Origin of the sequence: Rudaea cellulosilytica DSM 22992 (genome assembly GCF_000378125.1) — a bacterium.
In the GTDB taxonomy this organism is placed as follows: Bacteria; Pseudomonadota; Gammaproteobacteria; order Xanthomonadales; family Rhodanobacteraceae; genus Rudaea; species Rudaea cellulosilytica.
The window spans coordinates 1,027,937-1,085,607 of record NZ_KB899241.1; the positions used below are offsets into that span (position 1 = coordinate 1,027,937).

A 57,671-nucleotide genomic window follows, 5' to 3' on the forward strand; every position below is an offset into this window, starting at 1 on the left:
CTCGAACCAGGCCCAGGTGCGGCGCGCGGCCTGACGCACGAATCGCGTCTGCTGTGTATCGAGCGGTTGTGTCCTGCGTGCCGGCACGCGCGCCGTCCACGCGGCGAGCGCGGGTGCCACGAACCAGGCGAGCAGCCACGGCGCGGCCAATGCGAGCATGTCGACGCGCCACAAAAGCAGAGCTGCCGCGATGGCGAGCGCCGCAACGGGCGCCACTTTCATCTGCTGCCACGTCGCCAGTACGCCGTCGCCGCGCGCACGTCCGGCTACGACGCTCGACGCGACCCACTGCAGCAGATGCCGCCGCGAGACGTGCACGCGCCACCAGGTGCGCGCGATCATGCCTGCGTTCTGCGTCGCTTCGAACGGCAGGCAAGCGAGGCGGAACGCGACACGCGACGCGGCCGACGCGGCGCCGCGCAGCACACCTACGAGATGATGCAGCAATCCACGGGCGGGCGATTGCAGCAGCGCGAGCGTCGCGTCGACCACGACCGGCAGCAGCACGGCGGCGAGTACGAGCAGCGTCCACGCGCCCGGTCGCGGCAGGCAGAACCAGGCCAGCAGCAGCAAGGCGAACAGCGCCGGCGGCAGCACGCTGCGGCGCAGATTGTCGAAGATCTTCCAGCGCGACAGCAACGACAGTGGATTGCGCTCGCGCCGACCGCCCGCCATCGGCACGGAGGGGAACAGCCATGCCGCGATCTGCCAGTCGCCACGCACCCAGCGTGCACGGCGCTGTGCGTCGACGCGATAGCTTTGCGGATATTCCTCGTAGAGTTCGACGTCGGAGGTCAGGCCCGCGCGGGCGTAGCAGCCTTCGAGCAGATCGTGGGAAAGGATGCGATTGGGCGGAAACCGCCCGTCCGGGGCGTCTGCGGAGTTCGTCCCGAGCGTGCGCTCGAACGCTTCGACTTCGTAGATGCCTTTGCCGATGAACGAGCCTTCGCCGAACAGATCCTGATACAAGTCGGATACCGCCAGCGTGTACGGATCGAGGCCCGCCTCGCCGCCGAACACCGCGGCATAGCGCGTGCTGCCCGCGCTCGGCAGCAGATTGCCGACGCGCGGCTGCAGAATCGTGTAGCCAGAGACCACGCGGCGCCTGTCCGCGTCCAATTGCGGGCGGTTGAGCGGATGCGCCATCGTCTCGACGAGCCGGCGCGCCGCATCGCTCGGCAGATGCGTATCGGCATCGAGCGTGATCACGTAGCGCACGCCGTCGAGCGCGGTGCGTTCGCCGAACAGGCAGGCAAAGGCCGCGGTGTCGCCGTTGCGCAGTAGTGCGTTAAGGTCGCCGAGCTTGCCGCGCTTGCGCTCGCGGCCCATCCAGCACTGCTCGCTGTCGTTCCAGGTGCGCGCACGGTGCAGCAGCAGGAAGCGCGCCTTCGGGTGGTGCCGGTTCAGCGCACGGATTGCCTCGACCGCCGCATCGAGAATCGCCGCGTCGCCCGCGAGCTCGGCCTCGTCCGCATCGGCGAAATCGCTGAGCAAGGCGAAGGCCAATCCCTCGTCGCGATTGGCGAGATAGCGCAGCTCAAGCTGGTCGGCGAGCGAACGAGCCTCTTCGACACTGCCGAGCAGGCAAGGCACGACGACCAGCGTGCGTGCCTGCGCCGGTATGCCCGCGCGGAAATCCATGCGCGGCAGCGGCCGCGGCCCAACCAACGCGAGCGCGACGCGATCGACGAGCCAGATGGCCGGATGGCTGATCGCGATCACGCCGCAGAAGGTCGCGGCGAGGCGCAACCAGAGTGGCAAGTCGGCGGTCCACAACGGGCGCAGCAACGGCAGCGCGGCGCCGAGCCCGAGCGCGACGATTGCGAACAGATAGACAGCAAACGGCATGCCGCCGCTGCGCCAGGTGTCGAGCCACGCGCCTAGCGCGCCCACGCCGCAGCGGCGCAACAATGCCGCGCGGCCGGCGCCGACGAGGTGATAGCCGATGTGCGCGGCGGGTTCGGGGTCCGCCGACGGCACATCTGCCACCGCCTCGCGCGCCAGCCCGAGCGCAACCTGGGCGACCGCCGGCTCGCCGCCGCCGCTGCGCCGGGCGTAGTGTTCGACCGCGTGACGGTAGGCGTCGCGCGTGGCGAAATCCATGCGCGCATAGAGGCCGGCGGGATCCTGACGCAGGATGCGGTCGACGGCACTCGTGCTTTCGACGAACTCGTGCCAGTCGAGCGCATCGAGCAGGCGCAGGCTCGCGATCGAATTGTCGATCGTGACCCGGTCGAGCGCGCGCTCGTGATGCGAGTTCTGCACGAGCTGCGCGATCGATTGGCCGGCCTCGGCGAGACGCTGCTCGATCCAGCTCAGCGGCAGGTTGAGCGCGGCACCTGCGCCGTGCAAGCTGCGCGACATTTCAGCAACGAAGGCTTGGGTCAGCGGCGGCTCGGTGCGCGCCATGTCGGCGACGACGAGGATGAGGCTTTTCGGATCAGCCTCCGCCGTGTCGAGCATGCGCTGTGCCCATTGCGCGGCAAGACGGCTGTGCGCGAGGCCGCGGCGCACGCGTGCGGCGGCACGGCCGATATTCTCGATCAGCGCCACGCGCAACATGATCGGAATCGCCCACAGTTCGCCGAGGCTGAGCGACGCGCGTTCCTGATACGCGCGCACAAAGCGCGCGAGCGCATCCTGGTCGACGCGGCCGTCGCCGTGCGAGATCGCGTCGAGCGCGAGGTCGTACACGCGCGGCATGCCCGCGCTCGCGCCGCGCGTGAGCACCGGGAGTTCCGCGTTGTAGCCGCGCGGCAGGTGCGCGCGCGTCTTGCGCACCTGATCGAAGATCACGTACAGATGATCGAGCAGCCATTCGCCGGCCGGCGTGATGCGATGCTTGTCGGCGATCGCCGCCGCCAGTGCGTGGCAGGTGTCCTCGATCAGTGTTTCGTTGTGACGCAGCCGCTCGAGCAGCAGCGCATCGCCGCGGCGTGCGCGGCGCCATTCGTGCTCGTCGGCAAGCTCGTGGCCGCGCTCGGCCATTTGTGCGGCGGTCAGCAACTCCGCGCGCAGCGGTGCTTCGCTGAGCCGCATCCGCGCGCGGCGCTTACCCGACTTGCGCGGCGCGAATGCTGCGCCCAGGGGCAGACCGAGCCAGCGCATCGCCGGCAGGATCAGGCGGCCGAGTTTTCGCTTCGCACGTCTGCCGTCCAAGCGTGGTCCTCGTCATTGCGACTGCCGCGCACGCGCACGACATCGCGCTCATCCCCCAATGAGTGTGGAAGGGTCAGATCGCCGCGCGCAACAGAGGTACGCGCAGCCCTTGCGGACAGGCGTGTCCGCACAATCTGAATGAGGATTTGGTATAGCCGACTGCGGGGAAAGAAAACGTGAAGAGCCGCTGTACCCTGTTCAGGAATCACTCACCATCAGGCACGATTCAAGCCGTACGACTTGGCCGCGCTCGTCGATGCTGCAAAATGCAGCCTTGTATAACACGACTCGGGCACATGCGCCTGCCGGGGACGATTGGATTACCTTCGCGCTGGGGGGCCACCGGTCCTGGGCCGCGCCCGCACGCGCACGGCGTCCTCCGCTAGGACTCTCAGCGCCGTGGTGGTCGTGGTGGTCGTGGCGGCTCCGGCGGCAATCTTATCCGCCACGGCAACCAACCCCAGTCCACGCTGAAGCTGCGCGTGTAGGTTTGTCCCTGAAACAAAGCCGTGACCGTCCAGACGCCGATCGGCGCATCGGCGGGCAGGGTGAATTTCCAGTCGGCGCCGGTGCCGGAGTAGAACGGTTTCGGGTTGCCCTGGCTGGCGAGGTCGAAGTCCCACTGCGCAAAGACGCTACCGTCCGGACGCATGATGCTGAATTGTGTTACCTCGCCGTTGCGTTGATCTCGATACGAGACGAAAACCCACAGCGCAGCGCCGGGTTTGAATTCATTTTCGTAGTGCGGCGTTTCCGCGACCGCGTTGCCACTGGCGTCGACGCCGCAGCCGACGAACTCGGGTTCGGCCGAATGCATGCTCAGCGTGTCGATATGCGGATCTTCGTAGGGTTGGAACACGATCCAGCGATCCGGCGCCGCGTTGCACTGACCGTTGCGCGGATCGACCACCGCACCGGCAGCATCGCGCAACTCGAAATGCAGGTGCGGTCCGGTGGAACTGCCAGAACTGCCGACGAGGCCGAGATAATCGCCGGCGGCAACGCGCGCGCCAATCGGCGCAGAAGTGACCGAACCCTTGCGCATATGGAAATAGAACGCGTAGAGGCCATCGTCCTGCATCACGTAGACGTCATTCGGATTAGTCGTTCCGTCGAGCGCGCAGTCGCGGTCGAAATTGCCGTCATCTTTGGCGATGATCACGCCCGGCGCAGCGGCAACGATTTGCACCTGCCCCGCGTCCATCATCGACCATGGAAACGGCCACAAGTAGTAGTCGGTGCCGGCATGATTGTATCCATTCGCCAGATTGTAGGTGCGCGAACCGCAAGCGTAGTCCTGCACGGGATTCGGATAAGGCAGGCCGTGATCCACGAAGTTGCTCACGCCGTGATAGCCGAACTGATCGAATCGGCCGACCGTCTGCAACGGCCAAGCCAGATCCATGACGGAGGTCTGGGTGCTGTCTTGTGGCAATCGCCCCTGCCGGCGCAATTCGCTCAGACCTTGCTCGATATTCGCGGCAATGCGCGCTTGCTGCCGTGGCGAGGACAGGTCGAAAAATTCATCGTCGGAAACGACGCGCACGTGCTCGGGCGCTTGGGCGTGCGCAAATGCGCAGTCCAGCAGCATGGGGATAAAAAGGGCAGCCAAGACCGGGAGCTTCATCCTCGTGTCCTCAAGCGCCACTGCAGGCCGGGACGCTCCGGCGGATAGCTACAACCGAAGCTTACTCGACCCGGCAGAACGCCGCCTTGAGATAGCGCGACTCCGGCACGTGCGCCTGCCAGGGATGATCGGGGCCGGCGCCAGAAACTTTGATCACCTGCACGGTGCGATTGGCGTAAAACGCGGCGCGGCGCAGCATGTCGAGGAATTGTTCCTCGCTGACCAGCCCGGTGCAGGAACAGGTGAGGAAGATACCCCCGGGCTTGACCGCGCCGAGCGCGAGTTTGTTCATGTCGAGGTATTTCTTCAGCGCTGGGATCACCTGTTCGCGATCGCGCGTCATCTTCGCCGGATCGAGGATGACGACGTCGAATTTCTTCGCCGGATTGCCGGCGACATCGCGCAGCCAGGCGAAGATGTCCGCCTGGATGAATTTCACCTTGGCCTTGTTCAGTCGCGCATTCTGCTCGGCGATGCCGAGAATCTCCTCGTCGAGATCGATGCCGACGACTTCCTCGGCGCCACCGCGCGCCTTGGCGTAAATGCCGAAGCCGCCCGAGTTGCAGCACAGATCGAGTACGCGCTTGCCCGCGCAGAATTCCGACAGATACAGACGATTGTCGCGCTGGTCGGCGAAGAAGCCGGTCTTGTGCTTGCTGCCCGGCGCGGCATGGAACTGCACGCCGTGCTCGTGGATCACGGTCGGCTTCGGCGTCGGCGGCGCCGAGCAATCGAAGCTTTCCTGCTTCTGCACGTGTTCCTCGGCGAAGGCGTAGATTTCCGCCTCGGGAAAATGCTGCAGCAGTACGCGCTTGATCAGGTCGCGCTGCTTGAACATGCCGGCGGAGAAATATTCGACGACGAGCGTGTTGGCGAAACGATCGACGACGAGACCGGAGAGTCCGTCGCCTTCGGAATGGATCACGCGGTACGCGTCGGTCACCGCGTCGAGTTTGAGCACTTCGCGACGCAGCGCGATCGCATCGGAGATCTTGCGCGCGAAAAAGTTCTCGTCGACGGCCTCGTCCGGATCGGCCGTGAGCACGCGCAGGGCGATGCGCGAGTGGCCGTTGTAGAAGCCGCGGCCGGCGAACATGCCGTCGCGGTCGACGATGTCGACCACGCTGCCGGGCCGGGGCTTGGGATCGGGTTTCTCGACCATCTTCTGGAAAATCCAGGGATGGTTGGAGCGGCGCTCAATCTTGAGATGGACGACGGGATTGGCGTTGTGCGGGGAATTCATCGCGACATGATAAAGCATGCGCGGCGGCCGACGCTGCGTCAGTCCAATCTGCGGCGATAGCGCAGCTCGTCGACCTCGACGCCCCAGACGACATCCTTGCGCGTGATTCCGTTCGCCACCCATCCGTCGGCACGGTAGAAGCGCTCGCCGCGAGCATTGCCGGTGAGCAGCCAGAGCACGGCTTCGCGGAAACCCTGGTCGCGCAAGCGTGCACGTGCTGCGCGCACCAGCACGGTGCCGATGCCGCGACCCCAGTAGTCCGGATCGACGTAGAGCGCGCAGAGTTCGCCGCATTCCGGCATATCGGTGTCGCCGGCCGGCATTGTGGTCGTGAATGCGCAGACCGCACCGCCGTCCAGCGCAACCAACGTCGCCGGTCGGCGCGGATCGGGGTTCGCGAAGTCGTAACGCCGCGCCCGATCTTCGGCGCGCAGACCGTCGAGATAATCCTGCGCCAGCAACCCGCGATAGCCGGCCTGCCACGCGCGCACGTGCACGCGCGCCACCTCCATCGCGTCGTCGGGTTCGGCCGGTCGCAGCAGCATGTAATGAGTCTGCCACGGAGGACGCGTCTTGTGCGCGCCGCCGGCGTCCCCATGATGGAGGCATGGACCTCGCCCCGATTACCGCCGAAGCCAGCGCCGCCATCGTGCGCAGCGATCGCGAACGCGTGCGCTACGCCGTGCTCGGCGCGCTCGCGCTCGTCGCCGGCATTTGGATCGTCTGGCTGGCCGCGTTCGCGCTCGGCTGGGACATGAACGCACTCGGCATCCGGCCGCGCGATCCGCGCGGCCTTGTCGGCATCCTTACCGCACCGTTCGTGCACGCCTCGTTCGAGCACCTGATGTCGAACACGTTACCGCTGGGCCTGCTTTCCGCATTCACGCTCTATGCCTACCCGCGCGCCGCGCGCTATGCGCTGCCGTTGATCTGGATCGTCTCCGGCATCGGCGTGTGGCTGTGGGCGCGCCCTTCGCTGCATGTCGGCATCAGCGGCATTACTCACGGACTGATGTTCTTCCTGTTCGTCATCGGCCTGCTGCGCCGCGACCGCCTCGGCGTTTCGATCGCGCTCGCCGTGTTTTTCCTCTATGGCGGCATGACGATGACCGTATTGCCGCGCGAGGAAAACGTCTCGTTCGAATACCACGCCGCCGGCGCGATCGCGGGACTGATCGCCGCACTCGCCTTCTCCGCACTCGACCCCGCCGCGCCACGCAAGCGCTACAGCTGGGAGGACGAGGAGAATGAAGAAACGCAAGCCGCCGAGTTCGGTTACCGCAACGAAATCGAGCGCAACGGACTCGAGCCGGACCGTCCGCGCAACGTGCCCATACTTTGGGACGGTTCGCGGCCGCGCCAGGCCGGCGGCGACAACGTCATCGAGTTTCCGCCGCCGCGGCGCGAGGGCCCGACGCTGCATTGAGCAGGTCCAGCTCCCAGGTTTGGCCGAGCAGATCCTTGCCGAAGGATCGGTGCCGGGTTTCCTGTGCGAGGCGGAAACCGGACGTCTCGTAGATCCGCCGCGCCGCGGTCAGCACATCGTTGGTCCACAACGTGAGGCGGTGGTAGCCCAGCTCGCGCGCACGCGCAATGCAGGTATCGACCAGCCGGCGACCGAGGCCCGATCCGCGCGCGGCCGGTTCGACGTAAAGCAGGCGCAGCTTGGCCACGCCGGAGGCATCGCCCTTCATCAGGAAAATCGAACCGAGGATTTGACCCGCGCGTTCCGCGATCCAGCCGTCCTCTTTCGCCGGATCGAACGCCGCGGCGAACTCGCCGAGGATCTTCGCGATGAGCGCTTCGTAGGTCCAATCCCATGCGTACTCCTGCGTGTACAGCACGGCCTGACGGTGGATCACCCAGCCGAGGTCGCCGGGAACCGGCGCGCGCAGCACGACCGTGGACGGTTTGGCGACGTTCGCCGCGAATGCCGCCTGGATGTCGCGCAACGAAGAAACCAGCTTCTTCCGCTTCGCGCCGCCGAGCGGCTGCAGGACGGACTCCATGCGCAGCCGCGTGCCGTGTTCGAGTTCGGTGAAGGCGACGCGACCGGCCGGGGTCAGCGACAACAGCCTTTTCTTCGCGTGCCCGGGATCGACCTCGGCCTTGAGCAACTTGCGCCGCTTCAGCGTCTGCAACGCCCGGCTCAGTTGCGCCTTGTCGACGTCGAGTGTGCGGGCGAGATCGGCGGCAGTCTGTTTTCCGCCGGTGGCGAGTTCGTATGTCGCGCGACCTTCGAGCAGGGTGAAATCGCTGTCGGGCAAATGCTCGTCGAGCAAGCCGACGAGACGCGTGTAAAAACGGTTGAACTGGCGGATTTCCCGCACGGTGTCCATGCCGGATTCTCGGTGTTGATTTTGTCAACACTATAGTTGGAAATATCGAGCCCCGCAATCGCAACGCCAGAGACTCGCCTGAACGCGTTCCAGCGGCGCACGAAAACGCGGCCGCCCGCCACCTCCGCGAACGAATCGATCGCAGCCGCGGCCGTCACGAGCCTATCCTTGAAACGGCCGAGTCGACCGCTTCCGCCAATCCCGACCAGCGCTGCGTGCTGCGCGCGATCGCTTGCGTGAGCACTTCTCCACTTGTCCACAATTCCACTTTTTTGCGCGCGCGCGTTACTGCGGTGTAGACGAGTTCGCGTGTCAGCACGCGCGCGTCGCGCTCGGGCAGCATGACGGTCACCTCGTCGAACTCGGAACCCTGTGCCTTGTGCACGGTCAGCGCGTAGGCCGCGTCGACCGCGCCGAGCACGAGCGGGGGCAGCGCGCGCAGGCTGCCGTCGGCATTGCGGAACCAGACTTCGAGTGCACCACCGGCGCCGCTGCACACGGCAACACCGATATCGCCGTTGAACAGGCCCAGCCGATAATCGTTGCCGCCGACGATGACGAGGCGGCCCGCGTACCAGCCGTTCGCATCGATGCGATCGCTGCGCCGGCGCAGCTCGTATTCGATTGCCGCGTTGATCGCGACCGCGCCGAACGCGGTTTCGCGCAACGCGCACAGTGCGCGGAAACGGTCGGCGATGGCGAAGGCGGCGTTGGCATCTGGCGCCTGTGCGAGACCGGCGTAGCGCGGCACCAGCTCGCGCACGATACGCTGCAGCAACACGGATGCGCCGACATCGATCCGGCGTGCTTCGTCGCCGCCCGCGTCGAGAATATGCAGCGCCATGTCGGCGCGGCCCACGCGCAACGCGGATGCGAGGCGCCCGATCGCGCTGTGCGCGCCAAAACGGTGATTGCCGCGCAGCTCGACAAAGGTTGCGGACAACGCGGACGCATTCGCAACCATCGTCGGTGGAAACGCGAAGGCGGCCTGTTCGTCAGGTACTTTCCTGCGCGAGAAAGCAGCTGCCGCCAACGAAGTGGATGGCGCTGGCGGCGTGGATGCGCTCGCCGCCTGGCACAACGCGCCGAACACGCGGCCGGTTTCGACCGCGGCGAGTTGATCGCGATCGCCAAGCAGGATCAGGCGCGCGTCGGCTGCGAGCGCGTCGGCGAGACGCGCAGCCAGCGCGAGATCGAGCATCGAGGCTTCATCGACCACAACGACGTCGTACGGCAATGGCCGCGCGTGATAGCGCGCGCCGGTGCGTCCGCGGGTCACGCCGAGCAGACGATGCAAGGTTTTCGCATCCACCGGCAGCGCGGCGCGCACGGCGTCGTCTGCCGGCAGACCGGGCGCGCGCAGCGATTCTGCCAGACGCGCCGCGGCCTTGCCGGTCGGTGCGGCGAGTGCAATGCGCGGCGCGCGTTCACCTGCGGCGAGCGCCTGTTCGATCAGGATCGCGAGCAGGCGCAGCACAGTCGAGGTCTTGCCGGCTCCCGGACCACCCGAGATGATCACAAAGCGCGAACGCAACGCGAGCCGCACCGCCGCGACCTGATCGGTATCACGCTGCGCGGTGAAGTAGCGATCGAGCGCGGCTTCGACGCTCGCGGCATCGATTGCCGGCGGCGTGGATTGCGCACGTGCGCCGATCGCCGCGGCGACCGTCCGCTCGTAGCAATAATAGCGGCGCAGGTACAAACGATCCTCTGCATCAAGAACCAACGCGGTGTGCGCCGCGCCGTCGCCTGAAACCAGGTCGCAATCGAGCAGTGCACGGCGCAGTTCGTCGATCGCCGGCAAGCCGCGAACGAGAGGCGACGCGGCACCCGCATCGTCACCCGCGCGCGCGATGGCGAAGGCCCGCAGTTCGGACAGCGGCACGCAGCTGTGACCTTCGGCGAGCGCGGCGCTCGCCAACGCGGCGGCGAGGCCGATCATTTCGCCGTTGGTTGTTGCTTTCGTCGCAAGCAAGCGGCCGAGTGCCGCGTCCACCGACTGCACGATGCCCTGGGCTTCGAGGCGAGCGAGCAGATCGCTCATACCGCTTCCTCGTGTTTCTGCGCCAGAATCGCATCGAGTTCGGCGATCAATTCCGGCGGCGGCAAGTTCTCGTGCACTCCGCTGCGGCCGCCGCCGTCGAGCCCGCGCACGAACAGGTACAGCGCGCCGCCGACATCGCGCGCATAGTCGTAGCCGGGCACCCGCGCCTTGAGCCAGCGGTGCAACGCGACGAGGTAGATCAGGTATTGCAGATCGTATTCCGCATCGCGCACTGCGCTCGCCAACGCCTCGGGAGAATACGGATTGCTTCCGCCGTCGTTCGCGAACAGTAGATTCGTCTTGTAGTCGATCACCCACCAGCGCGCATCGTGCAACACGACGAGATCGAGCACGCCGGTCATCAGGCCGCGCAGACGCTGGGTATCAAAACGTGTGCGGCCGAGCAGGTAGCGGTGCGCGTGCATCGCATCGAGCCAGTGCGTGGCTTCAGCATCACCGATCGCGAAGTGGAACGGCAGCTCGGCGCGCTTCATACGCGGGGCGAGGTCGGCCAGGCGCGCGCCGAACGCCAGCGGCTCGTTGAGCGTCGCCGCAACGAGGCGCGTGACCGTGGCTTCGGCTGCGCTCTCGCGTGCCAGCGCGTGACGCGCGAGCACGCGCGCAACCAATTCGCGTTGCGTCAATGGCGGTGCGAGCTCGTTCCAATCACGCCACTCGGCGAAGTCGGCGCGTTCCAGGATTTCGTGGAACGCGGTGCCGAAGCGCGGGCCGCGCAGCGCAGAGGGAATGTCGACGTAAGCGATCGTTGAAGACACCGACGCTGCTTCGTCATTTGCGCCGCCGCGTTCCTGCGCCTGCGCATCTTCGCGCGTACCGGCACTCAGGCGCGAAAAGCTGTAGCTGCCGCGCAACGCGGGCAGTGGGCGCGTTGCGACGCGCGATGCGCCGAGAACGGCCGGCATCTCCTCGCTCCAACGCTGTTCGCTGCGCTCGGGCAGCGGCGAGGATTGGATCAAGCCCGCGGAGGTATCGAAGAGCAGGCGCAAGCGGCGCGTCAGCAGGGTTTCCGCCGCCTTGGCCGCCTCGACCTGGAGGAGATTGAGCAGCGCCGGCCAAGCCGACCCGCCGCCGAAGATGCCAATGCCGACGAAGCTCGCATAGCGCGCGCGCGTCAGCGCAACATAGAGCACGCGCAGGCGCTCGGCCTGCTCCTCGTTCTTTTCCGCATCGAGCGCGGCCTGTGCATCGGGGTGTTCCGCGGCGGCATCGTCGGCAATCCAGTAGTGGCGCGCGTTGCCGTCCGCGTCGTGATGGCGCACCAACTGCGGCTTGCTGTTGCGCGCACCGGGTCTGAGCGCAGCGAACGGCAGAAACACAATTGGATACTCGAGCCCCTTGGCGACATGCACGGTCCGAATCTGCACACGCGCGGCGTCGGACTCCATGCGCAGTTGTTCGTCTTCGCTGTCGTCGTCGGCGCGCAAAATACGTTGCGAGAGCCAGTCGGCCAGGCCGCGTTGACCCAGATTTTGCGCGCTCGCGCCTTGCAACAAATCGGCGAGATGCAAGTAGTTCGTCATGCGTCGCTCGCCGTCGATCAGACGCAGCACGTCGGGCGCGCAACGCTCGAACGCCTGCTCGAGCATCGCGAGCACGCCGTGACGCTGCCAGGTTTCGCGCAAGTTCGCGAATTCGCTCAGCCGGCGCGGCCAGTTCAGGCGTTCAGGGTTGGCGAAGTCTTCGAGGGTCCGGCCGAACAGCACCGTGGTCAACGCCGCACGCAAGCGGCGCTCGTCGAACTCGATCAACGCATCGAGCACGAGCTGCAGTTCGGCGGCCTCGTTGCTCGCGAATACGCTTCGTCGGGTCACGGTCACGCTCGGCAGATGCAGTGCGGACAGCGCCGTCTGCATCGCATAGGCCTCATCGTTCGTGTGGACCAGCACGGCAATGTCTTGCGTTGCGATCGCGCGCGGGGCGCGCGTTGTTTCATCGACGATCGTCGCTTTGCCGGCACGTGCGCGCAACAGCAAATCGAGTATCGCCGCGGCGCAGCCGTCGGCGAGGCGGGTCATCGCCTCGGGCTTGCTTGAAATGCCCTCGGCCGTGAAGAACGTTAACGGCGTGATCGGTTCGCCGTCGACCAGGACTTCGCCGTCGGCAACGTTGCCGCCAGCCGTCACCTTTTCGAACTCGATGCGCGCATCGGCGAATGCGGCCTCGGCGGAGAAAGCATACAAATACTCGAGCGCGCGCAGATACGCGGGCGAGGAGCGGAAGTTGCGCTTGAGTGTCGCAGTCCCGGCCGCATGCCTGCGTGCCGCGAGGTACGCATCAACATCGCCGCCACGAAAACGGTAGATCGATTGTTTCGGATCGCCGATCAGTATCAGCGTGCCGCTCTGTCCCCAAATCTTCTCGAATATCGCAAACTGCGCAGCGTCGGTGTCCTGACACTCGTCGATGAGCGCGACCGGAAACTGCGCACGCAACGCGGCAGCGAATGCGGCGCCGCCGCGCTCGTCGCATACGGCGCGGCGCAACGCATCGACGAGATCGTCGTAGGAATGGCGCCGCGCCGCCTGTTTGATCCCGGCAAGCTGCCTGCGCGCGCGTTCTATGCTGGCGTGCAGCAGATGCAGGCCGAAATCGCGGCGCGCGTCCTGCGCGGTGCGCACCAAATCGCGCGTCTGCGCAACAGCGTCGAAGAACGCCTGGCGTTTCAGCAGCGGCTTGTTCCTATTGTGCTTGGACTCGATCGCCGCGCTCGTGTAACGCTCGAGCAGCTCGACATCGGGCGTGCCGCCCGTCTCGATGCACCGTGCGAAAATTTCGCGCGCCTCGCGCACCTTGTCGATGCGGTACGAGCCCTTGTTGATGTAGCCCGCATCGATATGCGCGAGCAGGCATTCGAATGCGTCGGCGCCCTGCGCCCGCCACGCGCGCGCCAGCGTGGCGTTTGCCGAATCGTGCGCGGCGCGCATTTCGGCGCGCGCCTGCGGCGCACTACGCCGGGGCTGCGGCAATATCGCTGTCGTTGCGGCAAGAAGTTCCGGCAGCAATCTGGCAAAGCGCGCGGGCGTGCCAGCCACCGCGGCAAACGCACGATAGGCATCGCGATCGTTCGCGGTCGCATGCTCGCGATAAACGTCGGCCGCAAGCGTCGTGATCAAATCCTTGTCGTTGGCGACGAGCTCACCCTGGGCCGTGACCGCGGCACCATGTTCGGCGAGCGCGCGCTGGCAGAAACCGTGAATCGTCGAGATCTGAGCGCTGTCGAGATCAAGCGCGGCCAGGCGTAGACGCACGCGCAAAGCGGCGGCATCTTCGCCGCGAGCGAGCGCCGCGGTGACGAGGTGCCGGCTTTGCGCCTGCGCAGGCGACGATGCCGCCGTGTCCGGATTCGCCGCGGCCTCCGCGCACAGCATCAGGCGCGTGCGCAGCTCCTTGCGCAATTTCTCCGTCGCCGCCTTGGTGAAGGTGACGACGAGAACATCACGCACCGACATTTTTTCTTCGACGACTAGACGCAGGTACAACCCGGCCAGGGTGTAGGTCTTGCCCGTGCCCGCGCTCGCTTCGATCAGCTGCACGCCGTGGAGCGGCAGAGTCAGCGCCAAGTCTTCGTCATCGCGCGGGGCGCTCATGCACCCTCCGCGCGCGCCGCGATCAGCGGCTTGAACACTTCCAGCGCCCAGGTTGCGAAATCCTCGGCCTCGACCGCATCGGGTGCGAACGGATCGAGTCCGCGCGCGGCGAGCGCAAATGCGGCATCGGTACTGTCGGTGCCGCCTTGATCGTCCTTGCCCGGATAATACGCACCGCGCGCCGCCTTGAGTGCGTCGGCGTCGATCGCCGCGGCCAAAGCGCCGCCGCGCTCTGGCGAATTTTTCCGCCAGCGTTCGGCGTAAACGTAGGAGGTTTTCGGAAAGAACAACAGCGGTTGGCGCTGACCCAGCGCGTAGCCGTCGAGCAGGCGCTCGAGCTCGAGGTGTGCCGCGATCGAGTCGATGCGATCGGTGCGCAGAGTTTGCACCTCGTCCTTTTCCAGACCGATCAGCACGAGCCGTGCCGAACCTATGGTTGCGGCAAGCACCAGCAGATCGATCCAGGCGTCGAGGACACGCTTGCCGTGCAACGCGCCAGCACTCGCACGGCAGATCAGGCCGCCACGGTGTTCGGGCAAGCTGCCGGTCAGCGTGCGCCCGCTTGCGAGGGTAAGCGTGAACTCCTCAACGCGCGCGAGCTGCTTATCGCCCGCGTACGCGCGCGCGACACGCGCTAGCTCGCCTGCGGACGCCAACATGTCGGCATATACCTCGGCCCCGCTTTCGCCGACCGGGAGCAGCGCGCGCGCGCGCCAGTGCGCGATGTCGACCGCAGCAGATTCCGGTGCATTCTGCTTTTGCATCAATCCATCGACGAGCAGGTAACGGCCGAGTCCCCCAAGTTCCAGCGGATCGGCATCTTCGCCCGCACCCTCGCTGCGCGGCAGTTGCACGCCGAGCCGTTCGGAGAAAAACGCACGCGCAGGATTGCGCCAGAACCAATGCAGCTGCTGCAGATGCAGCGCGGATTGTGCAGGTTGCGCGATGTTGGCATCCGGCAGCGCAGTGTCGACGAACGGCGGCAGAGGCCGCGTCTCGCGCGCACGCCGCGCGGCGTCGCGCCAGGCTTCACGATAAGTGAATACGCGCGCATCGTCGTTCGCGAACAGGCGCGGTGAGAACGGCTGCAACGGGTGCTTGACCACGAGCCGAGCGCGCGCTTGCGGATCATCGGCGAAGTAACTGCGCCGCAACACTTCGAGCAGTTCGGCAACGACCGCGGAAGGCTCGCGCTCGGAGCCGTCGCGCTGATCCTCGCCGATCCACGAGAGATAAAGCACATCGCCCGCCGAGGTCAGCAATTGCAGAAACAGATAGCGATCGTCATCGCGATCGGATCGCTGTCCGTGACGTTTGCTGCGATCGCTGCGATCGAGCGCAGAGCGGCGGTCGCGGCGCGGAAACGCCTCGTCGTTCATGCCGATCAAACAGATCACGCGGAACGGCACCACGCGCAGCGGCAGCATGCTCGTCACGCTGATGCCACCGGCGAAGAAACGATAGCTGCGTTCGGGCTGGCTCAAGTTTTCGCTGAGGAAGTCACGCACGCATTGCCAGTCGAGCAACGTCTCGACGCCGGCGGCCGCGTTCTCTTCGGCGAGCGCCGCGAGTGCAGCGCGTATCGCCGCCAACGCACGCGTTTCCTCGGCTTGCTCGTAGTCGATCGCGAGCAGCGCATCGAGCACCGCGTTGAACCGCGCCTGCCACTGCGCCGGCGTATGCGTGCCGCGCTGGAACGTCAGCCAATCACGCAACACTTCGAGCACGCGCAGCACCGCGCCGAGCAGGGCCGCGTTGCTGCCCTCGACCGCGGGCAGCGGGGCGATGCCGGCGATATCGTCATCGCTGCCGCTCGCGTAGCCGAGCAGGAGGCGGTCGAGGCCGAACGCCCAGGAAAACTCGCGATAGCGGCCTGCACCCGCGTCTTCGTGTTGTGTCTCGTCGAGACCCCAGCGCACGCCCGCATCGCGCAGCCAATTTGCGAGCAGGTCGATGTCCTCGGTACCGAGATCGAGCTTGCGCGCGAGCGCGGGCTCGCCGAGCAGGTCGATCACCTCATTGGTGCCGAAGCGCGACAGCGGTAGCGCGGCAAGTTTGAGCGCGAACGTCGTCAGCGCATGCGCCTCGCGCGCGCTACAATCAGACAGCGTGTACGGCAGATAGCGCGGATCACCGCGCGCGATCCCGCCGAATACGGCCTCGATATAAGGCGCGTAGGCACCGATATTGGGAGCCATGATCGCGACATCGCGCGGATCGAGCTTGTCGTCGTCCTGGAACAGGGCGACGAGCTGATCGTGCAGCACCTGCACTTCGCGCAGGCGTGATGCGCAAACATGAAATTGTATACTCGTATCGTTTTTCGTGATGCATGCCATCGGCGGCGCGCGATCGAGAATGTCGCGCTGTACGCGCCGCAGCAGAGTGTCGCCTGGGTGCGCGTTCCAGAGCTCGTCGTCTTCGCTCTCGAGCGGTTGCACGTCCTCGTAGGAAAACAATTGCGCGACGAACTGCTGCCCCGCGTAGCCGTAGCCGGCAAGCAGCGGATTCTCCTCGGCCGCGAACGCCGCAGCGCCGAATTCGCGCAGGCGTGCGCGTTCGCTCTTCACGTCGCCCCAATAGGCGCGGCACGGGTTCGGCATCAGGAAATCGAGTTCACAATGCCGCGCGACGAAGCCGTAAAAGCGCAGCAGGTCGGGCGAGATATTCGTGCAGGCAAATGCAGCAAGGCGCTGCGGCAAACCCGGCGGGGGCGTATTCGATGCCGCAAACCGACGCACATAGCCGTCGAGCAAGTCGGCGCGATGCGTCTCGTCGATCGCGGCGATCAGGCGCCGCCACAATTGCGCCTGCCAATCCTGGGCATCGGCGCCGCGCTGCCAGCGCGCGAGCAGATCGCCATGATAGGCGAGATAACGCTCGAACAACTGCGCAAGTTCGGTCGCAAGGTGGAGCCGCGTGCCCGGCTCACCGTCGCCGAGCAGCGCGTGCAGGCTGGCAAAACGTGGATCGCCGGCCAACAATGCAAGCTCGGCAAAGATACGCCAGCGCAGCAACCGACGATCGAAGCGTGAGGTTTCGGACAACTCCGGATGCGCCGCGCGCAGCAGCTCCCATGCGTACTCCGCGGGTGCATAAAAATCGACGTTGGCGACAATGCCGAGCTTTTCCGCAAGCCGGATTTCGAGCCAACGCCGCAGCCCGAACTGCGGCACGAGCACGATCTCGGGCTCGAGCAAACTCGCCGCGGCAACGGGTGCGCGCAAGCGCTCCGCCAGGCGGTCGAGCAGTTTCTCGGCATCATTGCCGTAGATAAGTCGAAATCCCATCGCGCGAGGATACGGATTGCGGTCGCAGGGTGCGAGACTTGTCCAGGCGAATCAGGCGGCCGAACCGGATTATCACGCGCGGTGGTCTTCAAGCAGACGCTCGCTGCCGCAACGACACATCCTCAGACAACGATTGCATGCACCGTGTATTGGTTCTCGGCGGCTACGGATTTTTCGACACGCGCATCTGCGCCACGCTGGCGACGGAATCTGCAATCGAACTGTACGTTGCGGGGCGTTACGACACGAAAACCGCCGAACTTGCCGCGAAACTGAACTTGCCTGCAGATCGGGGGCCGTCACTGATGCGTATTCAGGCGAATTCACGCGGCAACACGAAGGCGTGCCGCTTTCCGATGCGTATCACCATCAAGCCCGCGTTTGGCTCTGGTTAGGGGTGCCCGCCTTGTATCGTTGCTCGCTGTGTTCTGACTGATTGTGGCGAAGCCGTTCTAGAACCTCCCGTTCTCGTTCTGCTTGCGAGAAGTAGTAACATTAGAAACCAATTCGCCCAGAGCGCCGCCATGAACGCACAGCCTCGCCGCGTCGAGCATCAGCAAACCGACAAGGGCAACGTGCCCGTCTACACGACGGCCGTGGTCGAGCAGCCGTGGGTGAGCTACAGCCGCGACGACCACGCGACGTGGGCGACGCTGTTCGAGCGCCAGCGCGAAGTGCTCGTCGGCCGCGCCTGCCGCGAATTCATCGGCAACCAGCAGCGCTTCGGCATGACGCAGGACGCGATTCCGAAGTTCGAGGACCTCAATCGCGTGCTCAAGGCGGCGACAGGTTGGGAATTGATCGGCGTCGAAGGCCTGCTGCCGGAGCTGACCTTCTTCGATCATCTCGCCAACCGGCGCTTTCCGGTTACGTGGTGGATCCGCCGCCCCGATCAGATTGACTACATCAGCGAACCCGACCTGTTCCACGACCTGTTCGGCCACGTGCCGCTGCTGCTCGAACCGATGTTCGCCGACTACATGCAGGCCTACGGCGCGGGCGGGGTCAAGGCGCACGGCGTCGGTGCCGAAGCGCTGGTCAACCTCACGCGCCTGTACTGGTACACGGTCGAGTTCGGTCTGATCAAACAGGACGATGGCCTGCGCATCTACGGCTCGGGCATCGTCTCCTCCAAGGGCGAGTCGATCCACAGCCTCGAATCGGCGGCGCCGAACCGCATCGGTTTCGATCTGCATCGCATCATGCGCACGCGCTATCGCATCGACACGTACCAGAAAACGTATTTCGTCATCGACAGCTTCGAGCAGCTCATGCGCGCGACCGAACCGGACTTCACACCGTATTACGCCGAGCTTGCCGCGCAACCGTCGATCCCCGCGGGCAACGTGCTCGAAAGCGACAAGGTCTACCAGCGCGGCAGCGGCGAGGGTTGGCTCAAGGACGGGGATGTCTGATGGCCACGCCGAGTCCTGCCACGGCAGATCTTTCCGACGCACATCCCGAAGCACAGGCCTGCGCGCCCGTGTTCCGCGACTACGGCGGCAAGCGCACATTCCACGGACCGATCGCAACGCTCAAGGTGTTCGAGGACAACGCGCTCGTGCGCGCGACGCTGGAAACGCCGGGCGCGGGCCGCGTGCTCGTCGTCGACGGCGGCGGTTCGCTGCGCTGCGCGCTGGTCGGCGGCATGCTCGGCGAACTTGCGGTGAAGAACGGCTGGGCCGGCATTATCGTCAACGGTTGCGTGCGCGACACGGCGGAACTCGCCGCGCAGGACGTCGGCGTGAAGGCACTCGCCGCGCATCCACGCAAGAGCGAGAAAGGGTTGCATTCGGGCATGGCTGATCGCGTGGTCGAATTCGCCGGCGTGCGTTTCCAACCGGGCGCGTGGCTGTACGCCGACGCGGACGGCATCGTCGTCGCCGATCGCGCAATTCACTGCTGAACCGCACGATCCCGCGCGGATCGCCTGTCGATACCCGCGCCCGCGCTGCGCGACAGGCGCCGAACGCGCGCGCATGCTGGCCGCGCCAATCCGGCAGCAACGACGGGAATCGACATGAAAGCGCAACTGCAACGCCCGACCGCGGCCTTCGTCGGCGCCTCGTGGGCGGCGTTGTTCCTCGGTGTGATCACCTACCTGTGGGGCCTGTGGCACGCGCAGATGGCTCTCAACGAGAAGGGCTACTACTTCGCCATCCTCGTGTTCGGTTTGTTCGCAGCGGTATCGCTACAGAAATCGGTGCGCGACCGTAGCGAAGGCATCGCCGTCACCAGCATCTACTACGGCCTGTGCTGGACCTCGCTGATACTCGCCATCGTGCTGCTGACTGTGGGCCTGTGGAACGCGACGCTGGCGCCGAGCGAGAAGGGCTTCTATGCGATGGCCTACGCGCTCGGCCTGTTCGCCGCGGTGGCAGTGCAGAAGAACGTGCGCGACCTCGCCGCGTCCGGTGCCGAGCTGCCGCTGCAGCGTGATGCGGACAGCATCTGATTCGCAGGCAGTGCGGGGGAGATGGCCTTCCCTGGCCTCGTGCACAGCGCATGTCCCGGCGTGGTGCCACGCCGGGGCCAGATAGTCAGAAGAAAACGATGCCGCCGAGCGAACCGCCCCACATTTTGGCAGTGTTGCCGAGATAGTCCTTCGATTCGGTGCGACCGAACTCGCCGACCAGGGTCACGCTCTTGGTCAGCTTGTAGTAGAGGCCGCCGGTGACATTGGCGTTGGACTTGAAGCTGCCGTTGAGCAGGTAGTTGTACTCGTTGTCGTCCTTGGTGCGGCTCTCGCCGTAGTTCAGACCGAACTTGAGCTTCTCGGTGAGGTTGTACGAGCCCTGGACCAGATAGTTGCGGCCCTTGACGTCGCCCTGGTCGCCGTCGCTGAGGATGCCGATGCCGGTGCCTTCCTGATAATTGACCAGGAATCCGAACGGACCGCCCGAATACGAGGCACCGATCTCGCCCGCGGTCTCGGTGAAGTTGCCGCCGCTGTTGTTTGCGCCGTAGAACTTTTGCGATTTCAGACCGACCCAGGCCTTGAAGCCGTTGCCGGCCCAGGCGAGCTGACCCTGGAACTGCGGATAGGCCTTGGACACGAACGGCGCCGTGTCGACCGGACTCATGATGCCGCCCGAGAATGTGAAACCTCCGCCGAGCACCGGCGAGGTATAGGTCATCTGGCCGTAGTGATCCAGATAGGTGTAGCCGGCGCCGATGTGGCCGAGCGTGACGCGACCGCGCTGCGTGGCCTGCACCGGGGCACCCGCACCGAGCAGGGTCATGTCGCCGAGGATCGCGTTGGCACCGAAGATGCCGTAGTCGCGACCGATCTTGAGCGTGCCCGCTTCAGCCGTGCCGATCGTGAAGAACGCCTGGCGCACGTCGACGCCACTGTTCGCGGCGATGCCGGAATCGGTGGCCGCATGCACCATGATGCCGATCGTGCCGCCGATCTCGATGCCGTCCTGTACGGTCTTGAACTTGGTAATCAGGCCGCTGGGCAAAAGTCCGTTGCCGATCGTCGTCTTGTGATTCTCGCCGCTGCAGCCGAGCGCCTTGCCGGCCAGCGCGGGACCGCCGACGGCGTCGCCCGAACAACTCGTCGCCGTGTAGTACGCGTTGACGATGCCGCCGACGTCAACCGTCCAGTCTCCACTCGCCAATTCCACCGCGTAGGCCGGCGTCGCCAGCAACGCGGACACGGCGATTGCGATAATCGCGAATCGCTGGTCCCGCAACGCGAACGAACCCGTGCCGGCGTGCTTCGCACTGCCTGCCTGCATTTTTTCTTTCGACTTCGAACTACATTGCATGTTGTCCTCCCAATTGGGGGCCGCTGCGGGCCCATCGACGGAACTCGAATCACCCCGGTCGGATTCGGCCAAACAACATCCCACCGCGGCCCGTTGCACGAAATCCGCAGGCTCCTTGCGTGTTTTGGTGGTTCCTGATTTCGTCCCCGCTACGGCCATTGCACAACGTTGCAGGCAGTGTAGTGACCGGGTCGCGGGCGCCAGTCGTTTGAAAGTGGCAGTCAACCGCGCGCGCGCTGGAAATCGATCCGATGTTGCGGCGCAAGGCAACCGGAAAGCCTGTTCAGTGCGGATCTACGACTGTGGTATCCCGCAAGCGCAAAATTTCCGCTGTCCGGCTTTGGAGCAATTTGACCGGGTCAGGGACGTGACAGCCTGTTTCAGGATGGAACAGGCACTCGCCAACATTACCGCGACAGCGAAACCGGGCGCTTCGATTCGACCCGGTTGAGCCGGCTCGACGGAAGTCGCCCGGGAGCTCAACCCGCCTTGTTCTGAGCGATATAGGCGTCGATGTGTTGCTCGAGCACCGGCAACGGCACCGAGCCTGTCTCGAGCACGGCGTCGTGGAAGCTGCGAACGTCGAATTTCTCACCGAGCGCTTTCTCCGCGCGCGCGCGCAGCTCGACGATCTTGATCTCGCCGAGCTTGTAGCTCAGCGCCTGCCCGGGCCAGGAAATATAGCGGTCGACTTCGGTTTCGACTTCGTGCTGCGACAACGCAGTGTGGCCGGCGAGATAGTCGATTGCCTGCTGCCGCGTCCAGCCCTTGTGGTGGATGCCGGTGTCGATGACCAGACGCGCGGCGCGCCACATCTCGTAGGTCTCGCGACCGAAGTCGTCGTACGGGGTCAGATAGATGCCCATCTCCTTGCCGAGCTTCTCGCAGTACAGCGCCCAGCCCTCGCCGTAAGCGGATATGTAGCTGTGCGAGCGGAATTCGGGCTGCGCCTTCGCCTCCTCGGCGAGTTCGCCCTGCAGCGCGTGGCCAGGTGCGGATTCGTGCAGGGTCAGCGCGGTGAGGTTGTACAACGGCCGCGATGGCAGATCGTAGGTGTTGACCCAATAGGTATGCGCACTGCCGCGGCCGGCGGTCCAGAACGGCGCGATCGCGTCGGGCACCGGCACGATGCCGAAACGGCCGCGCGGCAAAGTCTTGAAGTACTGGCCGAGCTTGGCGTCGACGCGCTTGGCGATCCACGACGCGCGCATCAGTAGTTCGTCCCCGGTCTTGGGATAGAACTGCGCATCGCTGCGCAGGAACTTGAGGAAGGCCGGGAAGTCGCCCTTGAAGCCGGTCGCGCGCATCGTCGCCTGCATCTCCGCATCAATGCGCGCGACTTGCTTGAGGCCGATCTCGTGGATCGCATCGGGATCGAGATCGAGCGTGGTGTATTCCTTGATCTGCTGGCGATAGAACGCTTTGCCGTCCGGCAGCGCTTCGGCCGCGAGTGTGGGGCGCGCGCGCGGCACGTATTCCTCGCGGAAGAACCTGAGCAGCTTCGCGTAGGAAGGGATGACCTTCTCGCGGATCGCCCGTGCCGCGTCGGCGCGCAGCGCGGCCTGCGCATCGGCGGGAATCGTCGACGGCAACGCCGCGAACGGCTTGTAGAAATCGCTGTCCTCCGCTTTTTCCACTTTGGTAAATGTGGAAATGGATACATCACGACCGGCCAGCACCGCGCGCGGCACGGAAAAACCGCGCTTCAAGCCGGCACGCATGTTGCCGATCTGCTCGTCGAAATAACGCGGCACGTCGTTGAGGCGGGCGATGTAGGCCTTGGCCGCGGCCGCATTTTTCAACGGCCGGTCGGCCATAAAGCGCAGGTCGGACCAGAACTGCGAATCGCTGTTGAGCGGCATCTCGTAGTCGCGGAAACGGACGCCGGCGGCGAGATTCTCGAGCTGCGGCTTGTACACCGCGTAGTTGACCTTGTTGCCGGGCGAAAGCTCGTCCGGCTTGATCGAGGCGAGCTTCTTTAGCACGTCGTCCCAGTAAGCGAGGCGCGCCGCCTGCGCCTTGGCGTCGACCGCGGGCAGGCAGTCGTCCTTGTCGGCCGCTTCGCGATCTTCGTTGTCGAGGCCGGGGAACTGCTGCTGGCGCCAGGTCCATTCGGACTTGTACAAATTCTCGAAGCGCTCGTCGGCACTGCCTTGATCGGGACTTCCTGCGTGGACCTGCCCCACGAGCGCGGAAGTGAGCAACAACGCTATGCACAGACGCTTCATTCGAACATTCCCGGATTGTGTCATTTCTTCGGCTTCTTCTTGCGCGGCGGTTTCGGCAATGGCATCGGCAGCTGCGCCGTGGTGATCGCGACCAGACGCGCCAGCCACTCGCGTTCGTCCCATTTCTCCTCGGCAACAAGATACCAAGGTTTGGCCTGCGGGTAGGGTTGGGCGAGCTCCACTTCGCCGAGGAATTCGCGACCCGCCTCGGTCGGCTTGACGAACAGGCGATCGTCGCAGACCAGCGCGACGAGGCGTCCGTCGCAATACAGGCCCCATTCGCCGAACATCCTGCGTGCCGAGACAGTGCCGGCGCCGGCGATCTGCTCGAGAATGAAATCGACGTTGCGCTGCGACGAAGACATGATCATTACACGCGGCAATACTGCCGCGTGCCCTTCGGGCCATTCGCTGCGCGAATGTTCGCTTCGGCGTCCATACCTTCTCAGTCCCTCATTTCGGGATTGGCGCTGGCCGCGCGCAGATACGCTTCAAGCCCACGCTCGGGCGTTTCGACGAAGACCTCGCCAGTGGTCTCGAACACGGCCATGCGGTCGGGACGGAAACTGCGGAAGTCGCGGCGCAGCCGGCACCAGGCGCCGAGGGTCCACGCGCCGCCCCAGAACGCTAGGCACAGCGGCTCGATCTCGCGCTCGCTCGCGCGACCGGCGCCATCGGCGTAGTCGAGGCGCAATACGCGATGCTCGACCACGGCTTCGTGCAGACGGTCGATCACGCTCGCGCGCTGCATGCGCTCGCGCCAGGTCGGCGCGAAGATGCGCGAGCGTTCGCTGCGTTGCTTCAGCTCCGCCGGCAACACCGCCTCGATTTTGAGCAGTGCCGCCTGCGCACCCTTGGCCAGGCGTGCGCCGGCGAAAGCACGCACGAAACGCGTGCCGACGACGAGCGATTCGAGTTCGTCGGCGGTGAACATCAGCGGCGGAATGTCCGCGCCCTTGCGCAGAACATAGCCGACGCCGGCCTCGCCCTCGATCGGCACGCCCGAAGTCTGCAGGTCGACGACGTCGCGATAGACCGTGCGCAGCGAAACGCCGAGCGTTTCCGCGAGGCGCCGCGCGGGTAGCGCCGTGCGACGCCCGCGCAAGGCGTGGATGATGAGGAACAAACGGTCGGCGCGGCGCATCCGCACATGATAGCGCCGCCCCGATTCATCCGAACCTCACACCGGCGAGAACAGGCCGACGCGATTGCCTTCGCTGTCGATGAACTGAGCGAAGTAGCCGATGCCGTCGGGCAATTCGGTACGCGGCACGATCGTGTCGCCGCCCTGTTCGTGCACGCGCGCGAGCACGGGGCGCAAATCCTCGACGTTGAGATAGATCGTGCTGCCGAGCACCGATGGCTCGAGTTGCTCGTGCTGGATCAGCGCGCCGCTCGCATTCGGTCTGCCGCCGTAGGGGAACACGGCCATCTCGCCGCCACCCATGTTTTCGCGCTTGAGCTGTACGCCGAGAATGGTTTCGTAGAACTTCTGCGCACGATCGAGGCGATTGGCGGGAATCTCGAACCAGGCGGGGACATTCGGATTGAGCATGACGGTTTCCTTGTTTGCGGTTGGGGTGCCACTGCGCAGCCATCATGCGCGGGGGCTGCTGCCAGCCTGATGTCAGCAGACATGGTTGGCGGCGGGCTGGCGCGGTCTTGCCACAGCCGCGACAATAGGTGTGTTTTGGCTGCATGGAATATCGATGGGCCTTCCCGATTTCATCGAAGTTTTCGACAACGCCGCTCCGGTCGAGCAATGCCGGGCGCTGATCGCGGCGTTCGAGGCCAGCGACAACATCGCGCGCGGCGCGATGGGCGGCGGTGTCGAGACCTCGATGAAGAACAGTTGGGACATCTGCATCTCGGACGACGCACGCTGGAAGCAGGCCGAGACCCAGCTCAACAATGCGATGCTGCGCAGCCTGCTCGCCTACCTGCGCAAGTACCCGTACACGATCCTGGGCCCGGTTTGGCTGCGCATGAAGGATCCGCAGACCGGCGCTTCAACCCTGCTCGACCCGGACCGCCTTGCCGCATTGGACGACACACGCCTGACTGCGCTCGTCATGAAGGCATTCCGTCCCGGCCAGATCAACGTGCAGAAATACGTTGCCGACGAAGGCGGCTACCCGCGCTGGCACTGCGAGGTCTATCCCGAGCGCAAGCCCGACACGCTGAGTCGGACCCTGCTGTGGACGCTCTATCTCAACGACGATTTCGACGAAGGCGAAACCGAGTTCTATCACCAGCAGCGCAAGATCACGCCGAAGACCGGCAGCTTGCTGATCGCGCCCGCAGGTTTCACCCACACGCATCGCGGCAACAAGCCGAAGCGAGCGCACAAGTACATCGCGACCTCGTGGGTGTTGTTTCAGAGTGCGGAAGTCCTCTACGGCAACGCTGCAACGACGGGCTAGATGCGCGTTTACGCACAAAACGGAAGTTGCGAGCGGCCTATGCTGTCGCTCGCCGTTCCGCACCGCGACCCGTAAGGTCCGGCGTGAATTTGCTGCCAACGATCGTCTCGGATTCGAACGATGCGATATTTGCCTGCTCTGCTGTGCGCACTGTTGTTGACCGGCGTCGCCGCGCCTGCGGTGCAGGCGACCCCGCGTTTCCCGCCCGGCGCTATCTGGAACCAGGACATTTCCTCCCAAGCCGCCGATCCGAATTCGGCGAAGATGATCGCCGCGAGCATCGGCTGGGGAACGGGGACCACCCAGTTCCAGCTCGACTTCTCGATGCACACACTCTACACCGCCGGGCAGGCAACTACGTCAACCGCATTGGTCAAGGAACCCGGCTATTACCTGCCCGACTGCGATACCGGCGTGAGCGTGCCTTTGCCGGCCACCGGCGCGATCGAAGGTTCGAGCAACTACAGCTGCGATATCGCCAATAACGACTGCCACTTGTTCGTCGTAGACGGCAACACGCTGTACGAGTCCTATCAAACCACCGTGGACACCGCCGGCCTGCATTCGCTGTGCCTGGTGAAATGGCGGCTCGATCTCGTTTATCCGCAGAACGGTCGCGGCGACGGCTGCACGAGCGCCGACGCGGCAGGCTTTCCGATGGCGCCGCTGATCTTCGGCCCTGACGAAGTCTACGCCGCGATGCAGACGAACGGCGACCTCGGCCATGCGATCCGTTTCATCCTGCCAAACAGCCGCATGCGCCGCGGCGCCTACGTCTATCCGGCCAGCCACAACGGCGCGCCGAATTCGTCTTCGCCCGACGCAATTCCGTATGGTGCGCATCTGCGTCTGCAGCCGGGCTTCAACATCTCTGCCTACAACCCGGCCGCGCAGGTCATCCTGCGCACGCTGAAGAAGTACGGGATGTTCCTGTCCGACGGCGGCTCGGTGCCGCTGACGGCCGACGACGGCATGTTCAGCACACACCAATGGACGGATCTCGGCATCGACTCGCACTCTTTGTTCGGCGTCGCTCTGAGCAACTTCGAGGTAATGCCTCTGGGCACTGTTGTCGCCTACGACAACAGTAGCGCCGCGGCAGAATGCGTGCGCAACAATTTCGGCGCGACGGTACTACCAAGATTTCCGGCGCGCATCCTCGACACGCGCGCGGCATTCACCACGAGCGACGGACTGTTCGCCGGCGGCGGGGCACGCGGCGCGGGGTCGACCCTCGACCTGCTCGTTGCCGGCCGCGGCGGCGTGCCCGCGAGCGGCGCGACCGCGGTCATGCTCAACCTGACCGCGACCAACACGACCGCACTCAGCTTCGTCACCGCGTGGCCGACCGGAACGAACTGGCCGCTCGCGTCCAACCTCAACTTCACTGCCGGGCAAACGGTGCCGAACCTCGCGCTCGCAGGCCTCGGCAACGGCGGCATGGTGTCGCTGTTCAACTTCGCGGGCACGACCGACCTGATTGCCGATACCGCGTGGTATTTCGATGCCGCATCAAAGGTGGCGGCACTCGTTCCCGCGCGCATCCTCGATACGCGCCCCGGATTTACAACCATCGATGGGCAGTTCGCCGGTAGCGGCGGCTTGGGCAGTGGCCAGAAGCTTGATCTCAAGGTCACGGGGCGCGGCGGCGTTCCCGCCAGCGGCGTCGCCGGGGTGGTCATGAACGTCACGGTGACCGCTCCCGCCTCAATCGGTTACATCACGGTTTGGCCTAGCGGCCAGGTGCAGCCGCTGGCGTCCAACCTCAACTTTGCGCCTGCCCAGACGGTGCCCAATCTCGTTGTCACCGGCGTTGGAACGAATGGCGAGGTATCGTTGTTCTCCGGTGGCAGCACGCAGCTGATCGCCGACGTCGTCGGCTGGTTTCCAAGCGATGCGCAGTTGATTTCGCTCACGCCGGCGCGTCTGCTCGATACCCGCGCGGGTGGTGGCACGCTGGACGGGAAATTCTCCGGCATCGGCGCAATGGGCGCGCAGGCGATGCTCGATCTCGACGTCAGTGGCCGCGGCGGCGTTCCTGCGAACGCGGCTGCGGTCGTGCTCAATGTTACCGCGGTGTCGCCAAGCGCAGTCGGTTACATCACTGCTTGGCCTTCGGGTTTCTCGCGCCCGAATGCGTCGAACCTCAACGTCGCGCCGGGGCAGACACGTCCGAACCTCGTGATTTCCGCGATTGGCAGCAATGGCAAAGTCAGTCTATTCAACTCCGCGGGAACGACCGATATCGTCGTTGACGTGCTCGGCTGGCTGGCGCCGGGGTCGTAGTCGCAATACCCCTACGACGAGAGGCGGCGTTCAATACCCCGCCGACGCCTGTCGGTAGCTTGCGCGGACGCGAGCTTTCAATGCGTCGAGTTCGGCCGCATCGCGCCAGTGGCCAGCGGCCATGACACCAAGCGGCTTGCGCAGCGTCGCCAGCGAATCGAGCGGATTCCGCGCGGAAAGAACCAGATCGGCGCGATATCCCGTCACGACGACACCAAAGTGGTCGCCGTGCTTGGTTCGCTCGATGAAAGCGCCCGGCGCGCGCGTCGCGGTCGTCAACGCCTGATAGCGCGTCAAACCCGAAGCTTCGAGTTCGGCGAGATCGTCGTGCAACGAAAATCCCGGAAGACAGCCCGGAACGGCCGGCGCATCGGTCCCGGCGACCAGTTCGACGCCCGCGTCTGCCATCGCCTTGACCAGGCGGCGCAAGAATTCGAGCTTGGCCTCGAGTCTCGCGCTCTTGCCGACATAGTCGCTCGTCTGCCAGTGCAAGCGGTCGTTCGGGTCGAGGAAATACGAGTCGGGCCGCGCGAGAAACTGTGCAACAACTTCCGCGTGGCCGATCTGATGCGCGATCGCGGCATAGGTGACGAGGTCGGCCGTGACGGTCGTTGCGTGACGCTTCGCCAGCGCAACCGCTGCGGGAATGCGGCCGACTTCCGGCGGCGTGTCAGTTTCCTCGACGCCGAGCGGAGTGAAGAATGTGTAGAAGAATTCCTCCGCATGCGCGACCAATACTTGCCCTTGCTCGAGCTGGCGTTCAAGCCGCACCGCACGGACGCCGTGTCCGATCACCGGCAAGCCGAGCCGCGCACCTTCGTCGGCGAACGCCGAAAACACCTCGGGCGAGAGGTCGACATAGACCTTGATGAAGTCGTAACCGTTCGTCTTCGCCAGGCCGACGAAGGCGCGTGCTTCATCCTGCGTGCGCACGACGAAGCCGTTGTAATCAGGCGAACCATCGACGAGAAAACCCGTGTAGACGTGCGGCCCCGGCAGTTCGCCGCGGTTGACCGCGGGTACGATCTTGTCGACGAAGCCCGCGCGCGCGTCGCCCATGTTGAGCACCGTGGTCACGCCATTGGCGAGATAAACAGCGAGGTCGTTCTTTGTCTGCGAGTGTGTGTGCATGTCGGCAAGCCCTGGCGACAGCCAGGCCGTGCCGTGACCATCGACGCGTGTCGCGTCGGCCGGCACGTCTATGCGGTGGCCGATCGCGACGATGCGATCACCGCGGACCAGCACGGTCTGATCGCGCAGCACGTGCTCGCGGTCCATCGGCAGCACGTTGACGTGGACGAAGGCGGTCGCTTTCGCCGATTCCGCGTCGGCATGCACGGCGGCCGACAAGAAGAACAAAGCGATCGACAGCGCACTAATACAACGAAGCATCCGGAATTCTCCTTTCTGAGGCGCACCGTTCGATGCGCGGAGACAGCTCCGGGGTTTAATCGCCGCGCAGCAGGAGTCGATACGCCGGATTCTCGCTCTCGTCGCGATATGCATAGCCGAGCCGGGCGAGGAAGTCGGCGAAGCTGGCGCGATCGGCCGGCGGCACCTGGATGCCGACGAGGATGCGACCGTAGTCGGCGCCATGATTGCGATAGTGGAACAGGCTGATGTTCCAGGCCGGATCGAGCGCGTCGAGGAAACGTCCAAGCGCTCCGGGGCGTTCGGGGAAATCGAATCGGTAGAGCAGCTCGTCCGTGGCGAGATCGCCGCGGCCACCGATCATGTAGCGCAGGTGCAGCTTGGCGAGTTCGTCGTGGGTCAGATCGAGCACCTCGAAACCGCCTTGTGCAAAAGCTTCGGCGATGCGCGCGGGCTCGTCGCGGTCGCGGATCTGCACGCCGACGAACAGCCGTGCCTGCTTCGGATCGCCGATGCGGTAATTGAATTCGGTGATGCTGCGCGCGCCGAGCAGGGTGCAGAAGCGGCGGAAGCTGCCGCGCTCTTCGGGAATCGTGACCGCGAACAGCGCCTCGCGTGCCTCGCCGACTTCGGCGCGTTCGGCGACAAAGCGCAAGCGATCGAAATTGAGATTGGCGCCGCTGGCAATCGCGATCAGTGTCTCGTCGCGCAAGTTCTCACGTTCGGCGTATTGCTTGGCGCCGGCAACAGCGAGTGCACCCGCCGGTTCGAGCATGCTGCGCGTGTCGGCGAACACGTCCTTGATCGCGGCGCACAAAGCGTCGGTGTCGACGCGCAGCACCTCATCGACGTGCTCGCGGCAGAGACGGAACGTTTCCTCGCCGGCGAGCTTGACCGCGGTGCCATCGGAAAACAGGCCGACTTCGCGCAGCTCCACGCGCTCGCCTTGTTCGAGCGAACGCGCCATCGCATCCGAATCTTCGGTTTGCACGCCGATGACCTTGATCTCCGGGCGCACGGCTTTCACGTAGGCGGCGACACCCGCAATCAGACCGCCACCGCCGATCGGCACGAAGATCGCGTGGATCGGCGCCTGGTGCTGACGCAGGATCTCCATCGCGACCGTACCCTGACCCGCGATCACATCGGCATCATCGAACGGATGAACAAGGGTCAGGCCGCGCTCGGTGCCGAGCTTGACCGCGGCGGCGTAGGCATCGCTGTACGACTCGCCCGCGAGCACGATCTCGACCGCATCGCCACCGTGCGCGCGCACCGCGTCGATCTTGACCTGCGGTGTCGTCACCGGCATCACGATCACCGCGTGCGTACCGAGTTTTCTCGCCGCAAGCGCCACGCCCTGCGCATGATTGCCCGCCGAAGCGGCGAACACGCCCCGCGTGCGCTGCTCCGCGCTCAGCTGCGCCATCTTGTTGTAGGCACCGCGCAGCTTGAACGAGAACACCGGCTGGTTGTCTTCGCGCTTGAGATACACGCGGTTGTCGAGACGCGCGGACAGGTTCGGGGCGAAATCGAGTTCGGATTCACGCGCAACGTCGTAGACGCGCGCGGTGAGGATTCGACGCAGGTAATCGTTGGCGTTGGGCGGACTCATCGGCCGCAGGGTATCACGCGGCAACTCAGCCAGGACCAACGTCGCGCTAGGAAAACAGTTCCCCTTGCGGCGACGGCACGCGCGGCGCGATGAATTGCGTGGTGTCGAGCTGCACCGGACGGCCGCGGTTGATGCCGTGCTTGCGGCAGGCGAGCTGGAAGCGCTGGCGGATCAGTTCGGCGAACTGGCCTTCGCCGCGCATGCGCGAGCCAAAATTCGCATCGTTGTCGCGGCCGCCGCGCATCTGCTGGATCAGGCTCATCACATGCTCGGCGCGTTCAGGCACGTGCAAGGCCAGCCATTCGCGGAACAGATGCTTGAGCTCATACGGCAAACGCACGATCGTGTAGCCCGCGGCGGGTGCACCGGCTTGCGCGGCGCCTTCGAGAATTTTCTCCAAGTATTTGTCCGTCACCATCGGGATGATCGGCGCGACCATCACGCCGCAGGGCACGCCGGCCGCATTCAGCGTTTCCACGGCCTTCAAACGTCTGTGCGGCGCACTCGCACGCGGTTCGAGCGTGGACGCGAGGCGATTGTCGAGCGAGGTGACCGAAACGAAAACGTGCACGAGCTTCTGCTTGCCGAGTGGCGCGAGCAAATCGATGTCGCGCTCGACCAGCGCATTCTTCGTGATGATCGTGAACGGATGTTTGTGCTCGGCCAGTACTTCGATGATCGACCGCGTGATGCGGTAACGCCGCTCGATCGGCTGGTACGGGTCGGTGTTCGCGCCGAGATTGATCGGCGAGCAGACATAGCTCGGCTTCGCCAGCTCCTTGCGCAATTGCTCGGCGGCATTGGTCTTCGCAAACAACTTGGTTTCGAAGTCGATGCCCGGCGAGAGATTGAGATAGCTGTGCGACGGCCGCGCGTAGCAATAGATGCAGCCATGCTCGCAGCCGCGATAGGCGTTGATCGACGCCGTGAAGTGAATGTCGGGCGATTCGTTGTGGCTGATGATCGTGCGCGCACGCTCTTCGGTCACCGTCGTTTGCGGACGCGGCTCGAGTTCGCTGTCCGGCTCCCAGCCGTCGTCCTCGCGCGTGGTCGTGCACGATTCGAAGCGGCCTTCGGGATTCGACGGCGCGCCGCGGCCTTTGACGCGCGCGGGCACATCGAGGCGGTCTGTATAGTCTGGGGTGCGTTCGCGGCGCATGACCCAAGTATGCGCCGCGCGCGTCTCAGCGCCTGCGAAACCTCAACGCACTTTCAGGCTTCCGCGGAAGCGCGAAAGGCGAATCGCCGCGTCAGCGTTTGCCCCGGCGCGAGCAGAGTCATACCGTTTGCAGCCGCGCCGCCGGGCAGGTTGACCGCGTCGGCGGCGTGGTCGACCGGCTCGAAGCAAAAGAAGTCGCGCTGCGCCGGCACATAGACGATGTAGCGATCGACATCGGCATCGATGTCCAGACGCAATCCGCGCTGCGGCCAGCGAATCGTCGCACGGCCGTCCCAGCCGTCGAAGAAGTTGTCGAGCCCATCGGGCAGCGCCGCGTCACCAGCGAAATCCCAGGCCGCGGGCACGCCGATGCGTTCGACCGGCAGCGGCGTGCGGCCATCGTTGCGCCAGACACCCTGCGCCGGGGCTTGCAAGCTGACCCTGCCGTGGCGCGGGAAGAACGGATGTAACCCGAGGCCGAACGGCATCGGGATATCACCGGTATTCGTCGCGCTCAAGGTCACGACGAGCGTCTTGTCGTCGAGCGCGTAGTGCTGCACGGCCCGGTAGCAGTAACCCGCCGCAACGGTTTCCTCGAGCGTCAATGACGCCTCGCACGCCGATGCATCCGCAACTTGCCATGCGCGCTGCCAACCGCTGCCGTGAATCGGCCACGCTTCTTCGGCGCGATTGAGCGGCAAATCGATGCGGTGTCCGTCGATGGAGAAACCGCCACCCGACACGCGGCCCGACCACGGGATCAGCGGATAGCAGGCGAGACGGTTCGGATCGGGTGTTTCCGATGACGACGCCGTGCGGTCGAACGTGCGCATCAGCGGCGCCGCCGCGCCGTCCGCGATCCAGTCGAAACGAACGAGTCCTCCGCCCCACGCGGGTTCGATCTCGAGCAGAAGGGAAGGACTCGTCAAAATCATCGATGCATTCCGGTGTGGATTAGAGCGCGCTGATGCGGTACATGGCGGTTGCATGCGGCGCCAGTTTGACCTGAATCGCACCGTCGCCCTTGGCGTCCGCATGCTCCCACAGATCGCGAACAGTATACTTTTTCGTCTTATCCAGGTGCAGCTCGGCGGCGGTGACCGAGGCGTCCTTCGCGGCATCGGTCTCGTTGAACACAGCGACGGCGTGGCTGCCGTCTTTGAGCGGCTTGACGATGACGTGCACGCCGTCGGCTTCGCGGATGCGGTGGCCCTGCTCGCCGAGCGTGTCCTGGTCGACCGCGATCACTTCCTTGTTGAGCAGGATCTTGAGCGCATCGGGTTTGATCTTGCGCAGGTCGGTGCCGATCATCAGCGGCGCGGCCATGATCGCCCACAGACTGAAATGGCTGCGGTACTCGGTGTCGCTCATGCCGCCGTTGCCCACTTCGAGCATGTCGGGATCGTTCCAGCGGCCCGGTTTGGCGTGGGAATTGAGAACGACGTTCTCTTTGAATATTTTCAGCATGGAGGGGTACTTGTCCTCGATGTCGCCCGTCGTGCGCCATGAGTTGCCGCCGACCGGTTCGCCGGCCCACAGCCACGCCTTGTTTTCACCCCATTCGCAGAGACTGTAGAAGATCGATTTGCCGGTCGCGCGCAGCGCTTCGCCCATCGCCTGATAGCGGATGCGCGCGTCGATGTTTTCGTTGTTGCAGTTGTCGTACTTGAGGTAGTCGACGCCCCACGAGGCGTACGTAGCCGCGTCCTGCTTCTCGTGCCCGAGTCCGCCGGGGAAACCGCGGTTTTCCTCCTTCGGCTCGCAGGTCCACGTGCCAGCGCTCGAATACAAGCCGAACTTCAGACCTTTGCTGTGGATGTAGTCGGCCAGCGCCTTGATCCCGCTCGGAAAGCGCACCGGATTGGCCTGGATGTTGCCGTTCGCATCGCGCTTCCAGTTGGCCCAGCAGTCGTCGATATTGACGTAGGTGTAGCCGGCGTCCTTGAGACCGAGTTCGATGAACTTGTCGGCGATGCCGCGGATCATCGCCTCGTTGAATTCGGCGCGGCAGTGCGTGGAGTTCCAGTTGTTGAAGCCCATCTGCGGCGTCGGCGCGAGTTCGGCCGCCGTCTGCGCGGCCTGGGCGTGGAAGGAGGCGGCGACAGCGCAGAATGCAAACGCCACCGACCGCAGGATTTTCAACGTGAGGTTTTTCATCGAAGTTCTCCGCAAGAAACAGACATCACCAAAACACCGTGTAGAGCACGATCAAGATCGCGACGACGGCAATCGCGCCGAGATTGAAACCGTTTGAGGTACGGAAGCTGACGTCGTCGGTGCGAATGCGATTCTTCGCCGGCACGCTCGCGCTCAGCAGCGAGACGACGACGGCGAGCAGCAACGACAGCAGGAAGACCAGGCCGACGCGATTCATGAACGGCATCGACGGCAGCCCGAGCCGGATCGCGAGCGACAGCACGACCGAGCCGATCGCCGCTGCGAGCGCACCGGCCTCGTTCGCGCGCGGCCAGAACAGGCCGAGCAGGAAGATTACGGTGATGCCCGGGGTGAAGTAGCCGGTGAAATCCTGGATGTATTGAAATGCCTGGTCGAAGCTGCCGAGCAACGGCTTCGCGCTGAGCACGCCGATGATGACGGCGACGACCGCGGCGACGCGGCCGACGTTGACCAGATGGGTCTGTTCGTTACGTCCGCTCAGGCGTGCGTAGAAATCGAGCGTGAAGATCGTCGCGATCGAATTGATCTTGGAGGCGAGCGAAGCCATGATCGCGGCGACCAGCGCAGCGAAGACGAGACCGAGCACGCCGGTCGGCAGCAACGCCATCATCGTCGGATAGGCCTGATCGGGGCGCGCGAGGCCCGGCGCGAGCGCGATTGCCGCGATGCCGGGCACGACGACGACCAGCGGGATCAGCAATTTGATAAATGCCGCGAGCAGCACGCCCTTCTGTGCTTCGCCGATATTCTTCGCCGCGAGTCCGCGCTGGATGATGTACTGGTTGAAGCCCCAGTAGCTCAAGTTCATCACCCACAGGCCGCCGACAAGCACGGCGATGCCCGGCAGATCTTTGTAGTAGGGGCTGTCCGGCGGCAGGATCATGTGGAAATGGTCGGGGTGCAGGTCGAGCAGCTTGTGGAAGCCGGCGAGCACGCCGCCTTCGCCGCCGATCTGGCCAAGCGTGATCGCGGCAACGAGCAGGCCGCCGATGACGAGCAACGACACCTGGACGAAGTCGGTCAGCGCGACCGCCTTGAGGCCACCGTAAAGCTGATAGGCGAGCGAGAACGCACCGAGCAGAACGAGCGCGGCGAACTGGTCCATGCCGGTGACCTGGCTCACCGCGATCGAGCCGAGCCAGAGAATCGAGGTCAGGTTGACGAACACGTAGAGGATCAACCAAAACACCGCCATCACCGTGCGGATGCGCGTGCCGTAACGCTCTTCGAGAAACTGCGGCATCGTGTTGATGCCGTTGCGCAGGAACACCGGCAGGAACCAGCGGCCGATGATGAGAATCGTCGCCGCCGCCATCCATTCGTAAGAGGCGATCGCGAGGCCGAGCGCGTAACCCGAGCCCGACATGCCGATGATCTGCTCGGCGGAGATATTCGCCGCGATCAGCGAGGTGCCGATCGCCCACCACGGCAGCGCCTTGCTCGCGAGGAAGTAGTCCTTCGCATCCTTCTGATGGCTGCCTTTCTCGCGCGACACCCACTGCGCGAGAGCGAAGATGCCGACGAGATACGTCAGCACGATAACGATGTCGAGCCACGAGAGCTTCATCTTTCCCTCCTCCTTATGTTCCTCAACCGCGACCGATTTGTCGCCGATGAGAATTTTCTATTTTTTGAAACGCTTATTTACGCAAGCAATCGGGCCTGCTTCGCCAACGCGTAGCAGCCGTGGGCGGATGCGAGTTCCGAGTGCCCATGCGCCGCATGTCCGCGCACGGCGAGCGCCGCTTTGTAAGCAGCGAGCAGCGACGATGCGCCGACGAGGTGCACCGTGCCTGTATCCGCCGGCAGATCGTTGAGTTCGTGTCCGATCAACAGGCCGGAAAGGAACGGACGCAGCTGTGTCGGCCGCAACGCATCGAACAGGCCGAGCGTGCGCACCGCGAACAGGTGATGCAGCAGGTCGCCCGCGCGCGCGGCGTGGGCGACACCCTGCGCGAACGCGTCGGCGTCGTGCTCGCCGGGCTGCATCAGGCGCCCGAGCACGCTGTGCGAGCAGAGCAATTCGAATAGCTCGCCGGTCATCGCCGTAGCGAAGCGTTCGACACGTCCATTCGCAACGGTCGCGAGTTTGCTGTGCGTGCCGGGCAGGCACACGGTTTGCGGTTGCGACGCCAATTCGGCGAGCACCCCGCAGATCTGGGTTTCCTCGCCGCGCATCACATCGTAGGCGCCGGCGTCGTTGCGGCTGCGCAGGCCGGGCACGATCCAGATCTCGCGCTCGGCGAATTCGTCCGCGGGCAGGCGCTGCAGCGCCGAGGCGATCTCGCCCAGACCCGCCGGGCAATCGACGTACGGCACTTCAAACCAGCCTTGCCGGCTGCCGACCATGCCCGCCATGACGATGAGCGCGTCGTCCCAAGCGTCGATCTGCTCGCGCAGCGTCTCGGCGAAGCGGCCTTCAGCGGCGAGAACGCCGCGGGTGGAACGACGTTGTTCGCGCACCTGTCCGCTCTCGTCGAGACGGAACGCGCGCAGGCTCGTGCTGCCCCAGTCGATCGCGATCATTGAATTCGTCCTCGACGCGTAGCGAGCGAAGAGAATTTGTGCGTCGCCGGAGCGCAGGAACCGGAGCATACAAACAAGTATGTGAGGATTCCGAGCACCGCCGGCGCGCAAATTGTCGAGCGCAGTAGCTTCGTGGACGGATTCATAGGCCGACGAACCGTTCTTCGGCCAGGCCGACCACGCCCGCGATCTGCGCACAGAACACGCCGCCGGCCTGCGGCTCGCGTTCGAGCTGGGTGGAGCTCAAATCCTCGCGCGCCGTGGTCAGGTAAAGCGTATCGAGGCGCGCGCCGCCGAACGCGGGACAACTCGGGTTTGCGGTCGGCACCGCGACTTCATGTTCGATCGCGCCATCACGCCCATAGCAGACGACGCGGCCGGCGCCCCACTGCGCACTCCACAGATGCCCGTCGCGGTCGACCGTGGCTCCGTCGGGGCTGGCCGGTGCGTCGACGCGCGCGAATAGGCGCGGCGCGCCCGTGTGTGCGCGCTCCGCGTCGTAGTCGCAGACCATGATTTCGCCTCGGCGCGTGTCGCAGTAGTAAAGCGATGCGCCATCGGGCGCGAACGCGATGCTGTTCGGGATCGCGACGCCACCGAGATCGAGTGTGCGCAGCCCGTGGCGTGCGGAATATTGATAAAAGCGGCCGATCGCGCGTTTCGGCGACGCTTCATCGAGCGTGCCGAAAACGAAATTGCCGCGACGATCGGTGCGGCCGTCGTTGAGGCGCAGCGTGGCATGTTCGTTGATCGCGACGAGGAGCTGCGTCGCGAGGCGCTCGTCTGTTTCGTTGTCGCGCAGGTCGGCGAGATAGAGTCCCTTGGCGAGGCCGAGCAGCAGGCGGCCGGATTCGCACAGGGCGAACGAGCCGAGACGATCGGGCAGGCGCCAGCTTTGCGTTGCGCCGTCGCGCAGTCGATGGCGCCACAGGCGCGCAGCGTGGATGTCGGTCCACAGCAATACCTGCTCGCGCTCGTCCCAGACGATGCCTTCGCCGAGCTCGCAGCGGCAGTCCACCGCGAGTTGCGCTTGCGCGCGACTCGGGTCGGACGGTTTCGACGCAGTCGACGCTACGCTCATCTCACCATTCCGCAACGCTGCCGTCTTTGTGGCGCCAGACCGGATTGTGCCAGTCCGGCGCGCTGCGGCTACGCTCGATCACGACCGCCTCGTCGATCTCGATGCCGAGGCCCGGCCCGGTAAGCGGTTTCACCGAGCCCTGTTCCATCGCGAACGCGTCTTTGTTGACGACATAGTCGAGCACTTCGCCGTCGGCGTTGTAGTGGATGCCGATGCTCTGTTCTTGCAGCACCGCGTTCCAGCTGGTGAAGTCGACGTGCAGGCACGCGGCGAGCGCGATCGGGCCGAGTGGGCAGTGCGGCGCGAGCGCGACGTCATAGGCCTCGGCCATCGCCGCGATCTTCGCGCACTCGGTGATGCCACCGGCATGCGACAGGTCGGGTTGGACAATGGCGACGCCGCCACGCTCGAACACGTGCTTGAACTCGAAGCGCGAGTACATGCGTTCGCCCGCGGCGAGCGGAATCGCGGTCTGTGCAGCAAGGCGCGGATAGTATTCGGCCTGCTCGGCGAGCACAGGCTCCTCGATGAACAGCGGCCGATACGGTTCGAGTTCGCGGATCAGCGTCTTCGCCATCGGCGCGCCGACGCGGCCATGGAAGTCGAGGCCGAATTCGATCGTGTTGCCGAACGCGGCACGGATCTCGGCCACCTTGGCGACGGCGGCATCGATTGCGCGGCTCGAATCGACCAGGCCCAGTTCCTCACAGCCGTTCATCTTGAACGTGTCGAAGCCGTGCTCCATGCGCGCGCGAATCTGCGCGATGATGTCGGCCGGACGATCGCCGCCGACCCAGCAATAGGTTTTCATGCGGTCGCGCACGAGACCGCCGAGCAGCTGGTACACCGGCACGCCGAGCGCCTTGCCCTTGATGTCCCAGAGCGCCTGGTCGATGCCGGCGATTGCACTCATGAACACCGCGCCGCCGCGATAGAACGCGCCACGATACATGGTCTGCCAGTGGTCGTTGATGCGTGCGGGATCCTTGCCGATGAGCTGCTCGCCGATCTCCAGCACCGCCGCCTCGACGCTGCGCGCGCGGCCTTCGACCACGGGTTCGCCCCAGCCGACGACGCCTTCATCGGTGTCGACCTTGAGGAACATCCAGCGCGGTGCGACGCGGTAGGTGGTGAGCTTGGTGATTTTCACTGCGACTTCTTCCTGAAGGACTGAATGAACGCCTCGGCGCGGGCATGCGTCGCGGTGGAGATTTGGCCCGGCTTGTACAGATCGCCGCCGAGCCCCGCGCCGCTGCATCCCGCGCCGAGGAAATCGTGAAGGTTGTCGGGGGTAACGCCGCCGACCGCAAACAACGGCACGCTCGGCGGCAACACTGCCTTGAGTGCGCGCACGTAGCCCGGGCCCATGTTCGCGGCCGGAAACAGCTTGAGAATCTGCGCACCGGCGGCGAGGGCGGCGAACGCCTCGCTCGCGGTAAGAAAGCCTGCAGCAACGGTGAGACCGGCGGCGACCGCATGCCGGATCAGGGGCGGATCGGTATTCGGCGTGACCATGAGCTTCGCGCCGGTCGCCGCGAGCGCGTCCGCGTCGGCCACGTTGAGCACCGTTCCTGCGCCGACGATCGCGCGACCGTTCGCATGCTGCTGTGCCCGCTCGACACTGTGCAGCCAGTGCGGCGAATTGGTCGGAATCTCGATCAACGTGATGCCGGCCGTGATCAGCGCATCGACGTGAGCTTCGATGTCGTCCGGCGTGATGCCGCGCAGGATGGCGATCAGCGGCAGATGCGTGGTCCAGTCCATCGTGTTCATTCGTGGTAGAGCTGCGAACGGCCGCCGTCGATCAAGATGTCGGTGGCATTGATGAAGCGCGCTTCGTCGCTGGCGAGGAACAATGCGGTGTAGGCGACTTCCTCGGGCGTGCCGATGCGCTTGCACGGCAGCAGTTCGGTCTGGCGACGGCGCTCCTCGGGCTGCGCCTGGAACCAGCGCTCGATGCGCTCGACCATGATCAGCCCCGGTGAGATCGAATTGCAGCGCACGCCGCGCGCTGCGTATTGGATGCCGAGCGCCTTCGTCATGCCGATCAAGCCGTGCTTGGCGACCGGATACGGAAACGCGCCCGGGATGATCTTGTGCCCATGCACCGAGGCGATGTTGACGATCGCCCCGGCTTCGCGCGCGAGCATGAAAGGCAGCACCGCGCGGCTGAAATTCCAGGCGCCGCCGAGGTTGGTGGCGAGATTGCGCTGCCACTCGGCGCTCGTCAGCGCGAGCGGCTCGGCAAACACGTCGGCGCCCGCGTTGTTGACGAGCACGTCGATGCCGCCGAAACGTTCGCCGACTTGGGCGACGAACGCGCCGACCGCGGCTTCGTCGGCGATATCGCCCTGGACGAAATGCTCGCAGACTCTGGCCGCGTCGCCCGTCGGTGCAGCGCGGTCGTAGCCGGCGACGCGGGCGCCGTGCGCGGCGAACAGCTTGGCGATCGCCGCGCCGATGCCGCTGGCCGCGCCGGTGACGATCACGCGTTTGCCGGCGAGGCGCGATGCCGAGGATGGGTTCTGTGCGGTCATGACAGCGAAAATCCCCTGGGGCGATGCACTAGCGTGCCGCCGAAGCCGGCTTGGCGTCGAGTACCGGCTTGTCGCGTAGGGTCACGCCCGCCTGCTTGACGCCGCCGAGGTCGAGCGCGATCACGTCGTTACCCTTCGGCGTCAGCCAGACGCCCGGCACGTACAGCGTGCGCTGCGGGCCGACGTCCCAGTGGCGGCCTAAGGCCTTGCCGTTGAGCCAGACGAAACCCTTGTTCCAGCCGGCCGTGTCGAGGAACGTGTCGGCCGACGCATTGCCCGACTTCGGCGCGTCGAAACGGCCGCGATAGAAGCAGGGCGCGGCGCTGCAAGGCTTGCTCGCGTAGCGGTAGTTCGCCACGTTGTCGAGCGGAAGCGAGTAGATCTTCCAGTCGTTGAGTTTGGCGCCGCGCAGCGAAGCAGACCCGGTGATGCCTTTGCGCTCGCCGCGCAGCTCCTTGCTGAAATTGATGCGCCCGCTGTTCTCGACGAGGATGTCGAGCACGCTGCCCTTGCGCGCCGTGATCGCGAGCTTGGACTGCTTGAGGCGGCGGTCGAGCGTGCCGGCGAGTTTGCCGTCGACATAGATGCGCGCGTAGTCATGCAGGCCGTCGAGAACGAGATCGCCGCCGGCCGCTGCGAGCGTGGTGCGATAGAGGATGTAACCATAAGCCTGGTCGAGATCCTCCATCGTTTTCAGATCGCGCGATTCGACCGGCGCCGGTAGGTTGTCCCAGAGCGAGGCGGACTCGGGCAGCGCGACCGCGCCGATCGCTTGCGTTGGCGCTGCGGGCGGAATCGGCGGCGGCGTCACCCCGGTCGCCTTCGCGATCACATCACGGAAGGCGAAATACTTCGGCGTCGGCCGACCGCTTTCGTCGAGGCCGACATCGTAGTCGTAGCTGGTGACGTCCGGCTGATATTCGCCCTTGTCCCAGTTCGCGCCGTTCATCCAGCCGAAGCTGGTGCCTCCGTGAAACATGTACAGGCTCAGCGAATAGCCCTGCTCGAGCATCCATTCCACGTCGGCGATCTGTTTGTTCGCGTCGGGCGTGTTGTGCTTGTCGCCCCAGTGATCGAACCAGCCGTCCCAATATTCGCCGTTCATGAACGGGCCCTGCGGGCGCAGCTTGTGCAGCTTGGCGAATTCTTTCTGCGCGTCGCCGGTGCCGAAATTGATCGCGACCGGCAGGTCGGGCAGCGAACCGTTCGTCACATAGTCCCCGCCGTCGGCGGTGTAGAGCAGGGTGCGATCGAAACCGCCGTCGATGAGCGCGCGGCGAACATCTTCCATGTAGGCATGGTCGGCATCGAAGCTGCCGTACTCGTTCTCGACCTGCACGGCGATGATCGGACCGCCGTGCGCGTACTGCAGCGGCGCGAGTTCTTTGCCGAGGCGATGCAGCCAGCGCGTGGCCGGTTCGAGATACTTCGGATCGCGGCTGCGCACAATGGTGCTGCGGTCCTTGAGCAGCCAGGCGGGGAAGCCGCCGAATTCCCACTCGGCGCAAACGTAGGGGCCTGGACGCAGGATCACGTAAAGGCCTTCGGCTTGCGCCGCGCGGATGAATTCGGCGACGTCGTACTGCCCGCCGAAGTCGTACTGGCCGGGCGTGCGCTCATGCACGTTCCAGAACACGTAGGCGGTAACCGCATTGAGGCCCATCGCCTTGGCCATCTTCAGCCGTTCGTGCCAGTACTCGCGCGGGATGCGCGGGTAGTGCATTTCACCGGAAACGATGCGGAAGGGTTTGCCGTCGAACACGAAATGGCCTTGGTCGACACCAAGACCGCGCGCCGGCGGCAAGGGAGCCTCGTTCGCCAGCACGCCGGCGGTCAACAGCGTGCTGGTGAGCATGGCAGCCGGTAGTCCCTTCAACAACCGCATGGCATCGCTTTCCTAAACATGTGCAAAAAACAGATCACGTGACAACACCTCACCAACTGCCGCGCACGCCGACGGCGAACGTCCTGCCGTCGAACACCGTGCTCACCGGGCGATTGAGATACACCTGGTAGACTGAGACCTGTTCGCGGGTCAGATTGGTGCCCTCGACGAATATCGACACGTTCTCGCGGATCTTGTACGAGGCGCTCATATCGAGCTGAGCATAGGACTTGGTCGTCCACGGCTGCGAGCCCGGGCCGCAGGACAGGCAGGACAGGTACTTGTCGCGCCAGTTGACCGCGAGTCGCGCCTGCCATGGCCCTTTCTCATAGTAGCCGCTGAGGTTGGCCGAGTCGCCGATGCCGGGTACGGCGAACAAATTACCGTTTCCGGTTTTCAGTACTTGCGGATCGATCGACGTGCTGCTGTCCACGCTGGTGTAGTTGAACGCCGTACCCAAACCGTCGAACGGCGACGGCAGATTGGTGAACTGATAGTTGAAGGTGAACTCGAAGCCCTTGATCGTCGAATCGTTGAGGTTGACCGGATGGGTGAAGTCGAACGGGAAACCGAGGATCGTCGTCGGCGTGGTGATCGTCGTGGTGAAGTTGCTGACTTTCTTGTGGAAGCCGTCCAGGGCAACGTAACTGGCGTCCGCGAAATACCATTCGATGCCGGCGTCGATGTTCTTCGACAAAAACGGCTTCAGATCCGTATTGCCCGTCGTGATCGTCTGATTGGATGGGCGGAAGTTGTAGCTCGTGGTCGCGGCCAGCTGAGTCAGGTCAGGACGCGTGAGTGTCTTCGATGCGGCAAAGCGAAAGATTAGATCGTCGCGCAGATTGAGCTTGAAGTTCGCCGACGGCAGCCAGTACTTGTAGCTGCCGGTGAACTGGATCGGCGAATACGGGCCGTACGATGGAATGGCATTGCTCGGATCGGACGGATTGACCGTGATCGCCGTCAACAGCACTGCGTTCGCGTCAGAGGTGGTGTCGGTCTTCACATAGCGGTAGCCGGTGTTCAAGTGCCACGGCATATCCGCCACCGAGCCCTCGAAATCGGCGGAGAAATAGGCCGATTTGGTCTTTTCTTCGATCTGGCTGAACGTGCGCGGGTCCGCTTTCGAAACCCAACCACCGAGTTTCGCCGCGGCCGCCGCAAAGTCCGTCACTTGTTGAAGTGCCGCCGCCTTGGCCTCCGGCGTTGCGTAGCTCAAGCTGTTGCGATAGGCATAGATCTGGTTGTACGCCGCCGGCGAAAGCAGATAGTTCAGCAGCTTGTTCATGTCGTAGTTGAGCCACTGGCTCGGAAAACCCTGCGACTGCTGGCTGAACCAGGAACCCGCGTTGAAGATGCTGGCGCCGATGACGCTTGCCGGTACGCTGGCGTTGTAGCCGCAATAAATTGCGCAAAGATTGAGTGCATCGCCGGAATCGTAGGTCGTGTTGTAGCTGATCTGGCGCAGCGTTGTATCCGTGGATTCCACGCCGAAGTCGAGCTTGGACAGCACGCCGTCGGTGAAACGTTTCGACAGATGGAAACGGTAGTTGTCGCCCTTGTTGCTCAGATGATTGCCGCCGGTACTGCAGCAATGCGTCATCAAGTTCGTCGAATCACCGGGCTGGATCAGGCTGGAGTAGTCGTAGTACGGGAAACCACCGTTGTTCGGATTGGTGAAATTCATCGGCAACCCGGTATTGCGCGTGCCGACGACAAGGAAGGTATTGCCGCTGTCGTACTTGTTCCACGCGCCGGTATAAGCGATATCCAGATCGGCCTTGAGCGTATCGGTGATGTCGTAGGCCAGGTTCAGGCCGGTCTGCGTCACGTAGGCATCGCGCGGCGTGTTGGTGCTCATCACCGAGTCGGTGGCCTGAGCCGCGCCGTTGTTGGTATTGCGCGAAAAGGTCAGCGGCGTGCCGTTGCCGTCGAAGGTTACGGCAGTGGTGTCGGGCTGGTTGCCGTAGTAGCCGACGTAGCGGGTCAGGTAGTCCTGCTTGTAGTTCGTGACCAGCGAATCGAACTTCACCATCAACTTGTCGAACGGCTTCCAATCGACGGCGAGGCTCAAGCCCTTGCGCGTGTTGGTCGTGGCAATGGACTGCCCGTCGATGGTTTGTGGATACGCCCCGTTTTTCGCCGACGGATCGTTGCTGATCTTCGAGAAGTCCTGATTGACGTACCATCCGCCCGTCTCGATCAGGTTCTCGGTGTGATCGCGCTTGTAGTACATCGCCGACATCAGCCAGCCGAAGGTATGGTCGGCATTGCTGTCGCCGATCAGGAACGAGGCCTTGGGCGTGAACTTGTTGGCGAGCCCGCTGTCCAGGCTGTCGTTCACGGCGCCGAGACTGCCGGACATATGGAAGCCGGTGGTGTCGAGCGGCCGCGCGGTGACGATATTGATCGTGCCGCCGATGCCGCCGTCTTCTTGGCTGGCGGTGGCGGTCTTCAGCACTTCGGCCGTGCTGATCAATTCCGACGGCAGCGCGTCGAAATGAAAGCTGCGGTCGCCCGAATCGGACAGCATCGGTCGGCCGTTGACCGTAACGTTGACGAAGCTCGGGCCGAAGCCGCGCACCGTGACCTTGCTCGATTCGCCGCCGATGCGGTCGACCGCCACGCCGGGCACGCGCTGTAGCGCGTCGGCGACGTTCTGATCGGGAAACTTGCCGGCTTCCTCGGCCGAGACCGAGTCGACGACGCCGACGGCATCTTGTTTGATCGCTTGCGCGCGGCGGATCGCGGCAAGCTGGCCGGTCACCGAGATCTCGCCGAGCTGGGCCGGATCGCCCGGTTTCGCGGAATCGGTCGCCGCGGCGGGTTGGTCGTCCCCCGCCGCGTTGGCAACCGTGCTGGGCAACATGGCTGGGGAAATCAGTACGGAAATCGCCAGCGATAGGCGACGCAACGGCAACGACTTAAGCGTGGAACTCATTCGTTCTCCCTCCAAGTTGAATCGATCGAGTGGTGTGTGGTTTTTGTTATTTGTATGATAAATACTATATATAAGATACATTGCCAAGCCGCACCGCAACATGAACTTCACTCCGCCGGCGCAGGTTCATTGCCAAGCGACGAGCGCGCTTGATACGCTGACCGCCATATGCAGATGCTGAAAACCCTCGATCGATCCAGGCGCTCAGGCCGGCTGACTTTGACTGAGCAGTTACTGGAATCGCTGGGGCAGGCGGTCGTCGCCGGCGAGTTTGACGGGCGCAGCTTCCCGACCGAGGCGGACATATCGCAGCACTACGGCACTAGCCGCAGCGTCACGCGCGAAGCCGTGAAGATGCTGACCGCGAAGGGCATGCTCGCTGCGCGTCCACGCAGCGGCATCACGACGCAGCCACAGGAGCAGTGGAGTCTGCTTGATCCAGACGTGCTGCGCTGGATGCTCGAGCGCAAGTTCTCCTACGAATTGCTGCGTCATTTCACCGAAATGCGCCTGGGCCTCGAGCCTGCGGCAGCCGCGCTCGCGGCGAAGAACGCCTCGCCCGAAGCGCTACGCACCATCGAGCTCGGCCTTGAGCGCATGGCCGCGGCCGAGCGCGGAGACGGCGATCATCTCGCCGCAGACATTTCCTTCCATGTGGCCATCTTGAAGGCCACCGGCAATCCGTTCTACATGCAACTCGACGAGTTGATCGCGACGGCGTTGAAGATTTCCATTCGCATGACCAACCGCATCAAGGGCCACACTGCGAGCATTCCCGCGCATCGCCATGTCTTCGATGCGATCCGCGCGGGCGATTCGGCGCGCGCGGGGGCGGCGATGAACTCGATCCTCACCGAAGTCATGGCGCTTGTCGCCGCAGGCGACAAGAACGGGACGCGGCGCGCGAAACGGGCGCGGGTCTGAGCAACTTGCTGCACCGTCCCGGCACAGCGGACTTCAGTGCTGCGCGTACATCGCCATCACGTCGCGGCGCAGCGCCTGCTGGCTATCGCCGCGGCTGTAGAACATGTGGCCGCCGGCGTATTCCTTGACTTGCACGCGATTGGGATCGCCCATGAGCGGCATCTGGTCGACGATGAGCTTGGAGGCCATGAACGGGCAGGATAGGTCGCCCCAGCCGTGCACGATCAGCACGCGCAACTTGGAATCGATCGCGACCGACTGGCGCAGCTCCTGCACCGAGCCACGTGGTTCATCCTTGCGATCCCAGAGGCGGTTCACGTCGTAAGAAAGCGCGTTGTAGCGACCGACGTATTTCCAGCCGACCGTACGCGTGACGAAATCGACCATCGCGGTCGTGGTCGGCGCGATGATCGCGTCGAGCAGCGGATCGTTGGTGCGCTGGTCGGGCGAGAACGGGAACGGATCCCATTCGGTGACGTTGGCGTCATACCGGCTGCCGAGCTTGCCCTCGTTGCGGAATACTTCGCGCAGGAACGCCTGTGTTTCCAGGCGTCCGCCGGCACGGCGCACGAACACGGGATCGAGGCCGGACAGCTCGGTGACGCGCTTGACGATGCGCTCGACCGCCTGCGGATCGGACCGGCCCTTGAGCAGGTCGACGACGTAGTCGCCGCGCGTGTACTCGATCACCTGCGCCATCGTTGCGTCGTTGAGCTTGCCCTGGCGTTCGAGATTGGTCGCGGTGATCGTCGGCAAGGTCAACATCCACGGCAACGGCGACAGGTCGCCGTTGTCGTTCTGCACGCCCGGGTCGAGATACGGCGAGACGAGCACGTCGCCGTTCATCGCCACGCCAAGCCGCGTCTGCAGGTAGTGGGTGATGCGCGGCCCGCGGAAGCCGCCGTAGCTTTCGCCGACGAGATACTTGCGCGACAGGAGCCGGTCGTTCTTGACCAGCCAGTCGTAGACGATGCGCGAGAGATATTCGATGTCGGCCTGGGTCGAGTAGAACTTCTTCTTGGTTTCGTCCTCGCTCACACGCGAGCGCGAGAAGCCGGTGCCGACCGGATCGATGAAGACGAGGTCGGTGAAATCGAGCCACGATCCCTGATTGTCGATCGGCGTGGCCGGGTCGGACGGCGAATTGCCCTCCGCGCCGAACTGCACGCGCTTGGGTCCGAGCGCGCCGAGATTGAGATACACCGACGATGCGCCGGGGCCGCCATTGAGCGCAAACGTCACCGGCCGGTCCTTGCCTGGCACGGTGTAGGCAATGAACATCACGTCGGCGATGGTCTTGCCCTTTTCGTCGAGCACGGGCAGCGAGCCGACCGTGGCGTCGTAGCTGATCGTCTTGCCGCCGATGGTCGTCGTCTGCTTGACCGTCTTGTCGGCGGGAAAGGGCGGCAGCTTGGCTTCGTCGGGTTTGCCCGCGGCATCCTTGTTCGCATCCTTGGTGCCATCATCGGCCCAAGCCGACGACACGGTCAGAACCGTGCCCAGCGCAGCGGCAAAGAGAAGTTTCGGCAAACGCAACGACATGACGGCACCCTGCTGGCATCGAACGGAAAAGATCGCGCAGCATAGCAAGCGTATGGCGCGCGCCATGTGCCGAAAGCAAGGGTCGTGGGGTCCCCGTTGGCCGCGGCGGGGGAAGCCTGCAGGATCGCGCGCACGGATGTGCGTTCAACAAACCCCAATCACGAGGGCAACCGCGGCGTGGACGCGCGCTCGGGGCGGCCACCCAATCCGCGCCAGATGCGTGCAAGGTAGCGGAACATTTTTGGCATGAGCCAGATTGCCAGAGCGAGGAACAGCGCGAGCAAGACGAGAAACGCCGCCGGATGCGCAAACACGAGCCAAAGGCCGCCGAGCAATAGGCCGTCCTCGCTCGCGCTCGCGGTCCAGTTGCTGAACGGCTCGGGCGAGGTGTTGATCGCTGCGCGCGCACCGGCCTTGGCCAAGTGCGTGCCGCCGGCGATAGCGCCGCCGAAGATTCCCGCTGCCATCTGCAACGCTGGGCCCTGATCGCCCATTGCACCCCAAGCCAGCAGGGCACCGATCGGAATGCGGATGAAGGTGTGGATCGAATCCCAGATCGAATCGAAGCCGGGCACCTTGTCGGCGAGGAATTCGGCGACGAGCATGACGCCCGAAGCGCCGAGCACCCAGTTATGTTCAAGCAGGCTCAGGTCGGACGGCAGATGGACGTAGCCGAGCCGGCCGAGCAGGCCGACGATGAAGATCGCAGCATAGAGACGAATGCCGCTGGCCCAGGCCAGGCCGCTCGCTAGCGCAAGCTGTTGCAGATGTTCCATGACCGCCCTCCGCTGCCGGACACGACATCGCCCCGCGTATTCTAGTGCGATCATTCCTGACCGCGAAGATCAAAAAGCGGCCGTCCACGGCCGCGCTTTCAAATTTAGTGCGGATCGATGAACCTACCGTCGATGGCGGCCCGCCGCCACCGGTCGCGCAAATACTGCCGCTGCGCTGCTTCGTCTTCACGAGGCAGCACAGCTGTGGCAGCATGCACCCGCCCGGAGGGAATTGCCATGCGCTGGATCCTGCTCGTCGTCGCCATAGTCGCATTCGCCGTCGCCTTCACGACCGGATCGCCGGGCCTGATGGGCATCGGCCTTGTCCTCGGTTGCGGCGGGCTGTTGGGCTTTGCCCTCTCGCTCGCGGCAGCGCGGATCGCGTCCACCGCGCAACCGGAGGCGGCCTTGATCATCGATCCGGAAATCAGCGCTTTGCGCGCGAAGGCCAACCTGGCCAAGGCGGGAGCGGCAACGTCACCTCAGCCGATCACCGCGGCGGATCACGGCGGCCACTTGGACTCGAATCGTACGGCCTGATTTGTTGCGTTGCGTTTTGACGATTGCGTGACAAAGCGCACAATCTCCTTGCGGTCAGCCGACCGCTATCCGGGAGCATGATATGGAGTTCATCGTTTATCTGATCGTAGGCGGCATTGCTGGTTGGCTGGCCGGTGTGGTCGTCAAAGGCGGCGGGTTCGGACTGATCGGCGACATCATCGTCGGCATTCTCGGCGGTCTGATCGCCGGCTGGCTATGCGCACATGTGCTGAACTTCTCGATGGGAGGCGGCATCATTGGCCAGATCATCACCTCCGCGATCGGCGCGATCATCCTGCTTCTGCTCATACGCCTGGTCAAACGAGCGTAGCTGCCGCTTCTTCGTTTGTGCAACAAAAAGGCCGGGAGTCACACTCCCGGCCTTTTTTGACGGCTATTTTTCCGCGGCAAAGAACATCAAAAGATAAATCGAATCACTTCGTGATATCGACATCTTTGGTCTCGCGCAGGAACAGCGAGCCGATGATGAAGGTACCGAGGGCAATGATTACCGGATACCACAGACCGGAGTACATGTTGCCGCTCGCCAGCACCAGGGCGAATGCCGTGGTCGGCAGAAAGCCGCCGAACCAGCCGTTGCCGATGTGGTAGGGCAGGCTCATCGAGGTATAGCGGATACGCGTCGGGAACATCTCGACCAGCCATGCAGCGATCGGCCCGTAGACCATGGTTACGTAAAGGACGAGGATCGTCAGCAGCAGCAACACCATCGGCTTGTTCATCTGCGCCGAGTCGGCCGTCTTCGGGTAGCCTGCGGCATCAATCGCTGCGGTGACGTCCGTGGCCAGTTTGGCCTGCGCCGCCTTGGCCTCGTCCGGGGTCAAGGCTTTCAGATCGACGCTGGAAATCGCCGTCGCGCCCAAGCGCACACTTGCCAGCGTTCCCGCCGGCGCGACTTCGTTGGTGTAATCCACACTGCGCGCGTTGAGCAGGTTCTTGAGCACGTCGCAGGAACTGGTGAACTTGATCTGGCCCTTGAGCTCGCCGGGTACGAACTGGAAGGCGCAGTCCTTGGGATCGGCGACGACGACGGCAGGCGACTTCGCCGCAGCGGCCTCGAGCGCCGGATTCGCATAGTGGGTCAGCGCCTTGAAGATCGGGAAATAGGTCAGCGCCGCGAGCAGGCAACCGGCCATGATGATCGGCTTGCGCCCGATGCGATCGGACAACCAACCGAAGAAGACGAAACCTGCGGTTGCGATGGCAAGCGCCGCGGCGATAAGCAGATTCGCCGTCACCGCGTCGACTTTGAGGGTCTGGGTCAGGAAGAACAGCGCGTAAAACTGGCCTGCGTACCAGACCACGGCTTGGCCCGCGGTCGCGCCGAGCAGGGCGAGCACGACAACCTTGCCGTTCCCCCAGTTGCCGAAGCTATCGGTGAGGGGCGCCTTGGAGCCCTTGCCTTCGGCTTTCATCTGCTGGAACAGCGGCGACTCGTTGAGCTTGAGGCGGATCCACAGAGAGATGATCAGCAACAACAGCGAGATGACGAACGGCAAACGCCAGTAGAAGGCTTTGAACGCGTCCTCGCCGACACTGGTACGCGTGACCAGAATCACGAGCAGGGACAGGAACAGACCGACTGTCGCCGTGGTCTGGATGAAGCTCGTGTACAGGCCGCGCTTGCCCGGAGGTGCGTGTTCGGCAACGTAGGTCGCCGCACCACCGTACTCGCCGCCGAGCGCAAGGCCCTGCAGACAGCGCAGCAACACGAGCAGCACGGGGGCGGCGATGCCGATCGTTCCGTAGGTGGGCAGCAGGCCGACCGCGAGCGTGGAGAAGCCCATGATCGCGATCGTGATCAGGAAGGTGTACTTGCGTCCGATCAGGTCGCCGAGGCGACCGAACACGAGTGCGCCGAACGGTCGCACGGCGAAACCGGCGGCAAAAGTTAGCAACGCCATGATGAAGGCGGCGCCGGGTGCGAGCGAGGTGAAGAAATGCGTCGCGATGATCGGTGCCAGTGAGCCGTATAGATAGAAGTCGTACCATTCGAACACGGTGCCCAGACTCGACGCGCCGATCACCCGCACATGTTCGCTGGTCAGCGGCGCGGCGCTGCCTTGCATAGTCGTAGCCATACCTCTTCTCCCCGGTCATCGTTGATCTGGTGCGCCGCTTGCGACGTCCCAGCGCGGCGCAATACCGCGAGCGTAAAATCACGACTCGCAGTATCGCCGCGGGCGGAAGACACAGTCAGTTGGACCAAGGTCCGATTCCGGCCTCCGCCAAAAGCGGCGAAGTTGCCACTCCTTACAATCCAAGCAATAAGAAAGGGTAGAGTCATGTCGAAGATTTATCCCGTGCCCGCGGACGTCGCCGCCAAGACGCGCGTCACCGCCGCCCAATACGAGAAGGACTACGCCGAATCGGTGAAGGATGCCGAGGGCTTCTGGGGCCGCGTCGGCAAGCGCCTCGACTGGATCACGCCTTACACCAAGGTGAAGGACGTGTCCTTCGATGCGAAGGATCTGCACATCCGCTGGTTCCACGACGGCACGCTCAATTTGTCCGCCAACTGTCTCGACAGGCATCTGGCCGCACGCGGTGACAAGACCGCGATCCTCTGGGAAGGCGACGATCCTTCCGAATCCAAGCGTGTCAGCTATCGCGAGTTGCACGAGCAGGTCTGCCGCGCCGCGAACCTGCTGAAAAACCTCGGCGTGCAGAAGGGCGATCGCGTGACGATCTATCTGCCGATGATCCCCGAAGCCGCAGTGGCGATGCTCGCCTGCGCGCGCATCGGCGCGATCCATTCGATCGTGTTCGGCGGCTTTTCCCCCGACTCGATTGCCGGGCGCATCGCCGATTGCACCTCCAAGGTCGTCATCACCGCCGACGAGGGCCTGCGCGGCGGCAAGAAGGTTCCACTCAAGGTCAACGTCGACGAGGCACTCAAGAAGCCGGGCACGAACAGCGTCGAAACCGTACTCGTGGTCAAGCGTACCGGTGCACCGGTCAACATGCAGGCGCCGCGCGACCGTTGGTGGGACGCGCTGGTTGCCGAGCAGAGCACGGACTGTCCGCCCGAGCCGATGAGCGCCGAGGATCCGCTGTTCATCCTCTACACCTCGGGCTCGACCGGCAAGCCGAAGGGCGTGCTGCACACGACCGGCGGCTACGGCGTGTTTGCGAGCTACACGCACGAATGCGTGTTCGACCTGCGCGAGGACGACGTGTACTGGTGCACGGCCGACGTCGGCTGGGTCACCGGGCACAGCTACATCGTCTACGGCCCGCTCGCCAACGGCGCAACCTCGCTGATGTTCGAGGGCATCCCGAACTATCCGGACGTGTCGCGCTTCTGGCGGGTGATCGACAAGCACCAGGTGACGCTGTTCTACACCGCGCCGACGGCGATCCGCGCGCTGATGCGCGAAGGCGAAGAGGCGGTCAAGAAAACCAAGCGGACGTCGTTGCGCTTGTTGGGTTCCGTCGGCGAACCGATCAACCCGGAAGCGTGGGAGTGGTACTACCACGTGGTCGGCGACGGTCGCTGTCCGATCGTCGACACGTGGTGGCAGACCGAGACCGGCGGCATTCTGATTACGCCATTGCCTGGTGCGATCGCGACCAAACCTGGTTCGGCGACCAAGCCGTTCTTTGGCGTCAAACCCGCGCTGGTCGACGCGAACGGTGCCGTGCTCGAAGGCGAGGCCGAGGGCAATCTGATCCTTACCGATTCCTGGCCCGGGCAGATGCGCACGGTGTACGGCGATCACGAGCGCTTCATCGAAACGTATTTCAAAACCTATCCCGGCAACTACTTCACCGGCGATGGCGCTAGACGCGACGCTGACGGCTATTACTGGATCACTGGCCGCGTCGACGATGTGATCAACGTTTCCGGTCACCGCATCGGCACGGCCGAGGTCGAGAGCGCACTCGTCGGCCATCACGCCGTCGCCGAAGCCGCGGTGGTCGGTTGCCCGCACGACATCAAGGGGCAGGGCATCTACGCCTACGTCACGCTCAAGGCCGGAGTCGAAGGCACCGATGCGCTGAAGAAGGAATTGGTCGCGCATGTGCGCAAGGAGATCGGGCCAATCGCGACGCCTGACCATCTGCAATGGGCGCCGGGGTTGCCGAAGACGCGCTCGGGCAAGATCATGCGTCGCATCCTGCGCAAGATCGCCGAGAACGCGCCGGAGCAGCTTGGCGACATCTCGACCTTGGCTGATCCGTCGGTCGTCAAGAACCTGGTCGACACCCGCCTGATCCGCTGAGCGCTTGACGATCGGCGTGCGCATGGCCAAGCATGGGCCATGCACACGCTTTTCCACGAAGACTTCGTTGCCGCCGCAGCGCCAGTTGAACTCGGCGACGACGAAATCCACTTGTGGCTGTTCCCCCGGCGCGAGCCGGGTGCGAATGCGCGAGCCGATGCTTCAGGTTCTCTGCGCGGCGTGCTCGCCGCCTACCTCGGCGCCGACCCCGCCGGCTTGCGCATCGAACGCGATGTCGGTGGCAAACCCTATCTCCCCGATGCGGCACTGCAGTTCAATCAGTCGCATAGCGCTGGCGCGCTGCTCGTCGGCGTGAGTCGCACGCAGCCGCTTGGCGTCGACATCGAAAGCCGCGCGCGCATGCGCCCGTACCTGGAAATCGCGCGGCGCTATTTCACCGCGGATGAAGCCGAAGCGCTGGCGGCATTGCCCGAGGATCAGCGGCAGCGCAGCTTCCTCGAGCTGTGGAGCGCGAAGGAGGCCGTGCTCAAGGCGATTGGCCGCGGCATCGCCTTCGGCCTCGACCGTGTCGGTTTCGAGCTCGATGCCGCCGGCACGACGCGGCGTCTCGTGCATGTGGCGGACGAGGTCGGGGTCCCCGAGCAGTGGCAAGTGGTGCGTCTGGCGCCGCAAACCGGCGTCACCGGCGCCCTAGCTTGGCGCGGCGCAGGAATGCGCTTGCGCGGGTTCATTGCCGTCGATGATTCTGCGGCTGCGACGATCCGCACCTCCCGTGCGTCCTGAAAGCGAATGAATCGCAGCGCGAACACCGACATGAGCGGCCTCGCCCCCCTTTCCGGTTTCGCGCAGATCGTCGAGGCCAGTGTGCTCGCGCGAGCCCAGCGCGGTGACATGCCGGCATTCGCAACGCTGTACGCGCGCTTCGGCCAGCCGTGCTACGGCCTGGCGTTGCGGCTGACCGGCAATGCCGCGCAGGCAGAGGATCTGGTACAGGAGGTGTTTTTGAAACTGATCGAGACCATACGCAGCTATCGCGGCGACGCGCCATTCGGCGCGTGGCTCAAGCGCATGACCGCGAATGCAGCGATCGATCAGCTGCGCAAGAACAAGCGCTTCGTCGACGCCGATCCCGAGGCGATGTTCGCCGCAGCCGACGCTGTCGATGCAAGCCCCGCGCAGAAGCTGGACGCTGCCGCGCTGTTGCGGCGCCTGCCGCCGCGCGCACGCGCGGTGCTCGTTCTGCACGAGCTCGAAGGCTACACGCATACGGAAATCGCGAAGTTGTTCGGACAGAGCGAGAGTTATTCGAAATCCATCCTTGCGCGCGGACTGCAGCGCTTGCATGCCAGCGTCGCCGAACCGCAGGCTGAGACCTGAGTCATGACTCGTCCCGACTCCAAATCCGTCGAAGCGGTGACCGCCGTCCTGCAGAGCATCGGCGAAGCACAGCCGCAACCGCCTGCCGATTTGTGGTCACGCATCGAGGCCGCGCACGGTGCGCGCAGCCGCAGGCGGCGCCTGCGCCGTCTCACGGCGGGCGGCATGTTCTGCGTCATACTGGCCGGCGCTGTCGCCTTGCGCGGCTGGCACTCTGCCACGCCCGAGATCGACTGGCAGGCACGCGCGCAGGCGCTTGAACTGCAGCTGCTGGCCATCGAACACGACAATCGCATCGCGGCCGCGACCCCCGCTGCATTCGATGCGAATCCGGCAACGAGCGAACTCGCCGAGATCGACCGCCGCCTGCAGGCGGCTTACGAACACAAGATCTATACAAATCAGCTTGTGCCGCTATGGAAGCGTCGTAGCGAACTGCTCGATGCGCTGATTGCCGCACGTAGGGAAGGATTGACCCTGACCCGCATTTAGATGAGGACTTTCGCCATGCTACGCATTCTCGGTTTGACCGCCCTACTCGGCTGCGCCCATGCCGCCTTCGCTGCCGACACGTCCGCGCCGCCCACGCTCGCCACGGTCACCAGCGACGGCGGTACCGGCACCTCGCCGGCCGTTACCCAACGCGTGCGAGAGGAGATGCACCAGACCCTCGTGCGCCTGGCCACGACCGGCGCACTCGGCGCGCATCCGGAACAGACCGCACTCGACATCGCCGTGCCGGCGCAGCGCTCGGTCAACCTCGGTCTGCTGGTCGACGCGACCAGCGCGGCGAACGCGCGCGATGGCCTGCGCGTGCTCGGCACGACGCCGGACAGCACCGCCGAGCATCTGGGCGTGCGCCCGGGCGACGTCATCGTCGCGGTGAACGGCCACTCGTTGCGCGAGCTCGGCGCGGACGCCGACGGCCGCGCGCTCGCTGCGACAACCTTGAGGTCGAGCATCGACGCACTGCCGGCCGAAGCGGCCGTGCAACTCGATGTGCGCCGCGGCGGCACCCAGCTTGCACTGAACGGGCCGCTGCAGAGCGTGCAATTGCCGGCGTTGCACGTCGTGCTCGGCGCGATGGCCACCGCGGCGGTCGACACCTCCGCGCAAACTCCAGCGAGCGGCTGCGGCCGCATCAGCCTGCAGGATCTGGCGCCGCGCCAGCAGCAGTTGTTCGGGGCCACGATCGAACTCGTCGACGGCACCACGCCCGGCCCGACCGGCGCGAAGAACTATCGCGTCGGCGCGGGCACGCATGAGCTGCTCGTGCGCGAGAAGATTCCAACCCGGCGCCTGGTCGGCGTTTCAGAACTCGCCGCACTGAATTTCCGCAGCAAGCCCAAACCGCTCACGGTCACGGTGAAGCCGAACACGACGGTGATGATCGCCGCGCACTTCAATGAGCAGCGTGCGAATGAGTTCACCACTGGCGGCTATTGGGATCCGGTGATGTGGAAGGAAGTGCAGGAAACCTGTCCATGAGCTGACCCGTTCGGATCAGGTGCGGTTAAGACCGAACTTTTCCGCGGCTTGAGTGTCTGAATAAGCACTCCCCCACAGGGTCTCCTCCACAAGGACGTGGAATTTTTGATCGTTACACTCTTTCGATTACAACCCATGCGCTATTCTTGGCGCATGGGTTTTCTCTGCGCGCATCGAGCATGGGCCGGCGTGCTGTTCGCCGTCCTGTGGTCTGCATCGATGCCGGTCGCGGCCGCGCGTACACCTGCCGAACCATCCCTGCTGTCCTCCGCATTCCGCGAAACGATCGAACGCGGCGTCGCCAACGGCGCGTACGCAAGTGTCGCGGTGGGCGTGATCGACGGCAAGCGCCGAGATACGTTCTATTTCGGCCATCGCGACGGTACGCAATCGAAGCCTGCCGACGATGACAGTTTGTTCGAGCTCGGCGCGATCAGCGAAGTGTTCACCGGCATCCTGCTGACGCAGGCGGCGATCGAAGGCAAACTGCATTTTTCCGACCCAGTCGAGAAGTTCCTGCCGACGTCGTTTCCGTTCGCGGACACCCGGCTGGGCAAAATCACGCTGGCGCAATTGGCGACGCAGCATTCCACGCTGCCAGCGCAGCCGGCGAATCTGTTTCCCGACGATATCGACGACCCCTACGCCGGCTATGCGAGCGAAGACCTGCTCGCGCTGCTCGCTTTTCAGCGTGGATCCGGCCAGGGGAGAGAAACTTTCGATTCCTATTCCGTGCTCAACGCCGGCCTGCTCGGCCATCTGCTCGGGCGCGTTTATCAGACCGCCTATGCGGAAGCGCTAACAACGAAGGTATTGGCACCACTCGGCCTGCAGCACGTTTCATTCACGGACGGCGGAAATCTGTTGCCCGGCCACGCGCATGGCGCGATCGTTCCACACTGGCACTACGGCGTGCTGGCGGGAGCTGCCGGGCTGCGCGCCAGCCTGCCCGACATGCTCGCCTTCCTGCAGCGCAATCTGACTCCGGAGGACACGAGCTTGCGCTCCGCCCTGCTGCTCGCACGCCAACCGCTAGCCGCGGGTTCTGCCGATCAGTTTGGCTTTGGCTGGAACGTGCGCGAGAAGAGCGACGGCGCAGCGAGCTGGCCACTGGTCTGGCGCGCAAGCAGAACCGCCGGGTTCGCGAGCTTCGTCGGTTTCCGCACCGACCGCCAACGGGCGATCGTCGTGCTTGGCAACGCGTCCGAGGACGTCGCTGCACTTGGCATGGCATGGCTCGGCGACGAAGCGCCGCCGCCGGCGCCGCGCGCCTCGGATATTATTGCGACCAACCGGCTCGACGACTATCCCGGTCTGTATCAAATTGCCACCGGTAACGAAGCCGTCGTGCGCGTCACGGCGAACAAGTTGAGCCTGCAGCTTCCCGGCGAATTTCCACGCCGTCTTCGCGCAGCCGACAAGGACGTTTTCTTCGCCGACAGCGGCACGCTCGGCGTGACCTTCATGCGTGGCATCGATGACGTCAATGGCCTCGTGTTGCAC

General features: G+C 64.6%; 45 protein-coding genes (2 of these 45 running past the window's edge). 16 read left to right on the top strand and 29 right to left on the bottom strand.

What is annotated here, in order from left to right; all coding sequences use genetic code 11:
- The 4 genes from F455_RS19775 to F455_RS0104635 all read right to left on the bottom strand — a co-directional run.
- Positions 1–3,159, bottom strand: the 5' portion of a protein-coding gene (locus F455_RS19775) for a glycoside hydrolase family 94 protein (protein ID WP_018972102.1). The gene continues 5,652 nt to the left of window position 1, outside the view; 3,159 of the gene's 8,811 nt are visible here — the first part of the coding sequence; its start codon is at positions 3,157–3,159; the stop codon falls past the left edge of the window.
- A 391-nt stretch (positions 3,160–3,550) separates the two neighbouring features.
- Complete coding sequence (locus F455_RS21855) at positions 3,551–4,786, bottom strand: M23 family metallopeptidase (protein ID WP_083918789.1); 1,236 nt, start codon at positions 4,784–4,786, stop codon at positions 3,551–3,553.
- A gap of 61 nt (positions 4,787–4,847) precedes the next feature.
- Positions 4,848–6,029 carry a class I SAM-dependent rRNA methyltransferase gene (locus F455_RS0104630; protein ID WP_026293070.1) on the bottom strand — a complete coding sequence of 394 codons (1,182 nt, stop codon included), beginning with the start codon at positions 6,027–6,029 and terminating at the stop codon, positions 4,848–4,850.
- Between the two features lie 38 nt (positions 6,030–6,067).
- Positions 6,068–6,574, bottom strand: coding sequence for a GNAT family N-acetyltransferase (locus tag F455_RS0104635; RefSeq protein WP_018972105.1), 507 nt, complete (start codon positions 6,572–6,574; stop codon positions 6,068–6,070).
- A 62-nt stretch (positions 6,575–6,636) separates the two neighbouring features.
- Here F455_RS0104635 and F455_RS0104640 point away from each other — a divergent pair, with 62 nt between their 5' ends.
- Complete coding sequence (locus F455_RS0104640; RefSeq protein WP_018972106.1) at positions 6,637–7,455, top strand: rhomboid family intramembrane serine protease; 819 nt, start codon at positions 6,637–6,639, stop codon at positions 7,453–7,455.
- On the opposite strand, the gene F455_RS0104645 is transcribed toward F455_RS0104640, so the two are convergent.
- The 4 genes from F455_RS0104645 to recC all read right to left on the bottom strand — a co-directional run bounded on the left by F455_RS0104645 (position 7,409) and on the right by recC (position 17,310).
- Positions 7,409–8,368 (bottom strand): bifunctional helix-turn-helix transcriptional regulator/GNAT family N-acetyltransferase, encoded by a 960-nt coding sequence (locus tag F455_RS0104645; RefSeq protein WP_018972107.1) that lies wholly within the window; start codon positions 8,366–8,368, stop codon positions 7,409–7,411. The two genes, F455_RS0104640 and F455_RS0104645, sit on opposite strands and share 47 nt — an antisense overlap.
- A 154-nt stretch (positions 8,369–8,522) precedes the next feature.
- Complete coding sequence (recD, locus tag F455_RS0104650; RefSeq protein ID WP_018972108.1) at positions 8,523–10,412, bottom strand: exodeoxyribonuclease V subunit alpha; 1,890 nt, start codon at positions 10,410–10,412, stop codon at positions 8,523–8,525.
- Positions 10,409–14,020, bottom strand: a complete 3,612-nt coding sequence (gene recB / locus F455_RS19785; protein ID WP_018972109.1) for an exodeoxyribonuclease V subunit beta — start codon at positions 14,018–14,020, stop codon at positions 10,409–10,411. Before recB ends, recD begins: the two co-directional genes overlap by 4 nt.
- Positions 14,017–17,310 (bottom strand): exodeoxyribonuclease V subunit gamma, encoded by a 3,294-nt coding sequence (gene recC, locus F455_RS0104660; protein WP_018972110.1) that lies wholly within the window; start codon positions 17,308–17,310, stop codon positions 14,017–14,019. The genes recB and recC overlap by 4 nt, the downstream gene beginning before the upstream one ends.
- A 137-nt stretch (positions 17,311–17,447) precedes the next feature.
- Between recC and F455_RS0104665 the strand changes: the two genes are divergently transcribed.
- The 4 genes from F455_RS0104665 to yiaA all read left to right on the top strand — a co-directional run bounded on the left by F455_RS0104665 (position 17,448) and on the right by yiaA (position 19,765).
- The gene (locus F455_RS0104665; RefSeq protein WP_157578447.1) at positions 17,448–17,705 is read left to right on the top strand and encodes a hypothetical protein; all 258 of its coding nucleotides are present in this window, start codon (positions 17,448–17,450) and stop codon (positions 17,703–17,705) included.
- A gap of 129 nt (positions 17,706–17,834) precedes the next feature.
- Positions 17,835–18,725, top strand: a complete 891-nt coding sequence (gene phhA / locus F455_RS0104670; RefSeq protein ID WP_018972112.1) for a phenylalanine 4-monooxygenase — start codon at positions 17,835–17,837, stop codon at positions 18,723–18,725.
- A complete protein-coding gene (rraA, locus tag F455_RS0104675; protein WP_018972113.1) occupies positions 18,725–19,216 on the top strand; it encodes a ribonuclease E activity regulator RraA in 492 nt (163 codons plus the stop codon). Before phhA ends, rraA begins: the two co-directional genes overlap by 1 nt.
- A 114-nt stretch (positions 19,217–19,330) precedes the next feature.
- Positions 19,331–19,765, top strand: a complete 435-nt coding sequence (yiaA, locus tag F455_RS0104680) for an inner membrane protein YiaA (RefSeq protein ID WP_018972114.1) — start codon at positions 19,331–19,333, stop codon at positions 19,763–19,765.
- An 85-nt stretch (positions 19,766–19,850) separates the two neighbouring features.
- Here the strand turns inward: yiaA and F455_RS0104685 are convergent, their stop codons facing one another.
- The 5 genes from F455_RS0104685 to F455_RS0104705 all read right to left on the bottom strand — a co-directional run bounded on the left by F455_RS0104685 (position 19,851) and on the right by F455_RS0104705 (position 24,866).
- A complete protein-coding gene (locus tag F455_RS0104685) occupies positions 19,851–20,972 on the bottom strand; it encodes a porin (RefSeq protein ID WP_245539937.1) in 1,122 nt (373 codons plus the stop codon).
- A gap of 590 nt (positions 20,973–21,562) precedes the next feature.
- Entirely contained in the window at positions 21,563–23,311 is a 1,749-nt protein-coding gene (locus tag F455_RS0104690; RefSeq protein ID WP_018972116.1) for a DUF885 domain-containing protein, read from the bottom strand.
- A 20-nt stretch (positions 23,312–23,331) separates the two neighbouring features.
- On the bottom strand, positions 23,332–23,676 hold the full coding sequence (locus F455_RS0104695) for a TfoX/Sxy family protein (protein WP_026293073.1): 345 nt from the start codon (positions 23,674–23,676) through the stop codon (positions 23,332–23,334).
- Between the two features lie 80 nt (positions 23,677–23,756).
- On the bottom strand, positions 23,757–24,455 hold the full coding sequence (locus F455_RS0104700; protein WP_018972118.1) for a helix-turn-helix transcriptional regulator: 699 nt from the start codon (positions 24,453–24,455) through the stop codon (positions 23,757–23,759).
- A 36-nt stretch (positions 24,456–24,491) separates the two neighbouring features.
- Positions 24,492–24,866: a VOC family protein gene (locus F455_RS0104705; RefSeq protein ID WP_018972119.1), complete on the bottom strand. Its 375-nt coding sequence runs from the start codon at positions 24,864–24,866 to the stop codon at positions 24,492–24,494.
- Between the two features lie 154 nt (positions 24,867–25,020).
- Here F455_RS0104705 and F455_RS0104710 point away from each other — a divergent pair, with 154 nt between their 5' ends.
- Both F455_RS0104710 and F455_RS21860 read left to right on the top strand, forming a co-directional pair.
- Positions 25,021–25,734 (top strand): 2OG-Fe(II) oxygenase, encoded by a 714-nt coding sequence (locus F455_RS0104710; protein ID WP_018972120.1) that lies wholly within the window; start codon positions 25,021–25,023, stop codon positions 25,732–25,734.
- A gap of 120 nt (positions 25,735–25,854) precedes the next feature.
- Positions 25,855–28,020: a hypothetical protein gene (locus F455_RS21860; protein WP_018972121.1), complete on the top strand. Its 2,166-nt coding sequence runs from the start codon at positions 25,855–25,857 to the stop codon at positions 28,018–28,020.
- A 30-nt stretch (positions 28,021–28,050) separates the two neighbouring features.
- Here the strand turns inward: F455_RS21860 and F455_RS19800 are convergent, their stop codons facing one another.
- The 13 genes from F455_RS19800 to F455_RS0104780 form a co-directional block, all read right to left on the bottom strand.
- Entirely contained in the window at positions 28,051–29,412 is a 1,362-nt protein-coding gene (locus F455_RS19800) for an amidohydrolase family protein (protein ID WP_018972122.1), read from the bottom strand.
- Between the two features lie 55 nt (positions 29,413–29,467).
- Positions 29,468–31,006, bottom strand: coding sequence for a threonine ammonia-lyase, biosynthetic (ilvA, locus tag F455_RS0104725; RefSeq protein WP_018972123.1), 1,539 nt, complete (start codon positions 31,004–31,006; stop codon positions 29,468–29,470).
- Positions 31,007–31,052: 46 nt separating this feature from the next.
- On the bottom strand, positions 31,053–32,165 hold the full coding sequence (locus tag F455_RS0104730; protein WP_018972124.1) for a PA0069 family radical SAM protein: 1,113 nt from the start codon (positions 32,163–32,165) through the stop codon (positions 31,053–31,055).
- Positions 32,166–32,218: 53 nt separating this feature from the next.
- Positions 32,219–33,100 carry an aldose 1-epimerase gene (locus F455_RS19805; RefSeq protein WP_018972125.1) on the bottom strand — a complete coding sequence of 294 codons (882 nt, stop codon included), beginning with the start codon at positions 33,098–33,100 and terminating at the stop codon, positions 32,219–32,221.
- 19 nt (positions 33,101–33,119) lie between these two features.
- Entirely contained in the window at positions 33,120–34,322 is a 1,203-nt protein-coding gene (locus F455_RS0104740) for a glycoside hydrolase family 27 protein (RefSeq protein ID WP_018972126.1), read from the bottom strand.
- A gap of 25 nt (positions 34,323–34,347) precedes the next feature.
- Complete coding sequence (locus F455_RS0104745) at positions 34,348–35,910, bottom strand: sodium:solute symporter family transporter (protein WP_018972127.1); 1,563 nt, start codon at positions 35,908–35,910, stop codon at positions 34,348–34,350.
- 77 nt (positions 35,911–35,987) lie between these two features.
- On the bottom strand, positions 35,988–36,869 hold the full coding sequence (locus tag F455_RS0104750; protein ID WP_018972128.1) for a 2-dehydro-3-deoxygalactonokinase: 882 nt from the start codon (positions 36,867–36,869) through the stop codon (positions 35,988–35,990).
- Between the two features lie 142 nt (positions 36,870–37,011).
- Positions 37,012–37,950: an SMP-30/gluconolactonase/LRE family protein gene (locus tag F455_RS0104755; protein WP_018972129.1), complete on the bottom strand. Its 939-nt coding sequence runs from the start codon at positions 37,948–37,950 to the stop codon at positions 37,012–37,014.
- A 1-nt stretch (position 37,951) separates the two neighbouring features.
- Positions 37,952–39,100, bottom strand: a complete 1,149-nt coding sequence (gene dgoD, locus F455_RS0104760; RefSeq protein WP_018972130.1) for a galactonate dehydratase — start codon at positions 39,098–39,100, stop codon at positions 37,952–37,954.
- Complete coding sequence (locus F455_RS0104765) at positions 39,097–39,723, bottom strand: 2-dehydro-3-deoxy-6-phosphogalactonate aldolase (RefSeq protein WP_018972131.1); 627 nt, start codon at positions 39,721–39,723, stop codon at positions 39,097–39,099. The genes dgoD and F455_RS0104765 overlap by 4 nt, the downstream gene beginning before the upstream one ends.
- A complete protein-coding gene (locus F455_RS0104770; protein WP_018972132.1) occupies positions 39,720–40,487 on the bottom strand; it encodes an SDR family oxidoreductase in 768 nt (255 codons plus the stop codon). The genes F455_RS0104765 and F455_RS0104770 overlap by 4 nt, the downstream gene beginning before the upstream one ends.
- Before the next feature lie 28 nt (positions 40,488–40,515).
- A complete protein-coding gene (locus tag F455_RS0104775; RefSeq protein ID WP_211212282.1) occupies positions 40,516–42,372 on the bottom strand; it encodes a glycoside hydrolase family 35 protein in 1,857 nt (618 codons plus the stop codon).
- A gap of 49 nt (positions 42,373–42,421) precedes the next feature.
- Positions 42,422–45,313: a TonB-dependent receptor gene (locus tag F455_RS0104780; protein WP_169337294.1), complete on the bottom strand. Its 2,892-nt coding sequence runs from the start codon at positions 45,311–45,313 to the stop codon at positions 42,422–42,424.
- A gap of 219 nt (positions 45,314–45,532) precedes the next feature.
- Between F455_RS0104780 and F455_RS0104785 the strand changes: the two genes are divergently transcribed.
- On the top strand, positions 45,533–46,237 hold the full coding sequence (locus F455_RS0104785; RefSeq protein ID WP_018972135.1) for a FadR/GntR family transcriptional regulator: 705 nt from the start codon (positions 45,533–45,535) through the stop codon (positions 46,235–46,237).
- 33 nt (positions 46,238–46,270) lie between these two features.
- On the opposite strand, the gene F455_RS0104790 is transcribed toward F455_RS0104785, so the two are convergent.
- Both F455_RS0104790 and F455_RS0104795 read right to left on the bottom strand, forming a co-directional pair.
- Positions 46,271–47,779: a S10 family peptidase gene (locus tag F455_RS0104790; protein WP_026293080.1), complete on the bottom strand. Its 1,509-nt coding sequence runs from the start codon at positions 47,777–47,779 to the stop codon at positions 46,271–46,273.
- Between the two features lie 158 nt (positions 47,780–47,937).
- Positions 47,938–48,555 carry a DUF4126 domain-containing protein gene (locus tag F455_RS0104795; protein WP_018972137.1) on the bottom strand — a complete coding sequence of 206 codons (618 nt, stop codon included), beginning with the start codon at positions 48,553–48,555 and terminating at the stop codon, positions 47,938–47,940.
- 237 nt (positions 48,556–48,792) lie between these two features.
- Here F455_RS0104795 and F455_RS0104800 point away from each other — a divergent pair, with 237 nt between their 5' ends.
- Both F455_RS0104800 and F455_RS0104805 read left to right on the top strand, forming a co-directional pair.
- Positions 48,793–49,095 (top strand): hypothetical protein, encoded by a 303-nt coding sequence (locus F455_RS0104800; protein ID WP_018972138.1) that lies wholly within the window; start codon positions 48,793–48,795, stop codon positions 49,093–49,095.
- Between the two features lie 82 nt (positions 49,096–49,177).
- Positions 49,178–49,426, top strand: a complete 249-nt coding sequence (locus F455_RS0104805; protein ID WP_018972139.1) for a GlsB/YeaQ/YmgE family stress response membrane protein — start codon at positions 49,178–49,180, stop codon at positions 49,424–49,426.
- A gap of 103 nt (positions 49,427–49,529) precedes the next feature.
- Here the strand turns inward: F455_RS0104805 and F455_RS0104810 are convergent, their stop codons facing one another.
- Positions 49,530–51,197: an MFS transporter gene (locus F455_RS0104810; RefSeq protein WP_026293081.1), complete on the bottom strand. Its 1,668-nt coding sequence runs from the start codon at positions 51,195–51,197 to the stop codon at positions 49,530–49,532.
- Positions 51,198–51,401: 204 nt separating this feature from the next.
- On the opposite strand from F455_RS0104810, the gene acs reads away from it, so the two are divergent.
- From acs to F455_RS0104840, 6 genes are all read left to right on the top strand, one after another.
- Positions 51,402–53,342, top strand: coding sequence for an acetate--CoA ligase (gene acs, locus F455_RS0104815; protein WP_018972141.1), 1,941 nt, complete (start codon positions 51,402–51,404; stop codon positions 53,340–53,342).
- Positions 53,343–53,381: 39 nt separating this feature from the next.
- Positions 53,382–54,086 (top strand): 4'-phosphopantetheinyl transferase family protein, encoded by a 705-nt coding sequence (locus F455_RS19810; protein WP_018972142.1) that lies wholly within the window; start codon positions 53,382–53,384, stop codon positions 54,084–54,086.
- Positions 54,087–54,092: 6 nt separating this feature from the next.
- On the top strand, positions 54,093–54,680 hold the full coding sequence (locus tag F455_RS19815) for an RNA polymerase sigma factor (protein ID WP_018972143.1): 588 nt from the start codon (positions 54,093–54,095) through the stop codon (positions 54,678–54,680).
- A gap of 3 nt (positions 54,681–54,683) precedes the next feature.
- Positions 54,684–55,172, top strand: coding sequence for a hypothetical protein (locus F455_RS0104830; RefSeq protein WP_018972144.1), 489 nt, complete (start codon positions 54,684–54,686; stop codon positions 55,170–55,172).
- 15 nt (positions 55,173–55,187) lie between these two features.
- Complete coding sequence (locus tag F455_RS0104835; protein WP_157578453.1) at positions 55,188–56,168, top strand: PDZ domain-containing protein; 981 nt, start codon at positions 55,188–55,190, stop codon at positions 56,166–56,168.
- Between the two features lie 153 nt (positions 56,169–56,321).
- On the top strand, positions 56,322–57,671 hold the 5' portion of the coding sequence (locus F455_RS0104840; RefSeq protein ID WP_211212283.1) for a serine hydrolase domain-containing protein. 348 nt of this gene lie beyond the right edge of the window; the window shows 1,350 of its 1,698 coding nt (coding positions 1–1,350); it begins with the start codon at positions 56,322–56,324; its stop codon lies beyond the right edge, outside the window.

Coding starts and splice junctions, on each gene's coding strand:
- F455_RS21855 (WP_083918789.1), bottom strand. CDS start 4,786: ATGAAGCTCCCGGTCTTGGCTGCCCTTTTTATCCCCATGCTGCTGGAC.
- F455_RS0104630 (WP_026293070.1), bottom strand. CDS start 6,029: ATGAATTCCCCGCACAACGCCAATCCCGTCGTCCATCTCAAGATTGAG.
- F455_RS0104635 (WP_018972105.1), bottom strand. CDS start 6,574: ATGCTGCTGCGACCGGCCGAACCCGACGACGCGATGGAGGTGGCGCGC.
- F455_RS0104640 (WP_018972106.1), top strand. CDS start 6,637: ATGGACCTCGCCCCGATTACCGCCGAAGCCAGCGCCGCCATCGTGCGC.
- F455_RS0104645 (WP_018972107.1), bottom strand. CDS start 8,368: ATGGACACCGTGCGGGAAATCCGCCAGTTCAACCGTTTTTACACGCGT.
- recD (WP_018972108.1), bottom strand. CDS start 10,412: ATGAGCGATCTGCTCGCTCGCCTCGAAGCCCAGGGCATCGTGCAGTCG.
- recB (WP_018972109.1), bottom strand. CDS start 14,020: ATGAGCGCCCCGCGCGATGACGAAGACTTGGCGCTGACTCTGCCGCTC.
- recC (WP_018972110.1), bottom strand. CDS start 17,310: ATGGGATTTCGACTTATCTACGGCAATGATGCCGAGAAACTGCTCGAC.
- F455_RS0104665 (WP_157578447.1), top strand. CDS start 17,448: ATGCACCGTGTATTGGTTCTCGGCGGCTACGGATTTTTCGACACGCGC.
- phhA (WP_018972112.1), top strand. CDS start 17,835: ATGAACGCACAGCCTCGCCGCGTCGAGCATCAGCAAACCGACAAGGGC.
- rraA (WP_018972113.1), top strand. CDS start 18,725: ATGGCCACGCCGAGTCCTGCCACGGCAGATCTTTCCGACGCACATCCC.
- yiaA (WP_018972114.1), top strand. CDS start 19,331: ATGAAAGCGCAACTGCAACGCCCGACCGCGGCCTTCGTCGGCGCCTCG.
- F455_RS0104690 (WP_018972116.1), bottom strand. CDS start 23,311: ATGAAGCGTCTGTGCATAGCGTTGTTGCTCACTTCCGCGCTCGTGGGG.
- F455_RS0104695 (WP_026293073.1), bottom strand. CDS start 23,676: ATGTCTTCGTCGCAGCGCAACGTCGATTTCATTCTCGAGCAGATCGCC.
- F455_RS0104700 (WP_018972118.1), bottom strand. CDS start 24,455: ATGCGCCGCGCCGACCGTTTGTTCCTCATCATCCACGCCTTGCGCGGG.
- F455_RS0104705 (WP_018972119.1), bottom strand. CDS start 24,866: ATGCTCAATCCGAATGTCCCCGCCTGGTTCGAGATTCCCGCCAATCGC.
- F455_RS0104710 (WP_018972120.1), top strand. CDS start 25,021: ATGGGCCTTCCCGATTTCATCGAAGTTTTCGACAACGCCGCTCCGGTC.
- F455_RS21860 (WP_018972121.1), top strand. CDS start 25,855: ATGCGATATTTGCCTGCTCTGCTGTGCGCACTGTTGTTGACCGGCGTC.
- F455_RS19800 (WP_018972122.1), bottom strand. CDS start 29,412: ATGCTTCGTTGTATTAGTGCGCTGTCGATCGCTTTGTTCTTCTTGTCG.
- ilvA (WP_018972123.1), bottom strand. CDS start 31,006: ATGAGTCCGCCCAACGCCAACGATTACCTGCGTCGAATCCTCACCGCG.
- F455_RS0104730 (WP_018972124.1), bottom strand. CDS start 32,165: ATGCGCCGCGAACGCACCCCAGACTATACAGACCGCCTCGATGTGCCC.
- F455_RS19805 (WP_018972125.1), bottom strand. CDS start 33,100: ATGATTTTGACGAGTCCTTCCCTTCTGCTCGAGATCGAACCCGCGTGG.
- F455_RS0104740 (WP_018972126.1), bottom strand. CDS start 34,322: ATGAAAAACCTCACGTTGAAAATCCTGCGGTCGGTGGCGTTTGCATTC.
- F455_RS0104745 (WP_018972127.1), bottom strand. CDS start 35,910: ATGAAGCTCTCGTGGCTCGACATCGTTATCGTGCTGACGTATCTCGTC.
- F455_RS0104750 (WP_018972128.1), bottom strand. CDS start 36,869: ATGATCGCGATCGACTGGGGCAGCACGAGCCTGCGCGCGTTCCGTCTC.
- F455_RS0104755 (WP_018972129.1), bottom strand. CDS start 37,950: ATGAGCGTAGCGTCGACTGCGTCGAAACCGTCCGACCCGAGTCGCGCG.
- F455_RS0104765 (WP_018972131.1), bottom strand. CDS start 39,723: ATGAACACGATGGACTGGACCACGCATCTGCCGCTGATCGCCATCCTG.
- F455_RS0104770 (WP_018972132.1), bottom strand. CDS start 40,487: ATGACCGCACAGAACCCATCCTCGGCATCGCGCCTCGCCGGCAAACGC.
- F455_RS0104775 (WP_211212282.1), bottom strand. CDS start 42,372: ATGCGGTTGTTGAAGGGACTACCGGCTGCCATGCTCACCAGCACGCTG.
- F455_RS0104780 (WP_169337294.1), bottom strand. CDS start 45,313: ATGAGTTCCACGCTTAAGTCGTTGCCGTTGCGTCGCCTATCGCTGGCG.
- F455_RS0104790 (WP_026293080.1), bottom strand. CDS start 47,779: ATGTCGTTGCGTTTGCCGAAACTTCTCTTTGCCGCTGCGCTGGGCACG.
- F455_RS0104795 (WP_018972137.1), bottom strand. CDS start 48,555: ATGGAACATCTGCAACAGCTTGCGCTAGCGAGCGGCCTGGCCTGGGCC.
- F455_RS0104800 (WP_018972138.1), top strand. CDS start 48,793: ATGCGCTGGATCCTGCTCGTCGTCGCCATAGTCGCATTCGCCGTCGCC.
- F455_RS0104805 (WP_018972139.1), top strand. CDS start 49,178: ATGGAGTTCATCGTTTATCTGATCGTAGGCGGCATTGCTGGTTGGCTG.
- F455_RS0104810 (WP_026293081.1), bottom strand. CDS start 51,197: ATGGCTACGACTATGCAAGGCAGCGCCGCGCCGCTGACCAGCGAACAT.
- acs (WP_018972141.1), top strand. CDS start 51,402: ATGTCGAAGATTTATCCCGTGCCCGCGGACGTCGCCGCCAAGACGCGC.
- F455_RS19810 (WP_018972142.1), top strand. CDS start 53,382: ATGCACACGCTTTTCCACGAAGACTTCGTTGCCGCCGCAGCGCCAGTT.
- F455_RS19815 (WP_018972143.1), top strand. CDS start 54,093: ATGAATCGCAGCGCGAACACCGACATGAGCGGCCTCGCCCCCCTTTCC.
- F455_RS0104830 (WP_018972144.1), top strand. CDS start 54,684: ATGACTCGTCCCGACTCCAAATCCGTCGAAGCGGTGACCGCCGTCCTG.
- F455_RS0104835 (WP_157578453.1), top strand. CDS start 55,188: ATGCTACGCATTCTCGGTTTGACCGCCCTACTCGGCTGCGCCCATGCC.